The sequence below is a fragment of the Aeromonas sp. FDAARGOS 1416 genome, assembly GCF_019048085.1.
GTDB lineage: Bacteria > Pseudomonadota > Gammaproteobacteria > Enterobacterales > Aeromonadaceae > Aeromonas > Aeromonas veronii.
Genome location: NZ_CP077301.1, coordinates 4,184,710 through 4,232,500, shown reverse-complemented (window position 1 = coordinate 4,232,500; position 47,791 = coordinate 4,184,710). Strand labels below are relative to the sequence as shown.

The 47,791-nt window shown below is 59.5% G+C and carries 42 protein-coding genes and 1 pseudogene (1 of these 43 cut by a window edge); 28 read left to right on the top strand and 15 right to left on the bottom strand.

Annotated elements, in window-relative coordinates; all coding sequences use genetic code 11:
- Positions 1-344: the final stretch of an NnrS family protein gene (locus I6L46_RS19270; protein ID WP_216976780.1), read on the top strand. It extends 853 nt beyond the left edge of the window; the window shows 344 of its 1,197 coding nt (coding positions 854-1,197); its start codon lies off the left edge, out of view; the stop codon is at positions 342-344.
- Positions 345-360: 16 nt separating this feature from the next.
- On the opposite strand, the gene I6L46_RS19265 is transcribed toward I6L46_RS19270, so the two are convergent.
- Positions 361-930 (bottom strand): helix-turn-helix domain-containing protein, encoded by a 570-nt coding sequence (locus tag I6L46_RS19265; RefSeq protein WP_216976778.1) that lies wholly within the window; start codon positions 928-930, stop codon positions 361-363.
- Positions 931-1,049: 119 nt separating this feature from the next.
- Here I6L46_RS19265 and I6L46_RS19260 point away from each other — a divergent pair, with 119 nt between their 5' ends.
- Entirely contained in the window at positions 1,050-2,225 is a 1,176-nt protein-coding gene (locus I6L46_RS19260; protein WP_216976776.1) for a benzoate/H(+) symporter BenE family transporter, read from the top strand.
- Positions 2,226-2,347: 122 nt separating this feature from the next.
- Positions 2,348-3,412, top strand: coding sequence for a DUF3103 family protein (locus tag I6L46_RS19255; protein ID WP_108541792.1), 1,065 nt, complete (start codon positions 2,348-2,350; stop codon positions 3,410-3,412).
- A 69-nt stretch (positions 3,413-3,481) separates the two neighbouring features.
- Here I6L46_RS19255 and metF read toward each other — a convergent pair whose 3' ends face one another.
- Positions 3,482-4,372: a methylenetetrahydrofolate reductase gene (gene metF / locus I6L46_RS19250; protein ID WP_005340191.1), complete on the bottom strand. Its 891-nt coding sequence runs from the start codon at positions 4,370-4,372 to the stop codon at positions 3,482-3,484.
- Positions 4,373-4,701: 329 nt separating this feature from the next.
- Here metF and I6L46_RS19245 point away from each other — a divergent pair, with 329 nt between their 5' ends.
- Positions 4,702-5,502 (top strand): GNAT family N-acetyltransferase, encoded by an 801-nt coding sequence (locus I6L46_RS19245; protein ID WP_216976774.1) that lies wholly within the window; start codon positions 4,702-4,704, stop codon positions 5,500-5,502.
- 71 nt (positions 5,503-5,573) lie between these two features.
- On the opposite strand, the gene I6L46_RS19240 is transcribed toward I6L46_RS19245, so the two are convergent.
- The 3 genes from I6L46_RS19240 to I6L46_RS19230 form a co-directional block, all read right to left on the bottom strand.
- Positions 5,574-7,043 carry an ABC transporter substrate-binding protein gene (locus I6L46_RS19240; RefSeq protein WP_216976772.1) on the bottom strand — a complete coding sequence of 490 codons (1,470 nt, stop codon included), beginning with the start codon at positions 7,041-7,043 and terminating at the stop codon, positions 5,574-5,576.
- A gap of 8 nt (positions 7,044-7,051) precedes the next feature.
- Positions 7,052-9,031: a methyl-accepting chemotaxis protein gene (locus I6L46_RS19235; protein ID WP_216976770.1), complete on the bottom strand. Its 1,980-nt coding sequence runs from the start codon at positions 9,029-9,031 to the stop codon at positions 7,052-7,054.
- A gap of 222 nt (positions 9,032-9,253) precedes the next feature.
- Positions 9,254-9,850: an OmpW family outer membrane protein gene (locus I6L46_RS19230; protein ID WP_127008721.1), complete on the bottom strand. Its 597-nt coding sequence runs from the start codon at positions 9,848-9,850 to the stop codon at positions 9,254-9,256.
- A gap of 330 nt (positions 9,851-10,180) precedes the next feature.
- Here I6L46_RS19230 and I6L46_RS20805 point away from each other — a divergent pair, with 330 nt between their 5' ends.
- Positions 10,181-10,312: a hypothetical protein gene (locus I6L46_RS20805; RefSeq protein WP_019445201.1), complete on the top strand. Its 132-nt coding sequence runs from the start codon at positions 10,181-10,183 to the stop codon at positions 10,310-10,312.
- On the opposite strand, the pseudogene I6L46_RS20830 reads toward I6L46_RS20805, so the two are convergent.
- Positions 10,309-11,981 (bottom strand): annotated as a pseudogene (locus tag I6L46_RS20830) (diguanylate cyclase). The gene I6L46_RS20805 and the pseudogene I6L46_RS20830 overlap by 4 nt on opposite strands.
- A gap of 121 nt (positions 11,982-12,102) precedes the next feature.
- Positions 12,103-14,931, bottom strand: a complete 2,829-nt coding sequence (gene uvrA, locus I6L46_RS19220) for an excinuclease ABC subunit UvrA (protein WP_216976768.1) — start codon at positions 14,929-14,931, stop codon at positions 12,103-12,105.
- 370 nt (positions 14,932-15,301) lie between these two features.
- On the opposite strand from uvrA, the gene I6L46_RS19215 reads away from it, so the two are divergent.
- Positions 15,302-15,889: a single-stranded DNA-binding protein gene (locus I6L46_RS19215; RefSeq protein ID WP_005340181.1), complete on the top strand. Its 588-nt coding sequence runs from the start codon at positions 15,302-15,304 to the stop codon at positions 15,887-15,889.
- A gap of 149 nt (positions 15,890-16,038) precedes the next feature.
- Positions 16,039-16,782 carry an ABC transporter substrate-binding protein gene (locus I6L46_RS19210; protein WP_064341833.1) on the top strand — a complete coding sequence of 248 codons (744 nt, stop codon included), beginning with the start codon at positions 16,039-16,041 and terminating at the stop codon, positions 16,780-16,782.
- Between the two features lie 72 nt (positions 16,783-16,854).
- Here I6L46_RS19210 and I6L46_RS20800 read toward each other — a convergent pair whose 3' ends face one another.
- Complete coding sequence (locus tag I6L46_RS20800; RefSeq protein ID WP_005306071.1) at positions 16,855-16,977, bottom strand: hypothetical protein; 123 nt, start codon at positions 16,975-16,977, stop codon at positions 16,855-16,857.
- 464 nt (positions 16,978-17,441) lie between these two features.
- On the opposite strand from I6L46_RS20800, the gene I6L46_RS19205 reads away from it, so the two are divergent.
- The 8 genes from I6L46_RS19205 to I6L46_RS19170 all read left to right on the top strand — a co-directional run bounded on the left by I6L46_RS19205 (position 17,442) and on the right by I6L46_RS19170 (position 25,120).
- Positions 17,442-18,344: a cation diffusion facilitator family transporter gene (locus I6L46_RS19205; RefSeq protein ID WP_043822581.1), complete on the top strand. Its 903-nt coding sequence runs from the start codon at positions 17,442-17,444 to the stop codon at positions 18,342-18,344.
- A gap of 146 nt (positions 18,345-18,490) precedes the next feature.
- Positions 18,491-18,775, top strand: a complete 285-nt coding sequence (yjbD, locus tag I6L46_RS19200; RefSeq protein ID WP_005340165.1) for a DUF3811 domain-containing protein — start codon at positions 18,491-18,493, stop codon at positions 18,773-18,775.
- A gap of 594 nt (positions 18,776-19,369) precedes the next feature.
- The gene (cspA, locus tag I6L46_RS19195; RefSeq protein WP_005316548.1) at positions 19,370-19,582 is read left to right on the top strand and encodes an RNA chaperone/antiterminator CspA; all 213 of its coding nucleotides are present in this window, start codon (positions 19,370-19,372) and stop codon (positions 19,580-19,582) included.
- Positions 19,583-19,887: 305 nt separating this feature from the next.
- Complete coding sequence (locus tag I6L46_RS19190) at positions 19,888-21,246, top strand: NCS2 family permease (protein WP_216976766.1); 1,359 nt, start codon at positions 19,888-19,890, stop codon at positions 21,244-21,246.
- A 238-nt stretch (positions 21,247-21,484) separates the two neighbouring features.
- Positions 21,485-22,555, top strand: coding sequence for a dihydroxyacetone kinase subunit DhaK (gene dhaK / locus I6L46_RS19185; protein ID WP_185228191.1), 1,071 nt, complete (start codon positions 21,485-21,487; stop codon positions 22,553-22,555).
- Between the two features lie 9 nt (positions 22,556-22,564).
- Positions 22,565-23,194, top strand: coding sequence for a dihydroxyacetone kinase subunit DhaL (dhaL, locus tag I6L46_RS19180; RefSeq protein WP_005355013.1), 630 nt, complete (start codon positions 22,565-22,567; stop codon positions 23,192-23,194).
- Between the two features lies 1 nt (position 23,195).
- A complete protein-coding gene (gene dhaM, locus I6L46_RS19175) occupies positions 23,196-23,912 on the top strand; it encodes a dihydroxyacetone kinase phosphoryl donor subunit DhaM (RefSeq protein WP_216976764.1) in 717 nt (238 codons plus the stop codon).
- Between the two features lie 125 nt (positions 23,913-24,037).
- Positions 24,038-25,120 carry a glycerol dehydrogenase gene (locus tag I6L46_RS19170; RefSeq protein WP_167557495.1) on the top strand — a complete coding sequence of 361 codons (1,083 nt, stop codon included), beginning with the start codon at positions 24,038-24,040 and terminating at the stop codon, positions 25,118-25,120.
- A 94-nt stretch (positions 25,121-25,214) separates the two neighbouring features.
- Here I6L46_RS19170 and dhaR read toward each other — a convergent pair whose 3' ends face one another.
- Positions 25,215-27,116 (bottom strand): dihydroxyacetone kinase operon transcriptional regulator DhaR, encoded by a 1,902-nt coding sequence (gene dhaR, locus I6L46_RS19165; protein WP_216976762.1) that lies wholly within the window; start codon positions 27,114-27,116, stop codon positions 25,215-25,217.
- A gap of 73 nt (positions 27,117-27,189) precedes the next feature.
- Positions 27,190-28,089 (bottom strand): LysR family transcriptional regulator, encoded by a 900-nt coding sequence (locus I6L46_RS19160; protein WP_216976760.1) that lies wholly within the window; start codon positions 28,087-28,089, stop codon positions 27,190-27,192.
- Between the two features lie 154 nt (positions 28,090-28,243).
- On the opposite strand from I6L46_RS19160, the gene I6L46_RS19155 reads away from it, so the two are divergent.
- Both I6L46_RS19155 and I6L46_RS19150 read left to right on the top strand, forming a co-directional pair.
- Entirely contained in the window at positions 28,244-29,380 is a 1,137-nt protein-coding gene (locus I6L46_RS19155) for an agmatine/peptidylarginine deiminase (protein WP_216976758.1), read from the top strand.
- Between the two features lie 401 nt (positions 29,381-29,781).
- Positions 29,782-30,558 carry a DUF4062 domain-containing protein gene (locus tag I6L46_RS19150; RefSeq protein ID WP_216976756.1) on the top strand — a complete coding sequence of 259 codons (777 nt, stop codon included), beginning with the start codon at positions 29,782-29,784 and terminating at the stop codon, positions 30,556-30,558.
- A gap of 323 nt (positions 30,559-30,881) precedes the next feature.
- Here the strand turns inward: I6L46_RS19150 and ydiK are convergent, their stop codons facing one another.
- Both ydiK and I6L46_RS19140 read right to left on the bottom strand, forming a co-directional pair.
- Positions 30,882-31,967, bottom strand: a complete 1,086-nt coding sequence (ydiK, locus tag I6L46_RS19145) for an AI-2E family transporter YdiK (RefSeq protein ID WP_216976754.1) — start codon at positions 31,965-31,967, stop codon at positions 30,882-30,884.
- Positions 31,964-33,352 (bottom strand): phosphatase PAP2 family protein, encoded by a 1,389-nt coding sequence (locus I6L46_RS19140; RefSeq protein WP_216976753.1) that lies wholly within the window; start codon positions 33,350-33,352, stop codon positions 31,964-31,966. Before I6L46_RS19140 ends, ydiK begins: the two co-directional genes overlap by 4 nt.
- A 185-nt stretch (positions 33,353-33,537) precedes the next feature.
- On the opposite strand from I6L46_RS19140, the gene I6L46_RS19135 reads away from it, so the two are divergent.
- The 9 genes from I6L46_RS19135 to I6L46_RS19095 all read left to right on the top strand — a co-directional run bounded on the left by I6L46_RS19135 (position 33,538) and on the right by I6L46_RS19095 (position 41,671).
- Complete coding sequence (locus I6L46_RS19135) at positions 33,538-33,918, top strand: hypothetical protein (RefSeq protein WP_005340143.1); 381 nt, start codon at positions 33,538-33,540, stop codon at positions 33,916-33,918.
- Positions 33,919-34,173: 255 nt separating this feature from the next.
- Positions 34,174-34,572 carry a ribosome-associated heat shock protein Hsp15 gene (hslR, locus tag I6L46_RS19130; RefSeq protein ID WP_005340141.1) on the top strand — a complete coding sequence of 133 codons (399 nt, stop codon included), beginning with the start codon at positions 34,174-34,176 and terminating at the stop codon, positions 34,570-34,572.
- A 77-nt stretch (positions 34,573-34,649) separates the two neighbouring features.
- A complete protein-coding gene (gene hslO / locus I6L46_RS19125; protein ID WP_005340140.1) occupies positions 34,650-35,534 on the top strand; it encodes an Hsp33 family molecular chaperone HslO in 885 nt (294 codons plus the stop codon).
- 149 nt (positions 35,535-35,683) lie between these two features.
- On the top strand, positions 35,684-37,309 hold the full coding sequence (gene pckA, locus I6L46_RS19120; protein ID WP_005340139.1) for a phosphoenolpyruvate carboxykinase (ATP): 1,626 nt from the start codon (positions 35,684-35,686) through the stop codon (positions 37,307-37,309).
- Positions 37,310-37,502: 193 nt separating this feature from the next.
- Complete coding sequence (locus tag I6L46_RS19115) at positions 37,503-38,168, top strand: GntR family transcriptional regulator (RefSeq protein WP_005340138.1); 666 nt, start codon at positions 37,503-37,505, stop codon at positions 38,166-38,168.
- Between the two features lie 33 nt (positions 38,169-38,201).
- Positions 38,202-40,004, top strand: a complete 1,803-nt coding sequence (locus tag I6L46_RS19110; protein WP_005355029.1) for an aminopeptidase P family protein — start codon at positions 38,202-38,204, stop codon at positions 40,002-40,004.
- Positions 40,005-40,091: 87 nt separating this feature from the next.
- On the top strand, positions 40,092-40,496 hold the full coding sequence (locus I6L46_RS19105; RefSeq protein WP_005356534.1) for a nitrous oxide-stimulated promoter family protein: 405 nt from the start codon (positions 40,092-40,094) through the stop codon (positions 40,494-40,496).
- A 112-nt stretch (positions 40,497-40,608) separates the two neighbouring features.
- On the top strand, positions 40,609-41,106 hold the full coding sequence (locus I6L46_RS19100; protein ID WP_043822605.1) for a GNAT family N-acetyltransferase: 498 nt from the start codon (positions 40,609-40,611) through the stop codon (positions 41,104-41,106).
- Between the two features lie 97 nt (positions 41,107-41,203).
- Positions 41,204-41,671: a glycine zipper 2TM domain-containing protein gene (locus I6L46_RS19095; protein ID WP_005340126.1), complete on the top strand. Its 468-nt coding sequence runs from the start codon at positions 41,204-41,206 to the stop codon at positions 41,669-41,671.
- An 82-nt stretch (positions 41,672-41,753) separates the two neighbouring features.
- Here the strand turns inward: I6L46_RS19095 and amt are convergent, their stop codons facing one another.
- The gene (amt, locus tag I6L46_RS19090; RefSeq protein WP_005355035.1) at positions 41,754-43,181 is read right to left on the bottom strand and encodes an ammonium transporter; all 1,428 of its coding nucleotides are present in this window, start codon (positions 43,179-43,181) and stop codon (positions 41,754-41,756) included.
- 505 nt (positions 43,182-43,686) lie between these two features.
- Between amt and I6L46_RS19085 the strand changes: the two genes are divergently transcribed.
- A complete protein-coding gene (locus I6L46_RS19085) occupies positions 43,687-44,610 on the top strand; it encodes a GGDEF domain-containing protein (RefSeq protein WP_216976750.1) in 924 nt (307 codons plus the stop codon).
- Between the two features lie 90 nt (positions 44,611-44,700).
- Here I6L46_RS19085 and I6L46_RS19080 read toward each other — a convergent pair whose 3' ends face one another.
- Positions 44,701-45,321, bottom strand: a complete 621-nt coding sequence (locus I6L46_RS19080; RefSeq protein ID WP_216978075.1) for an outer membrane beta-barrel protein — start codon at positions 45,319-45,321, stop codon at positions 44,701-44,703.
- Between the two features lie 250 nt (positions 45,322-45,571).
- Here I6L46_RS19080 and I6L46_RS19075 point away from each other — a divergent pair, with 250 nt between their 5' ends.
- The gene (locus I6L46_RS19075) at positions 45,572-46,210 is read left to right on the top strand and encodes an exopolysaccharide biosynthesis protein (RefSeq protein WP_167557488.1); all 639 of its coding nucleotides are present in this window, start codon (positions 45,572-45,574) and stop codon (positions 46,208-46,210) included.
- A 66-nt stretch (positions 46,211-46,276) separates the two neighbouring features.
- Here the strand turns inward: I6L46_RS19075 and I6L46_RS19070 are convergent, their stop codons facing one another.
- On the bottom strand, positions 46,277-47,551 hold the full coding sequence (locus I6L46_RS19070; protein ID WP_216976748.1) for an amino acid permease: 1,275 nt from the start codon (positions 47,549-47,551) through the stop codon (positions 46,277-46,279).
- Positions 47,552-47,791: the final 240 nt, after the last annotated feature.

The following is a 47,791-nucleotide window of genomic DNA, read 5'->3' as shown; positions in this document are numbered from 1 at the left end:
TGCTCTCCCTTGCGGCACATAGCGCGGGTCTGCCCATCACGTTGTCGATGGCCAGTCACCTGCTCAGCGCAGGCGGTATGGGCACCATGATCATGGGCATGATTGCGCGAGTCTCCCTCGGCCATAGCGGTCGGGCCTTGCAGGTAGGACGCAGGATCACTGGCGCATTCGCCCTGGTTATCGCCGCCGCCACAATGCGGGTGGTGATTCCCCTGCTCTGGCCTACTTATTCCCTGCATGGCTGGAACCTCAGCGCGCTTGCCTGGATCGCTGCCTATGGTCTGTTTGTCTGGGTCTATATCCCGATACTGATCCGCCCCAGAGCAGATGGTCGACCGGGTTGATGACTGCGGAACATGTTCAGGGTGTTGCCACCGGATAGTGGATGAGGTTGTGGAAAATAGCCGGGGCTATGCCGAGATTGCGATAACCGTGGGGACGATCGGCAGCAAAACGCACCGCCTCTCCTTGCACCAATGAGCGCCACTCCCCTTCCACCAGCACATCCATCATGCCGCTGATGACGATGACATGCTCGGTCACTCCCGGCTCATGGGGCTCGGATTCACGCTGGTAACCCGGCAACAGGGTCAGCTCAAGCAACTCGAAACCAAACCGGTTTTCATAAGGGAAGAGGGGGGCCACTTGCATGCCCTCTCCCGCTGGCTGCTGGCGAATGGCATCGGCGGTGCGATAGAGCACCTCCTCCTGCACGGCTGGTGTGGGCTCAATGAAACTGGAAAATGAGACTCGAAAACCGGTGGCTATCTTCCACAGCGTCGCCACTGTCGGGCTGGACTCTCCCCGCTCAATCTGCCCCAGCATCGCCTTGCTGACACCCGTTTCGCGCGCGGCGGCATCCAGGCTCCAGCCGCGCTCGCTGCGCAGCCCCTTCAGTCGAGCAGCCAGATGCTGACTCATCTCTTGCATAACTGCCTCTTTATTACTCTTGCACGATGCGCCTTGTGCGCTATAGCGCACAGCGATATAGTCAAAGTTTTATTGTACGTAATAACGCACAGCGCGTCACAACGCCAAGAGGAAGAGTCATGCCCTTCGCCCTCCCCCATCTGGTCGCAGGCTTTATCGCCGTGATGGTCGGCTACACCAGCTCCGTCATCCTGATCATCCAGGCCGCCACGGCAGCGGGTGCTGATACTGCCCAAGTTGCCTCCTGGCTCTGGACGCTGGGGATCGGCATGGGGGTGAGCTGCATCGGCCTCTCTCTCTATTACCGCATGCCCGTACTGACCGCCTGGTCCACACCGGGCGCGGCACTGCTGATCGCCACGCTGGGCAACTTCACTCTGGCGGAATCGATCGGCGCCTTTGTGATCTCCTCCCTGCTGATCACGCTGTGTGGCATCAGCGGCTGGTTCGACCGTTTGATGAAACATATCCCGGCTCCACTGGCCGCCGCCATGCTCGCTGGCGTGCTGCTCAGATTCGGATTGGATCTGTTCAAGGTCGCCCCGCAAGATCCCTTGCTGCTTGGCACCCTGCTGCTGGCCTTCCTGCTGGGTCGTCATCTCTGGCCCCGCTATACCATGGTGCTGGTACTGGGAGTGGGGATGCTGATCTGCAGCGTGCGGGGGGATTTGCAAATGGGCACCCTTCACTGGCAACTCGCCAGCCCGGTCTGGACATGGCCAGCCTTCTCCCTTGATGCTCTGTTTGGTATCGCGCTGCCGCTGTTCATTGTCACCATGACATCGCAAAACATGCCGGGAATTGCCATCTTGCGGACCCACGGCTATCAGCCTGCCACCTCCTCACTGATCAGCTGGACCGGCCTGACTGGCCTGCTGCTCGCCCCTTTTGGCGGCTATGCCTTCAATCTGGCCGCCATCACTGCCGCCATCTGCATGGGCAAAGAGGTCGACCCGGATACCAAGCGCCGCTGGCCTGCTGCGGTTTGGGCGGGTTGCTTTTATCTTGTGACCGGCTGCTTCGGTGCAACCGTCGCAGCCCTGTTTAGCGCCTTTCCGGCAGCCCTTGTCACCTGCATCGCCGGATTGGCACTGCTAGGTACCATCGGCAGCAGCCTGCACTCCGCCTTGCAAGAGGATGAAGCGCGAGAAGCTGCGCTGCTCACCTTTATCATTACCGCGTCCGGGATCAACCTGCTCGGCATCGCGGCAGCCTGCTGGGGTCTGCTGATTGGTCTGGCTATCTATCAGTTCCAATTATATCGACAAAGGAATCAATTGAACCTCAAACCGTGAACCTCTGCACACTATCCAGATAAAATGATTCACAAGTGAAACTAATTTCCTTCTAGTGGCGTCAGGGCGCCAATCTTCCCGGACATGGTGCCCTGTCAGGTTCCATGCAACGGAGTATAAAAATGAAAAATCAGGCTGTCTTGTTACTACTGGCCATACTGGGTGCTACGAGCGTCCAGGCTGCCGATACGGATCGAGAGCTGGCTCGCCAGCTCGCACTTCAGCAGAAAAACCTGCTGCCCCTGCTGAGCAATCAGCAATACCAGAGCCCGCTTCCCAATCTGCTGCAGAAGGCCAGCCCGCGCCTTAAGCGGCAGGCGACCGATGCCAACCAGGCGGCCATCAGCCGGCAAGGACTGGATGGCGAGGTCAAGCAACTGATGCAGTTGCGGCTGGCCAACACCGATCAGGCCGCTGCACTGCAACAGGGCGTCGAACCGCTGGTCGCCTATGTTCCAAGTGGAGATGAGAAGAGCTGGAGCGCCATTGAAGCGTTCGACAGCGCTGGCAATCCCGTCTATCTGGATGTGGACAAGGCACCGGCCCGGCCGGTTCTGGTAGTCGAAGCCGATCCCGTCAAAGCCAAGAACGCAGGCTTGAAGGTGATGCGCAAGGCGCTGGCCGATGCGGATCTGCAAAGCGCTCCGCGAGTGGCGGCCAGCACGGCGCCACTCAAGACCAGTATCCTGAAAAAGATCAGACTGAAGGATGATCAGGAGCCCTGGCTGCTCGGCGCGGCCGAAGTGTATGCGGTGGTCGCAGGGGTCAATCCCAGCCGGGATGAGCCTGTGGTCGATATTGTCGACATGCCCTACCTCGACTATGACAACACCGACTACACCCCCAACCAGATCCTGGTTTACTGGGATCGCTATCGCTGGGGTGCCGTCGATGTGGTGATGATGGAGCAGGATGACAACGTCAACTACAAGGAGCTGAGCGCCCTGCTGATTGAAGCTCTCAAACTCGGCTTTACTGCGGGTGGCGTGCCGGAAGCCCTGCCCTTCCTCGATCTCGGCGGTCGCATCGTCAAGGCGCTGCCCGACTCCTGGATGACCAACAACGACGACTATCTGGATACCTTCTACACACTGGAGCAGGATCAGGTCTATCGCCAGTATCCGGGGGCTGCCGGTAATGCGGTTATCGATCTTGAGCCAAAAGAGATCGCCCCGACCAGACCTTGATAATCAGCCATAACGAAAAAGCCAATGAGCAACTCATTGGCTTTTTGCTTTTATCGCGGTGACCACCGGTCAACCCTTGGGACGAACCCCCAGAGTATGGCAGATGGCATAAGTCAGCTCGGAGCGGTTCAGGGTATAGAAGTGGAAATCCTTCACCCCTTCCTGACTCAGCACGCGCACCTGATCGATGGCGATGCTCGCCCCCACCAGATTGCGAGTCATCTGATCGTTATCCAACCCCTCGAAACGCTGATGCATCCAGCGCGGGATCTTCACGTTGGTAAAACCGGCAAACTTGGCCAGGGTCTGATAGTTGGAGACCGGCAGGATCCCCGGCACGATTTCGGCATCAATACCGATGGCGGCGCAGCGATCCCGAAAGCGCAAATACGTTTCCACATCGAAGAAAAACTGGGTGATGGCGCGGTTGGCACCGGCATCAATCTTGCGCTTGAGGTTGAGCAGGTCGGATTGGGCACTCTTGGCCTCCGGGTGCCCTTCCGGATAGGCGGCAACCGAGATATCGAAGTCAGCCTCCGACTTGAGCAGGGCAACCAGATCGGTGGCATACATATCCGGCTTCTCCAACCCCTGCGGCAAGTCACCGCGCAGAGCCACGATATGACGAATACCGCTATTCCAGTAGTCGCGGGCGATGGTGCGTAGCTCGTCGCGACTGGCATCGATACAGGTCAGGTGCGGCGCCGCAATCAGGCCTGTCCGTTCCTTGATGTCCTTGATCACCTTGTGGGTGCGATCACGGGTGCCAGAGTTGGCGCCATAGGTAACGGAGACGAACTTGGGTTCCAGCACTTTCAGCCGTTCGATGGACTGCCAGAGGGTATTTTCCATCCCTTCACTATTGGGCGGAAAAAACTCGAAACTGACCGATATATCGCCATTCAAATCTGCCAAGCTCTGGTTGAGCGCCTCAACCTGACGTGCACTGTGAAATCCCATCTGCTCTTCTCCCTGTCCTGCAATCCATCTGCCTACGTCAAAACGGATGTTTGGACGTCTAAACGTCTTTATATTTATGAGTAAAACGACACAAAGTCAACAGGGATTTACCTCACATCCGATCTGACGAACTTCATATTTACAAAATTAACGGTACGTAACCGAAAAGTGCCCATCCCAAAATCGCCCCAGTCGAGTTATGATGGGGGCAGATCGTCCTGGACGTTCTGAATCTGCGTGTGATTGTTTGGCCGGAGGTTTCTCCGGCCCCTTTTCATCTATTTCCCACTCCTGCCGATAACAGAATGAGTCTTTGCAGGAGCACCATCATGGATACCCACCCCGGCTTTGCCACCGACTTGCTGTTCGATCGCTATCAGGGCGAGGTTGTTCAGCACGATCAGTTCTGGGCGGTTCGCACGCCGGATGCTCCCGACTATTACTTCGGCAACTACCTGCTACTCCCCAACCCACCCAGCGACCGTGACAAAGGCTGGCTGGAAGCCACATTTGATCAGCTGATCGGCCAGGATCCTCGAGTGCGCCACCGCACCTTCCAATGGCCACTAGCAGCCGGACAAAACAGCCGGATCGCCGGTTTTGTCGCAACGGGTTACCAATATATGGAGTGCGTGGTGCTGGCGCTGGATGAACAGAGTTGCCCACCTCCTCACGGCGACATGAACAAGGTTGAGGCACGTACCTTCACCACTCCTGATTGGCCTGAGTGGCTCGACTTCGAACTCCATGAACGGGATGAGGGACACTCGGAACAGAGCTATCTTCCCTATCTGCGATCCCGCCAGGCGCTCTATCAGGCCATGATTGCCGATGGTCTCGGGGACTGGTGGGGGATCTGGCAAGAGGGGCAACTGGTCGCCAGCTGTGGCCTCTTCTTTTACGGCACACTTGGGCGCTTCCAGTTGGTACGCACGCACCATGCGTGGCGCAATCAGGGGTTATGCCGCCAGCTGCTGAGTCAAGTGGCTCGCGCAGGATTATCCCGTGCCAAACAGCTCATCATAGTGGCTGACGAGCATTACCATGCCCAGCGCCTTTACCGCTCTCTGGGGTTTGTCCCGGTTGCCCGCATCGGCAGCCTCTGCCGCTGGCCCCACGAAGCACAATAAAGCGATTTATGCTGGCCACGAGCCATAAAAAACGGGAGGCGATGCCTCCCGTTTTTATTGATGCAGATGACCTATTGCTGTGGCTGCTGTGGCGCTTCCAGCTCGTTGGAGAGCGCCTGCTCCACCTCATCCGACGGCGCCGGTAATGGGGCAGCGGCCGCTGATGCGGGTTCTGCGGGAGTCACAGCAGGTGACACCACGGCCGATGTTTCACTGGTCGCGGGAGCTGCGGACACCTCAGTCGTCGGCGCTGAAACTGGAGCAGGGGCAACCGCATCACACTGACAATCCGCGCTCTTGGCCTTGTTGCCCTGATGAGGGGCATACCAGCCCTTCAAGCCACTTTCCAGTCGATCTGCGGCAGCCTTGGGATCCATCTTGCCAAGCAGCACCGCCTGACTCACCTCGGCCAGTTCATCCCCCAACTTGGGCGTACCACGGGAGAGGATCTGGGTCGCCACCCGAATGGTCGAGTCACACTGATCGCGCCACTCCATCATCTCTTTGGCCGCCGGATTGGTGACATCGAAGAAGTGGTTGGAGAGGGAGAAGAATCCCGGCAGCGAGTTGGTATAGAGCTCGGCAAATTGCGGCGTCGTCAGCCACTGCAGGAAAGCCATTGCACCCTCTTTATTCTTGCTGGCCGGATTCATCCCCATACCGATATCGGTGTGGTCGGTAAAGAAACAGCCATCACCCTGTTTGGCCACCGGCGGACGCATGACGCCAAAATCGACCTTGCCGGTGAAGGAGGCAATCTCCCAGGAGCCCGCCACGTAGAAGGCGGCCTTGCCCGAAGTGAACAGCTCGTTACTGGTCGCATAATCGCGGCTCTCGCCACCTTCACCGAGGTAGGAACGCCAGCGGGCCAGCTCGTCGAACACCTTCACATATTGCGGGTTGTCCAACCGCTCCTGCCCGCCGATCAGTGCCAGACGACCATCTTCCCCTTTCCAGTAATTGGGGCCAATGTTCTGGAACCCCAGTTCGGAGGCAACCCAGCTCTCGGAACCACTCATGGCCAGCGGCACATAACGCCCGTCGGCCTTGATCTTGTCCAGCACGGCGAAGAACTGGTCGCGGGTTTGAGGCAAGGTGATCCCCAATTCACTGAGGATCTTCTTGTTATAGAAGAAGCCATGGATCACCGAGGCCATCGGCACACAGAAGGTCTGGGCACCGGAGTCCGTCTGCCAAGGTGACTGGGCAAAACTCGGGAAGTTCTCCATTCCTGCCATTTCGGTCAGCTCGGCCAGATGGCCCGCCTTGAACAGGGCGAGCGAGTCATCAAACGGACGACAGGTAATAAGATCCCCCGCCTTACCGCCTTTCAGGCTCTCCCACAGAGTGGGCATGTAGTTGACGTTCTGCACCGGATGAAAACTCACCTTGATGCCGGGATGCGCCGCTTCAAAGGCCGGGATAATTTTCTGCTCCCACAACGCCTTGTCATCGGTTCGCCAGCTTTCAATCACCAGCTCGCTGGCCATCAGCTGGCCACACAACAGGAGACTCAGGGCTCCAATCCACTTTTTAGACATAAGCCCTCCTAGACCTTGAAATGTGCGATCAATTGCTGCTGTTTGGCGACCAGGTCGGCCAGCACTTCGCTGCTGCTGGCGGATTCCCGCGCCTCCCGCTCTGTCTCGTATGCCACATCGGCAATACCGGCGATATGACGAGCGACCCCCTGACTGACGGAGATCTGCTCCTGAGCGGCATGGGCCACCTGATCCGCCATCGACTTGATGGCCCCCATCCGCTCGGCAATGGATTGCAGCGCCACATCCATCTCGCGGGTCTGCTCGACACAGCTCTGGGTCTGCTCCTGGCTGCGCCCCATCACTTCAACCACATGCTTGCTGGAGCTCTGCAGGTTCTCAATCATCCCCTGGATCTCTTCGGTCGAAGTCTGGGTGCGATTGGCCAGCGCCCGTACCTCATCGGCCACCACCGCAAAACCGCGGCCGGCATCGCCAGCACGGGCCGCTTCGATGGCGGCGTTCAAGGCCAGCAGGTTGGTCTGCTCGGCGATGCTGCGGATCACATCGAGAATGCTGCCAATGTTGTTACTGAATTCGCCCAGCTTGTAGGTGATCCCGACCGCTTCCTCCATGGCGCCAGCCAGCTGCTCGGTGATCCGGCGAGTGGTGGCCACTTTCTGGCGACCATTGCGCGCCTCTTCATCGGCCAGGTCCACTTCCCGCTTGGTGCCATCGGTAGAGCGGGCCACCTCGGTGGCGCTCACTTCCAGCTCGGTAATGGCGGCGGCCACCTGATCGGTCTGGCTCTTCTGCTCTTGCACTCGGGACATGGCCCGTTCGCTGATCTCGGCGGCGCGGCTCGCTTCATCCACCAGATGACGGGAGCCTGCATTGATTTGAGAGAGCAGCTCGCCGGTCTTGCCCGCCAGCGTATCGATGGAGCGAGAGAGGCTGCCAAATTCGCAACTGCTGCGGTAGTTGATGCGGCGGGTCATGTCACCGGCCGCCATGTAATCGAGCTCCTTGTTGATCATCTGCAACGGGCGCTGAATGCTGCGCGCCGTGGTATAGCCGATCACCAGTGCGGCAGCGGCCGACATCGCGGCAACCACCAGGATCCAGAAGCTGGCGCTACTGACCGCTGCATCGGCATTGATCCGGCTATCGCTGGCGATGGCTCCGGCAGACTTGCCCATCTCATCGAGCAAATTGAGGCTGTTGACCAGACTGGCATCCAGCTGCTGATTTTGCGTGGCCAGCGACAGCGCCAGTTGCTGAGCCTGACGCATGGTTGCCAGCAAGCCCTGAGCGCCGAGCGCCAGCTCCTGCATCCGATCCAGGTTGGAGACAAAGCGCGCTTTCACATCATCGGGCACCAGCACCCGCTCCAACCGCTTGCGGGCCATCTCGATGTCCTTGCTCAACACCTTTTCCAGCTCGTTCAGGTCGGTTTTGGCATCGGCACGGCGGATATTCTTCAGATCGCGGGCGATACCCGAGGTAATGAGCTCCGCCTTGTTGCGCATGGAGCGCTTGCTGGCGGTCTGTTGCAGCAGCAAATCCGCCGCCCACTGGTAGGTATCCTCAAGGCGGATAAATTCCATCTCCAACTTGTGGCGCTGCTCCAGTGCACTGACCCACTGCCGATGCTGGGCCAACACCTGATCCGCCAAGCCATAAAATTGGGTGGTAGCACTCTCGACCTGCTGGAAGCGGGCACGAGCATCCGCTACGTCGGTAAATTTACCCATCTCCTGACTCAGCTGGGCGAAGCGGTTCTGCTGCTCCTTGAACTGATTGGCCAGCTGCGGCAACTGGGCGGCATCTTCACTGGTGCGGTAGACCAGCACCCAGCGGTTGCTATCCTGCAGCGCCCCCTTGAGACCTGCGACAGCCACCACCAGCGGGGTTGCCCGGTCAGATACGGCAGAGAGGCCGTCATTTATACCCTTGATTTTAAAGGTACTGATCACACCAAGCAGGATCAGCAACAGCAGCATCAACACGAATCCGGCGATGATCCGCTGCACGATAGATAAGCCCATGGAGACATCCTCACTCATTGGGGGAAGGTAAAGTGAACATAGTCACTATCGGCAGGGGTGGCGAATAACTGAAATAAAGCGGCAGGTATTTAATTGATTTGTATCGGGTTGGATCACAGTCCAGACAAAATCATTCATACAAAAAAAGCCCGGCACAAGCCGGGCTGAAAGAGACGTACTTTGCTATCTTCCGCGATCCTTTCGGAACCGCAGTCAGAATCATTAGAAGCGGTAGCCAACGCCTACCATAAAGGCCATCGGGTCGACCTTGGTATTAATGGTGCCAATCGCAGTATGCACATCGGTATCGATATCCATGATCCAGGCGGATCCATTCACAAACCAGCGGTCAGTAATGGCCATATCGATACCAACCTGCCCGGCAACACCCCAGGAGTCATCGACTTTGACATCGGTCCCGGCCAATGCACCACGGCCCTCTTCATCAAAGAAGGTGGTGTAGTTCACGCCAATACCGACATACGGGCGAACCTTGCTCTGAGCATCGCCAAAATAGTACTGACCCATCAGAGTCGGCGGCAGATGCTTGATCTTGGCAACTTCAGAGCCACCCAGTTTGACTGAATGAGAGAAGGGGGTTGCAGCCAGCAACTCGACACCCCAGTTATCAGTAATCATGTAAGAGAGAGTCAGCCCCAACTGCATGTTGTCATTAATTTCCAACTCTACAGGCGTGCTACTTTCCTGCGGCGATACAAATGCCAAACCACCACGAACCAGAATATCACCAGCCTGATGGGCCATGGCGAAAGGAGAGGTCACTGCAGCGGCAATCATCAGAGGAAGTAATTTTTTCATCACGTAATCCCTTTTTTTGTTTTCATTTGATGCTGTAAGCCCGCTGACTATATGCCCTTGTAAATGCAAAGTTATTGACTTGGAGCAAAGGTTGCACAGAAATAAATCGATTGGTGTGACATCTTTGCGCGCCATCCCAATCTCGTTGAGTCCCCAGACAACAAGCCGAAATGCCTGTTTCGACAGGTTGTAACTACCCGCATCCAGCGCCAAAAGAAGCAAGCAAACCACATCTTATTGCGCGGCAGAGTGGCTATTAATTGTTGTTAATATGGGCAAATCAGCGTATTTTTTGCGCCACACAAGTTACTGGGAAGTAATGGTTTATTTATGAAAAATGAGTCGAAATGGCAAAAGGTGGGGGCCTTTCTCGCGGCCGTGTGGGGAATCGGATCCTTTCTCTTTATCCTGCTCGGTTTTATTGTCGCCCTGGCCTATCTGGTATTGGTACGGCAGGGTTAATCCGGATTGACAGAGTGCAGCAGGGTGATATCCCCCCCTTCGGCAAGCTGTTCCGGAGTCTGGCCCATGCCCTCCGCAGAGAGGGGACCAGCGTAGCCACACCACCGATTTCGCCCGCCGACTTTGGCCTGATACAGCGCCATGTCCGCCAGTTTGAAGCTATGACTCCAGAATGAATCCGGGTACTCCGGGTGCAACGGATAGCGGCAGAACCCCAGAGACACCGTCAACCAGAGTGGCGCATCCTCTCTGCCAAAGCGGTGCTGAGCGACACGCTGGCGCAGATATTCGACCCGCAGCGCCAACTCTTGCTCGTCATCCACCTGCAACAGCAACAAGAACTCCTCCCCGCCCAGCCGGATGATCGGCTCGCGCTCTCCTGTTACCACCTTGCGCAGCAGATCCGCCAACTGTTTCAGCACCAGATCCCCGATGTCATGGCCAAGGCGGTCATTGATCCGCTTGAAATGATCCAGATCCAGCAGCAATAACAGACAAGGTTTGGCCCGGTTGGCCTGCAACCAGCCATCGAGATAGCGACGATTGAAGCAACGGGTCAAAGGATCAGTGAATGCAGCCATCTCCATCTGGCTGGATTTTTCCAACAAATCATCGTGTTGCTGACTAACCTTGCAGGCCATCTCTCTGAACTTGCCGCTCAGGGTGGCCATCTCGACGCTGCTGTCGATATAGGGGATCAAGGTGGCATCTGGCCGATCGCCAAAGCGTTGCAGCGCCGACACCAGCTGCTGCAACGGGGTAAGCACAATGCTGTTGAGCCGATACATGGCGATCATGACGCAGATAAAACTAATAAACAGCATGCCGATAAAGGTCCAGAGCGCCCCTCCATGACGCCACTCAAGACCTTTCTCTCCTCCTCAATCACCAGAGTCAGCACTGGCTGGTTATCGCTGTTGAGCAGTCGCACTTCTCCCCTGAGCCGGGTCAGCCCAAGGTCGATCAGGCGATACGTTATTTGCGGTTTCAGTGGTTTGAAGGTAGCTGTGACATCCAGATTGGCGTGGGAGATCGCCAGTGGCAGCGCGGTACGCTCCGATACTTGCTCGAGATAGGCCTTGTCGAGCCAACGTACAACCAGCAAGAAACCGTTGAACGGAGCCGACTCGTCACTGTTTCTGATCGGCTGCCACGAGTACATCAGCGGCCCCCACTGGGAAGCACGGATCCCGTGCAGATTGATGCCCCCTTGCGCCACCGAGCGCGCCCTTAACTGCTTTTTCAGTTCATCAAGGAAATAGGGAAACTGGTCCGGATTGATCCCCGGCGCATCGGGTAGCAGGGTGCGCGTCCAGATTTCATAGCCGGTGAGATCCATGAAGCTCATCAGGTTGAGACTAAAATCCCGCATCGGCATATCACTGAACAGGTTGGATTCGATGTACCCCCTGCTTTTGTTGTCCATAAAACGATGGCTGTCATCCCAGATGCCCCAATCCCGACTGAATGCATCCAGAGCAGCCACATCAGCCTGCACCGCCTTGGTCACGCGCAGCAGATGCTCCTTCATTCGCTGCTCTTCAATCCGGCTGGCGGCCGGGATCTGGGCCCACGCCAGCAGGACCAGCAATAGCAGGATCGCCCCCAGCCAGATGGGGAACATGGAGTAAGCCAACTGATGATCAATCGTGCGCGGAGCCTGAGCCATAACCCGATATATCCATTACCATGATGCTGAGATGCCAAGCCTGCCCACACCTGACGAGCTTCCCCCTATGCTCCCGATTTTTATAACAAAAAGGGGCCAAAGGCCCCTCGATTATAACGGCTTATCGCGCCAATAGTGGCCGCAAAAAACGAGCTGTATGAGACTCTTTATTGGTGCAAATCTCTTCCGGCGTCCCCGTCACCAGAATGCGACCACCACCGGCGCCTCCCTCCGGTCCCAAATCGACGATCCAGTCGGCAGTTTTTACCACATCAAGGTTGTGCTCGATGATGACGATGGTGTTGCCGCGATCCCGCAACTGGTGCAGAACCTTGAGCAGTTGCTGGATGTCGTGGAAGTGCAGCCCGGTGGTCGGCTCATCCAGAATGTAGAGGGTCTGGCCGGTATCCCGTTTGGAGAGCTCCCGCGCCAGCTTGACCCGCTGCGCCTCACCGCCCGACAGGGTGGTGGCCGACTGGCCGAGGCGGATATAGGAGAGGCCCACATCTATCAGGGTCTGCAGCTTGCGCGCCACCGCCGGCACCGGATCGAAGAACTCGCGGGCATCTTCCACCGTCATCTCGAGGATTTCGTGGATGTTCTTGCCCTTGTACTTCACCTCCAGGGTCTCGCGGTTATAGCGCTTGCCCTTGCAGACGTCGCACGGCACGTAGACGTCAGGCAGGAAGTGCATCTCCACCTTGATGACCCCATCCCCCTGGCACGCCTCGCAGCGACCCCCCTTCACGTTGAAGGAGAAGCGGCCCGGCTGGTAGCCGCGCGAACGCGCCTCCTGGGTACCGGAGAGCAGCTCGCGGATCGGGGTAAACAGACCAGTGTAGGTGGCCGGGTTGGAGCGCGGGGTACGACCGATGGGGCTCTGGTCGATATCCACCACCTTGTCCAGATGCTCCAGCCCCTCGACGCTGCGATAGGGCGCCGGGGTGGACTCGGTGGCCTTGTTAAGCTCGCGGTGGGCGATGCGGAACAGGGTGTCATTGATCAGGGTCGACTTGCCGGAGCCGGAAACACCTGTAACGCAGGTCATCACCCCGATGGGCAGATCCAGGTTGACGTTGCGCAGGTTGTTGCCGCTCGCCCCCTTTAGTTTCAGCCACTTGCCGGTAAGCGGAGTCCGCTCGGCGGGAATGGCGATCTGCTTGCGACCGGAGAGGTAGTCACCGGTCAGCGACTCGGGATTATTGATGATCTCCTCCGGCGTGCCCTGAGCGACGATAGCACCGCCATGCACCCCGGCTCCCGGGCCAATGTCGAGCACATGGTCCGCGAGGCGGATGGCGTCCTCGTCGTGCTCCACCACGATCACCGTGTTACCGAGATCGCGCAGGTGAGTGAGGGTCTTGAGCAGCCGCTCGTTGTCCCGCTGATGCAGGCCGATGGAAGGCTCATCGAGTACATACATGACGCCCACCAGCCCGGCACCGATCTGGCTGGCCAGCCGGATCCGCTGGGCCTCGCCGCCTGAGAGGGTCTCGGCGCTGCGCGACAGGCTCAGGTAGTTGAGGCCGACGTTAACCAGAAAGCCGAGCCGCTCGACGATCTCTTTGAGGATTTTTTCGGCAATCTGGGCGCGCTGACCGGTGAGGTTCAGCCCCTCGAAGAAGGAGAGCGCATCGCCGATGGACTGCTCGGCGATGGCCGGCAGGTTGCGGTTGTCGACGAAGACGTGGCGCGCCTCCTCCCGCAGCCGGCTGCCACCGCAACTGGTACAGGATTTGTTGGCGATGTACTTGGAGAGCTCTTCGCGCACCGAGTTGGACTCGGTTTCCCGGTAGCGTCGCTCCATGTTGTGCAGGATCCCCTCGAACGGGTGCTTGCGCACTACCACGTCGCCGCGATCGTTCATGTAGCGGAACTCGATCTCGGTACGACCGGAGCCGCGCAGGATCACCTCCTGGGTCTTGACCGGCAGATCCTCCCACGGCGTCTCCAGATCGAACTTGTAGTGTTCGGAGAGGGATTTCAGCATCTGGAAGTAGTAGAAGCTGCGCTTGTCCCAGCCACGGATAGCGCCATTGGCCAGACTGATGGCCGGATCGCCAATCACCTTGGCCGGATCGAAATATTGCTGCACACCCAGACCATCACAGGTAGGACAGGCACCAGCCGGGTTGTTGAAAGAGAAGATGCGCGGTTCCAGCTCCGACATGGAGTAGCCGCACTCCGGGCAGGCAAAGTTGGCGGAGAAGGTCATGGGGGCAACTCCCTCATCCCCATCTATCGGCACCACCAGCACAATGCCGCCAGAGAGGGTCAGCGCCGTCTCGAACGACTCGGCCAAACGCAAGGCAAGGTCATCGCGCACCTTGAAGCGATCCACCACCACCTCGATGGTGTGCTTCTTGTGCAGCTCCAGAGTCGGAGGATCGGAGAGGTCGCACACCTCGCCGTCGATACGGGCACGGATGTAGCCCTGGGCCGCCAGATTCTCCAGCAGCTTGGTGTGCTCCCCCTTGCGATCGCGCACCACCGGGGCCAGCAGCATCAGCTTGCTCCCCTCCGGTTGGGCCAGCACCTGATCCACCATCTGGCTGATGGTCTGGGCGGCGAGCGGAATGGCGTGAGTCGGGCAGCGCGGCTCACCGACCCGGGCAAACAGCAAACGCAGGTAGTCGTAGATTTCGGTGATGGTACCGACGGTCGAGCGCGGGTTATGGGAGGTAGACTTCTGCTCGATGGAAATAGCGGGCGAGAGCCCCTCGATATGGTCGACGTCAGGCTTCTCCATCAGGGAGAGGAACTGGCGGGCATAGGCGGAGAGGGACTCCACATAGCGGCGCTGCCCCTCGGCATAGAGGGTATCGAACGCCAGAGAGGATTTGCCCGAACCGGAGAGGCCGGTGACCACGATCAGCTTGTCGCGGGGCAGGGTCAGATTGATGTTCTTGAGGTTGTGGGTGCGAGCACCCCGGACCACGATCTTTTCCATCTTGTTGCACGCTCGATACAGAAACCTGAGCGAGTCAGTATGGCATAGAGACTACTGGATGAATAGACAGGCATACTCTATCGCCGCTATCCTTTTTTGCGATGGATGGCGGCGTTGTCACACTCCGTCCAAGGAGGCGAGGTTGCCCTCACCCCATGGGAGCAAGCGCTCGCCCGCGGAGTGATCAACTGTTACTATTGGGGGCTAAACCCGGGTCAGATAACGCGAAACTAGCACTCTGATTGCTGCAACGGTTATAGAAAAACCATGCTGTTCAATATGATAACGGCATGGTCAGGAAAAAAGCGCGGTAACTTATTTAGTGGGTCCAGGCGTTGCCTGGCCGGAATATAAAGGTGGAAGAGAGATTATGGCCAGTCGAGGCATCAATAAAGTCATTCTGATCGGTAACCTCGGGCAAGACCCGGAAGTACGCTACATGCCGAGTGGCGGTGCTGTGACCAACATTACTCTGGCTACCTCCGAAACCTGGCGCGACAAGCAGACCGGTGAGCAGAAAGAGCGTACCGAATGGCACCGCGTCGTCTTCATGGGCAAGTTGGCCGAAGTGGCTGGCGAGTACCTGAAGAAGGGCTCCCAGGTCTATGTGGAAGGCAAACTGCAAACCCGCAAATGGCAGGATCAGAGCGGCCAGGAGCGCTACACCACTGAAGTGCTGGTCGACAGCTTCACTGGCGTGATGCAGATGCTGGGTGGTCGTCCGCAAGGCGGTCAGGGTATGGGCCAGAACATGGGTGGCCAATCCCAGGGTAACTGGGGTCAGCCGCAGCAGAGCATGCCTGCCCAGCAGCCGATGAACCAGCAGCGCCCGGCACCGGCTCCGCAGCAGAACATGCAGCCACAAGGCGGTTATGGCCGTCCTGCCCAGCAGCCGCAATCTGCGCCGCCGGTATATAACGAGCCGCCGATGGATTTCGACGACGATATCCCGTTCTAAGAACAGAATATTGAAAAGGCCCTGATAACTCAGGGTCTTTTTTTATGCACTCAGGCTGAACCTCTCAGCCCGAAAGGGATATAACGCTTTTTGGTTGCCTCCCCTACAGTGATGGATATTCTCCACAGGAACGCTTTGTGAAAAGTGCAATGAAACTGCTCACCCCTTTACTGCTAATGCTGACCAGCATGCTCTCCGGCCAGTTGCAGGCAACGCCACTCAAGGTCGGGGTCAGCTTTGCCATCCCCCCTTATGTCATCGAAAGTAATCAGCGTGGCATCGAGCTGGATCTGCTGAAAGAGGCGTTCGCTGGCAGCGGCTATGAGCCCAGCTTTGAATTTCTGCCGCTGGAGCGTACCTTCCGCCTGTTCGAGTCAGGAAAGCTGGATGCCATCATCAACGTCAGACCCGGGATGGTTGATCCTCACGTTCTGACCCAGCCCGTTATCACCTTCCATAACCGGATTTTCACCCTGCGCAGCACCCACATCAGCACTCTGGACGACCTGCATTCAAAACGGGTCACCGCCTTTCAACGGGCAAGGATCATTCTGGGGGGGGCATTCGCCACCATGGCCAACCAGAATCCCCACTATGAGGAGGTAGCCAAGCAGCAGGTGCAGGTACATCAGCTGATGCGCGGCAGGGTCGATGCAGTCGTACTGGAAGAGCGGGTGTTCTACTACTACCTCGACCAGCTGATTGCCACCGCCCAGGCAGGCGAGCACTACGAGCGCAATCAGGTCAGGCAAGCAGACCTCTTCCCGCCCACCGTCTATCACTTTGCCTTCCGAACGGCCGATGCCCGCAATCTGTTTGATAAGCGCCTTGAGGCGATGCGTCAGGATGGTCGTTATCACCAGATTTTCGCTGCTTACGGCGCCACGCCGTGAGCCACAAACATAAAAGCCAGCCGGTAAGGGCTGGCTTTGTACTGGCTCCGAAGGAACAGCAGTAGGGGAGCGTTACTTCATTGCGCTGCCGTTTTTCAGTTCTGCTTTCTGACGTTTGGCTTCGCGTTTCTCTTTCAGTGACATCTGCGGTTTTTTCTTGGCATCTTTGCCGTTGTGATGTTCTTTGTTACTCATCATCAAACTCCAAAAATGTTACCCAGACAGTTGGTTCCTCATGGGAGCCAGCATGCCATCCGAATCATCAACTTCAGTACGCTTGGTGGGATGGTGCAAGACCATCACCAGACCCAGCATACCCTCCAGCGGCATCCGGATCCAGCCTCATTCTCGTCCAAAAGATGTCGCGCGCAGCCCCTTGAGCGGGGAGGCCAAACGACCTCGACAGGAAAGACCAAAAAAGAGTATTTCGCATTATTAAATGTTGTCACGCTTATATTAAGCCATCGTTACCTGGATATTTTCACGGATAAATATAAATCCCTCTCATTATTTATTGCCACGCAAGAGGTCACCATTTTAATAAGCATTCGCAATACCATCGGAAACATCAGGTTACAACACCGAATAGGTTATTTCCGGTCAGCCGGATATAATGCGCGCCGCACCGAAATATCCGTTTTTATTCAGGAAGCTGTGACATGAACAGAAAAACCAGAGCCGCCATGGTGTCGGTCTGCTCCAATATCAGTCTGATCATCATGAAAATGGTGGCCGGGTTCGCCAGCGGCTCGGTCAGTATCATCTCGGAGGCGATCCACTCCGCCATGGATCTGGTGGCGGCCCTGATCGCCCTGTTCGCGGTGAAAAAGTCCGATCTCCCGCCTGATGAACGCCACCCCTATGGTCACGACAAGATTGAAAATGTCTCCGGCGTCATCGAAGCACTGCTTATCTTGCTGGCCGCGGGCTGGATCATCTTCGAAGCCGTCGACAAGCTGATCACCCCCAGCCCGATTGAAAGCATTGGCTGGGGCGTGCTGGTGATGGTGATCTCGGCGCTGGTCAACAGCGGTGTCTCGGCCTACCTCTACAAGGTGGCCCGGGAAGAAGAGTCAGTTGCATTGGCGGCCGATGCGCTCCATCTCAAGGCGGATGTGCTCACTTCAGCCGGAGTCGCCGTCGGTCTTGGCGGGATCTGGCTGGCCGGTCTGTTCGGCCATTCACTCGCCATCCTCGACCCGCTGGTCGCCATTGCGGTCGCCATCTTTATTGTCAGAGAGGCGATCAGCATGCTCAACGAGGCCTTCCAGCCGCTGATCGACCAGAGTATGAGCCCGGAAGAGCTGGCGATGACCAGCCGCATCATCACCGAATGCTGCCCTGCCGCCAGCGGTTTTCACGATCTGCGCAGCCGTCGTGCCGGTCGTCGTCGCCATATCGACTTCCACCTCACCCTGCCCCCGGAGATGAGCATCGGCGAAGCCCACGATATCTGTGATCGCATCGAACACGCCATCATGGCGCAACTGCCCCACGCCATCGTGCTGATCCACGTCGAGCCGGAGGAACAAGAGCTGCCCTCGCCGCTCGCCATAAATTGAAATGTGGCAAACAGGCGGGAAAGTGGCAGCGAAATAACGGAAAGTTGGCACAAACCCGCATTTTTACTGCCGGAAAGCCGATTGCATAAGAAGTGATCGGCACAACTGTGTTAGGGTGTCTAACCACCCTGCCGCAGGAGCGCGCCGTGAAAAAGCTGGAAATGAAAGATCTGACCGAGGCCGAAAAAGCTGAGATAGCCTTGTTATTGCAAAAGGCACAAGCCAATGCAGACCACCAGCTGACCAACGGAGAGCGGAACAAGATCCGCGAAGAGGGTCGCCTGAAAATTGTGGCCGACCGCGCCGAAGCGGCCAAGGCAGCCTCCAAGCTGGCTCGCGAGAAAGCCAAAGAGCGTGCCAAGAATCAGGTACTGCCGGAAACCTTCAGCTGGATTGATTCGGTCAGCAACAAGTTTCGCAGCAAGCGCTGATCCCTTCTTGCAAAACGCCCGCAGGCACTTGTGCCTGCGGGCGTTTGCATGTCTGGGCGATGCTCGATGAGCCAGATTTGGCGCTGCCATTGATTTGCCGCTCAGAAGCTAATCGCAGCAGCAAAGAAGTGATTTACATTGTGAGTTAGAGAGAACGACAACTGACAATCCACGTCTCTCGCCACCTTTTCATTTTTTCTCATATTTTTTGCCAGAACTGGCTACATAGTCAGGACAAAAAAGCCGAATCTGGCTTGCCACAGGGTGATATGAGTCTGCACTGATTTTTCTATGCCGTTGAAATGCATCATGTTTACTATAAAAAATGATATTTTTGGCTGTTACAAAACATTAATATCGAGATAAAGTTTGCTTTAAAAATGAGAGCGTGTTTTAATCTTTCTCGATGGTTCGGCAGTTCAGACCTGATTATGTTAGGCAGTCATTTTAGTAAAGCAGTGATTAGCATAAGCGTTATCCTCGGATAATTCTTATCAAATAATTCTCCTTCTTTAGTGCTCCCCATACGTATTGCTGACGAAAAATCAAAAATTGCCATTTAGGTGGCATTCAACACTATTTAAGGAAATTATTATGTCTAACAAAATGACTGGTACCGTTAAGTTCTTCAACGCTGAGAAAGGTTTTGGTTTCATCTCCCCGGCTGACGGCAGCAAAGACGTGTTCGTACACTTCTCCGCTATCCAGTCCACCAGCTTCAAAACCCTGGACGAAGGTCAGCGCGTTGAGTTCACCATCGAGCAAGGCCAGAAAGGCCCGGCTGCTGCCAACGTAGTTGGTCTGTAATTCAAGCCGGAGCATGCTGCTGATGGCTCATGCCAACTGCTGACAGCTCTGCAAGAATTTAAAAAAACCCGCTTCGGCGGGTTTTTTGTTTTTCCCCGCTTTTTCCTCACTGATCACCCCTCCCCCGACAGCTTGATCCCTGCCTTACACGCTCTCACCGCTTGAGTCTTACAATGAGCTCCGAATGGACTCAAAATGTAAAATAGTGACGAAAAAGTCAGGTTATCCGCTGTATTTGCCGCGAATTCTTGCTATTTTGCGCGCCACCAACGCAAACGATTTCCTTCACACTTTCAGGATTAGTTATGGCAAAGCAAGATATGGCCGCCCAAACAGGGACTGGCGGCTTTCTGGACTCTTATTTTTCCATTTCTGCGCGCGGCAGCAGCGTGCGTCAGGAGCTGGTCGCGGGGCTGACCACCTTCCTGGCGATGGTCTACAGCATCATAGTGGTGCCGAACATGCTGGGTGCCGCTGGCTTTGAGCAGGGCCCGGTGTTTGTGGCCACCTGTTTGATCGCCGCCTTCGGCTCCCTGCTGATGGGCCTGTGGGCCAAGCTGCCGATGGCCATCGGTTGCGCCATCTCCCTCACCGCCTTTACCGCATTCAGTCTGGTGCTGGGTCAGGGACTGAGCATTCCGGTCGCGCTGGGTGCCATCTTCCTGATGGGTGTGCTGTTTACCCTGATCAGCGTCACCGGCGTACGCCAGTGGATCCTGGACAACCTCCCCTCCGGCATCGCTCACGGCACCGGCATCGGTATCGGTCTGTTCCTGCTGCTGATCGCCACCAACGGCGTCGGCATGGTGATCAAGAACGAAGGGGCTGGCCTGCCGGTACAACTCGGTGAAGTGACCGCCTTCCCGGTGATCATGACGGTGCTGGGTCTGGCTGCCATCTTCGGTCTGGAGCGTCGCAAGGTGCCGGGTGGCATCCTGATGGTGATCATCGCCATCTCCATCCTCGGCCTTATCTTCGACCCGAAAGTGACCTGGCAGGGCTTCTTCGCCATGCCGAGCCTGACTGGCGAGAAGGGCTCTCTGCTAGGCAGCATGGATCTGCTGGGCGCCCTCAATCCGATGGTCATTCCGACCGTACTGGCACTGGTGATGACCGCCGTGTTTGACGCCACCGGCACCATCCGTGCCGTGGCCGGTCAGGCTGGCCTCATCAACGAACGTGGCCACATCATCAGCGGCGGCAAGGCCCTGACTGCCGACTCCGTCAGCAGCATGGTGGCAGGCGCCGTTGGCGGTGCTCCGGCTGCCGTCTACATCGAATCTGCCGCAGGCACCGCAGCCGGTGGCAAGACCGGTCTGACCGCCGCGCTGGTCGGCGTGCTGTTCCTGCTGATGATCTTCCTCTCCCCGCTGAGCTATCTGGTACCGGCTTACGCCACCGCACCGGCCCTGATGTACGTCGGTCTGCTGATGCTGGGCAACGTCACCAAGCTGGACTTCAGCGACTCGGTCGATGCCCTCTCCGGCATGCTGTGCGCCGTCTTTATCGTGCTCACCTGCAACATCGTGACCGGCATCATGCTGGGCTTCGTGGCGCTGGTCATCGGTCGTCTGTTCGCTGCCGAGTGGAAGAAGCTGAACGTCGGCACCGTTATCATCGCCCTGGCGCTGGTGGTCTTCTACGCCGGTGGCTGGGCCATCTAACCCGTCCGCATATTCCGGTTGTAGCGAAGGGCCCTGCGGGGCCCTTTTTCATGGCTGTGAGTCAGCTAACAGTTTCCCGCCCGCTAGCCCTTCGCCGTTTCAGATTGAAACACCCATCCCCCTTCTGCTGTTTCAAATCCGAACCAAATCGACCGTCATTTTTATCCCTTTTTCTGTCGTTAGACTGGCTCCATCAACCATTTGCCCACCCGAGCGGTGGCAAGCCAAGGAGTGAGCCATGAAGAAACTGATCAATGCCGTCGATGCCGTGGTCCGTGAACAACTGATGGGGATGGCAGCCGCCCACCCCGAGCTCAAGGTACGTATCGAACCCCACTACATCACCCGCGCCGACTCCCCCGTGATGGGCAAGGTGGCGCTGGTCTCCGGCGGTGGCAGCGGCCACGAGCCGATGCACGGCGGTCTGGTGGGCAAAGGGATGCTGGATGGCGCCTGCCCCGGCGAGATTTTTACCTCCCCCACCCCGGATCAGATGTACGAGTGCGGTCAGGCCGTTGATGGCGGCGCGGGCGTGCTGTTTCTGGTGAAGAACTACACCGGCGACGTACTCAACTTCGAAACTGCGGTCGAGCTGCTGCACGGCGACGGCGTCAAGGTGGGCTTCGCCCTCATCGATGACGACGTGGCGGTCAAAGACAGCCTCTACACCGCCGGTCGCCGTGGCGTTGCCACGACCGTGCTGTGCGAGAAGCTGGTCGGTGCCGCCGCCGAGGCGGGCTACGATCTGGCACGTTGCGAGGCGCTGGCCCGTCGCATCAACAACCAGAGCCGCACCATAGGCGTGGCCATGCATGCCTGCACCGTGCCGGCCGCTGGCAAGCCCTCCTTCACTCTGGCGGACAACGAGCTGGAGTTCGGCGTCGGTATCCACGGCGAGCCGGGCATCGAGCGTCGCCCCTTCACCGACCTCAATACCCTGGTGGACGACATGTTCAGCGAGCTTGCTGACAACACCCCCTATGGCCGCACCCTGCGCCACTGGGAGCGCACCAGCGGCAGTTGGCAGGAGGAGCACACCTTTATCGAACCGCTCAACAAAGGCGATCGAGTCATCGCACTGGTCAACAGCCTCGGCGGCACCCCCATCTCCGAGCTCTATGGCGTCTATGGTCGCCTTGCCACCCTGTGCGAGGAGGCGGGCATCCATCTGGTGCGCAACCTGATTGGCCCCTACTGCACCTCCCTCGACATGACCGGTATCTCAATCACCCTGCTCAAGGTGGATGATGAGCTGATGACCCTGTGGGATGCCCCCGTTCACACCCCCGCCCTGCGTCGCGGCTGCTAAGGAGAACCCATGTTAAGCAAGCATCACATCGTCAACTGGCTGCTCGACTGCGAGCATATCTTCACCGAGCAGCGTGACTACCTCACCGCGCTGGATACCGACATCGGCGACGGCGACCACGGCCTCAATATGCAGCGCGGCTTCGCCAAGGTGGCCGAGAAGCTGCCGGCAGTGGCGGACAAGGATATCGGTCAGGTGCTGAAAACCACCGGCATGACGTTGCTCTCCTCGGTCGGTGGCGCCAGCGGCCCGCTCTACGGCACCTTCTTTATCCGGGCCGCGGCCAGCACCGACGCCTGCCAGAGCCTGAGCCTCAGTCAGCTGTGCAAAATGCTGAGCGACGGGGTCGAGGGGATCGTCTCCCGCGGCCGCGCCGAGCCGGGCGACAAGACCATGTGCGATGCCTGGTGGCCAGCACTGGCCGCCCTGCAACAGGCGCAGCAGCAAGAGTTGCCGCTCAATGAAGCGCTGGACAAGGCGGTGGCAGCCGCCGCGGCCGGTACCGAGGCCACCATCCAGATGCAGGCCCGCAAGGGGCGCGCCAGCTATCTTGGCGAGCGCAGCATCGGCCATCAGGATGCCGGGGCCACCTCGACCCTGCTGCTGCTGACTGCCCTGCGTGACAGAGCGAGGTTGTGACATGATCGGAATCGTAGTTGTCTCTCACAGCGCCATGCTGGCGGCCGGTTTGAAAGCGCTGGCCGACCAGCTCGGCAGCACGGCCCGCCTGCTGCTGGCGGCCGGGGTCGATGACCCCGACCACCCCATCGGCACCGATGCCATCGCGGTGATGAGTGCGATTGAAGAGGCGGATGACGGCAGCGGTGTGCTGGTGCTAATGGACTTGGGCAGCGCTCTGCTCAGCGCCGAGACCGCCCTCGAACTGCTGCCCCCGGAGCTGAGTGCACGGGTACGGCTCTGCCCCGCACCGCTGGTCGAAGGTACTCTGGCCGCCGTGGTGGCGGCCGGTTCCGGCCTGACGCTGGACGAGGTGGCCGCCGAGGCGCTCGGTGCCCTTGGCCCGAAACAGGCGATGCTGCCTGCCAGCGCGGCGCAGGCCGCCACCGAGACAGCCCCCGTTGCCGACGACGGATGGCTGCGCTGCGAGGTGGTGGTGGATAACCCCCACGGCCTGCATGTGCGCCCCGCCGCCCGGCTGGTAGCCGCCCTCAAGCCCTTTGCCGCTGAGCTCAAGCTGCAAAAGGGGGATAAAGAGGCCAATCCCCGCAGCCTGACCCGGCTCGCCATGCTCAACGTGCGTCAGGGCGACGCGCTCACCCTGCTGGCGCGCGGCGAGGATGCCACCGCCGCACTGACCTGCTTCCAGCAGCTGGCCGACGAGCGCTTCGGCGACTGACGCCACTGTTTCAAGGGGCTGCACTCGCTCGCTGAGCCAGTGCAGCTTCATTCAAGACGAAGGAGTCCCCGGCACTGCCGCCCCTTCGCCCCGATTCTTAATTCATAAAGAGAGAGGGATAAAATATGGACCGCATTATCATCAGCCCCAGCAAATACGTGCAAGGCAACGGGGCCCTCGCCAATATCGGCAACTACGTCAAGGCGCTCGGCAGCAAGCCACTCATTTTGGCCGACGCCTTCGTCACCAAGCTGGTCGGCGATACCGTGGCTACCAGCTTCCACGGCGCCGGTATCAAGCCGGAGTTCGACTGCTTCAACGGCGAGTGCTCCCGCCCCGAGATCGACCGCCTGCTGGCCCGCTGCCAGCAGACCCCGTTTGACGTCATCATCGGCATAGGCGGCGGCAAAACGCTTGATACCGCCAAGTCGGTCGCCTTCTATCAGAAGGTGCCGGTGGTCATAGTGCCGACCATCGCCTCCACCGATGCCCCCACCAGCGCGTTGGCGGTCATCTACACCCCGGAGGGGCAGTTCAGTGAATACCTGATGATCCCGACCAACCCCAACATGGTCATCATGGATACTGGCGTGGTCTCCCGCGCCCCGGTGCGGCTACTGGTCTCCGGCATGGGGGATGCGCTATCAACCTACTTCGAGGCGCGCGCCAACAAGGTTTCCGGTTGCCAGACCATGGCCGGTGGCGCCTCCACGCTGGCGGCGCAGGCCATCGCCGAGCTCTGCTACAAGACTCTGCTGGCCGACGGCTACAAGGCCAAGCTGGCGGTGGAGCAGGGACTCTGCACCAAGGCGGTGGAGAACATCATCGAGGCCAACACCTACCTGAGCGGTATCGGCTTCGAGAGCAGCGGGCTGGCCGCCGCCCACGCCATCCACAACGGCCTGACCCAGCTGGCCGAGTGCCACCACCTCTATCACGGTGAGAAAGTGGCGTTCGGTACCCTGGTGCAGCTGGTGCTGGAGAACGCCCCGATGGCGGAGATCGAAACCGTGTTGGCCTTCTGCCGCTCGGTGGGCCTGCCGACCAACCTGCATATGATGGGGGTCAAGGAGCTGGATATGGCGCGCCTGATGGAGGTGGCCAAAGCCTCTACCGCCGAGGGCGAGACCATCCACAATATGCCGTTCAAGGTCACCGCCGAGGATGTGCTGGCGGCCATCGTCACCGCCCACCAGCTGGGGCTGTAACCGCGCCACGGCAGACCCTTCCATATAAAACGGCCCCGCAACTGCGGGGCCGTTTCGTTTTCTGCGGGCCGGTTCGCTACGGCCTGAATAACTATCAGCCGTGATAGTCGGCGGGATCGATCTCGAGCAGCTTGAGCCGCCGCCAGAGGGTGGTGCGGCTGATGCCCAGATGCTGGGCCATCTGGCTCACCTGTCCCTTGCAAGCGTGAGCGCAGCGCAGGATGGCTTGCCGCTCCAGCTCCTCCAGCGTGAGCAGCGGTTGCCCCACCACCTCGTCTGCCACCCGCTGATAGCCGTGCCGAATTGCGGCAGGCAGCGCCTCGGGCGGGATCGGCCCCTGACCGGCGTGAAGCAGGGCATGCTCGACGGCGCTGCGCAGCTCCCCCAGATTGCCGGGCCAGGGATAGGCGAGCAGACAGTCGAGGGCCGCCGGACTGAACTGGCGCACCGGCTCGCGCCCCTGCGCCGCCAGCTGCTGGCTGATAAGGCCCGGCAGATCGGCCGCGCGCTCCCGCAGTCCCGGCAGCCACAGCTCGCACGCCTGCAAGGCATAGAGCAGCTGGCGGCCAAACAGCCCCTCCTGCACCAGCTGCTCCAGCGGGGCGCTGCTGGTGGCGATGATCCGCACCTTGAGCGGCAGGATGCGGGCCGAATCGAAGCGCTGGATGCGGCCGGTCTTGAGCAGTTGCAGCAGCGCCGCCTGCATGGGGGCAGAGAGACACTCCACCTGCTCCAGCACTAACGTGCCGCCGTGGGCCAGCTCGAACTTGCCTGCCCGCTCCTGCCCCGCCTCGTCGGAACCCATCAGCTCCAGCGCCATCCGCTCGCTCGGTAGCGCCTTGCAGTTGAGGGTAATGAGCGGCCCGGCGGCCCGCTCACTGCCAAAGTGGATCGCCTCCGCCAGCTGGGCCTTGCCCACCTCCTCCTCACCGCGCAGCAGGATCGGCCCCTGACTCTGGGCCGCCTGCCGGGCGTAGCGCAGCAGCTTGCGCATGGCGCTCGACTCCCCCACCAGTGCCGATAACTCGGGCACCGTCTGGCGCAGCTGGTGAATAGCCCGCAGCCGATCGACCGGGTGCAGCAGAGCGATAAAGCTGACCCCCTCCGGCCCCGGCAACGGCTTGAGGCTCACCAGCGCATTGATAAACTCCCCCTCCTGCGCGCCGAGCCGCTCCAGCGTCACCTCCACATGGCTGAGCGGCGTCTGCCCCTTGATGGCCAACTGCAACCGCTGGGGCAACAACAGGTGCTGCTCCAGCGGCTGGCCGAGACAGAGCGCCGGATCGAGCCGCAGCCGGTTGGCCGCCAGAGCGTTGAGATAGCGCAGTCGGCCCTGCGGATCCCAGGCCAGCACACCGTCATCCATGCCATCGAGCAGGGCGTAAAGTTCGCTCAAGTGGTGCTGGGACTCCTGCATCAGGGTCTCCATCTGCAGCAGATGGGCCAGCTCGCGCCCGGCACTGACGGTGAGCGCCAGATCGCCGGCGCTCGCCTCCTCCACCTTGCAAATCAACGCAATGATGGCGACCTGACGGCCATTGCTGTTGTAGACCGGGCTGGCGCAGCTGTGCCACGGGTGGAGGGTCTGATTGAAGTGCTGGGGGCCGCTGACGCAGAGCGGCACTCCCTCCAGCGCCGCCAGATTGATGGCATTGGTGCCGATGCGCCCCTCGCTGAAGAAGGCGCCGGGGCCAAACCCCAGTGCCGCCAACTCGCGCAGGGTGTCGGGATGGCCGGTTTGGGCCAGCAAGCAGCCGCTCTCGTCGGTGAGCAGCAGGGCGCAGGGGCGCCCCTCCATAAATTCGTAGAGATCTTCGAGGGCCATCTCGCCGGTGGTGAGCAGGTCGCGCTTGCGCTGGCGCAGGCTCTGCAAGGTCTGCCCCTTGGCGCAGTGGGGCGGATGCCAGAGGGTGGCACTGGTCTGGTGGGCGCAGCGCAGCCAGGATGCCTGCAGATAGTCAGGCCAGGCGAGCAGCGGCTGAAGGTCAGATGGCATGGTCACAGCAATATCCGGCAAGAAGTGAGCCAACCATTTAACCACGCCAGCGCCCCCGATTCAGTGACCTGCCTCAGAGGGTGGCAACCCCGCCCTCCTCCCGGTCGGGTTCACCGTCGGCAAACTGCTGGCCGAGCCAATGGCAGAAGGCGCGGCACTCCGGCATTCCTTCGCTCTCCTGATGCACCAGCAGATCCCACTGCGGCCCCTTGACCCGACGGGTGGAGAGGGGCAACAGCAACCCCTGCTGACGAGCGGGACGGGAGAGCAGTTCGCTCACCAGCGCCACACCGAGTCCGGCGCTGGCGGCCTCCAGCAGCAGGCCGGGATCGGAGAAGTTGAGCCCACGGGTCTGCAGGTGCAGATCCTCCCCTCCTCTCAGCGTCCAGTGATGCCAATCCAGCTCCCGCTCGCCGTGCAGGGTGGTGCGCTCCTCCGCGGGCCGGGACAGCACGGTGGCGGTGGCCACCGGCAGCAAGCGATCCGCCAGCAGGTGCTGATGGCGACACTCGGCCTGCGGCCCGAGATCCCAGCGCAGGGCAAGATCGACGGTCTGCTCCGCCATGTCGGGCTCTTCATCGCTGGTGAACAGCCAGAGATCGATGTCGGGATGCAGGCGGTGAAACTCCCCCAGCCGCGGCAGCAGCCAGTGACGAGCGATGGCGGTGCTGGTGTTGAGCACCAGCTGGTTCGGTTTGCGGTACTGCTCCAGCCGCTGGATCCCCATCGCCAACTGCAACAGCACGCTCTGGGTGGTCTCCAGCAGATCCTGCCCCGCATCGGTCAGCGCGACCGAGCGCCCCTGCCGGTGAAACAGCGGCTGGCCGAGCAGCTCCTCCAGCGAGCGGATCTGCTGGCTGATGGCGGACTGGGTCAGGTGCAGCTCCTGCGCCGCCTGATGAAAACTGCCGAGTCTCGCCGCCGCCTCAAAGCCCCGCAGCACGTTGAGCGGGGGCCACTGCTTGAACACCATTGATTAGCTCCACTTATCACTTTTACGGAAAATTGATCGTTTGTTCGCCGTCACAGCCACGGATAGTCTATTACTCAACGCAATTCGATTAACAGCGCTTGTCACTTCCGGTCATTCAGCGACAGCAAAAGCGCCCTCATCCAAGGAGCTTTTCATGCCATCCCGACGCAACGTATTGAAACAGCTGGCGGCCATCGGCGTGCTGGCCGGGCTCGGCAACCTGCCGGGCAAGGCCCACGCGGCCAGCAGCAATGCCGATGAGAATGCAACCAGCGCCAGCGGCGAGCAGTTCCATATGCCCGATGAGGCTGGCCCACAGGCGCAGGTCTGGGTCGCCTTTGCCGCCAGCCCGGCCATCTGGGGCCGCGATTACAAGGAGGTGCAGGCGACCATAGGGCGGCTGGTTAAAGCCATGACCCCTTACACCAAGGTGAGTGTGCTCTGCCGCGAAGAGGAGGAGGCGCTGGCCCGCCAACTCTGTGGCGAGCAGAACACTCGCTTTATCGTCGCCGAGCTGGACGATATCTGGCTGCGCGATACCGGTGGCGTCTTCGTCCAGAACGGCGAAGGGGAGCTGGGGCTGGTGGATTTCAACTTCAACGGCTGGGGCGACAAGCAGGAGCACGAACAGGATGCGGGCGTAGCCGAGCTGGTCAGCAAGCAGGCGGATGCCCACTATCTGCAGAGCAAGCTGACTGGCGAGGGGGGCGGTATCGAGGTGGATGGCAACGGCACCGCCATCATGACCGAGAGCTGCTGGCTCAACAGCAACCGCAATCCGGGGGTGAGCAAGGCGCAACTGGAGACGGAGCTGAAAGCCAATCTGGGGCTGCGCAAAATCATCTGGCTGCCGGGCATCAAGGGCAAGGACATCACAGATGCCCACGTCGATTTCTACGCCCGCTTTGTCCGACCCGGGGTGGTGGTGGTCAATATGGACAACGATCCGGAATCCCACGACTACGAGGTGACTCGCCAGCATATGGCCATCCTCAAGCAGGCCACCGATGCCGACGGCAACAAGCTGGAGCTGCATGTGCTGCCGCCCCCGCTCGATGTGCGGGACAACCGCTTTAGCCGCAGCCGCGACTTCGCCGCCGGTTATATCAACTATCTGCCGATCAATGGCGCGGTAATCGCACCCGAGTTTGGCGACAAGGCCGCCGATAGCTACTGCCATGATCTGCTGGCCCACCTATACCCCGGCCGCGACATCGTGCAGATCAATATCGATCCGGTCGCCGCCGGCGGTGGCGGTATTCACTGCATCACCCTGCACCAGCCCGCCTGACACTCCCCTACCCACTGATAACCCGGGGCGTTGCCACGCCCCGGGTTATTTGTCTCCGCCCATTTCTGTTGACCGCAAGCCCCCTGACCCGCCGCCGTTCCGCATATTGGCCAGCAATACCATATGGGGTATCACCGCGATCACACTCCCGAGTTATTCAAGAGGCTGAGACTCGGCGGCGCTTTCCATTGCCGCCCCAGAAGTGTATTTTTGCCCGATGATCAAAAATAGAGCCAACAGAGGATGTTAAGAGAATAGATTTAGCACCGGCACCAGGAAGTTAATGTTTTGATTTAAAATGAATTTTTGTGGATGGAGCCAGACCCATTCAGAGCTATCTGGAAGGCTATATTAACGGATTACTACCGCTTTCCATCTAATCACAGTTAGGTATCTGAATCATGGCTGAAATCGTTTTTGTCAGTTCAACCTTTATCGATCTTGAACATCATCGGGCCATGGTTCGAGATGCTGTGGCTCGACTTCAGCACGGAGCCAAAGCAATGGAGTACTTTGGGGCACTTCCCGGATCTCCGAAGGAAGAATGCCTAAGATTGGTTCGTGAGTCAGATATATATGTTGGCATCTTTGGAATGCGGTACGGCTCAATTGACCCTGAAACTGGGAAGTCGCTTACGCACCTTGAGTATGAAGAGGCAACCGCTCTCAAGCTGCCCTGCCTCATCTACCTAATGGACGAAGAGAACCATCCTGTATATCCACTGCATGTTGAAGTTGGCGAGTCCGCGGTAAAGCTTTCAACCCTTAAGGGCTTGCTACGCTCCCGACATGTGATCAACTACTTCTCATCCCACCAAGAGCTAGCTGCAAAGGTTGCTCAGGATCTCATGAGTCTTACCGGTGCCCGTGAGTCAGCCTCCTCTGCAGCGGTTTTTGGTCAGATTGCAAAAAACTCAACAGTTAGGTATCCGCTCACAGAGCCAAGGTACCGGTACCTGCGTGGTCGAATAGAGGGTTTCTTCAAAACTATCCCGCCAGATGCCATTTTACGGGAGGCATTGGAACTGGCTTTAGCTGGTGAGCGCCTAGCAGCAGGCTTCGTCCTGAGTCGCGGCTGTGGCATGCCCCTTGATGAAGCTATTGATGGCTTAATGGAGTTTGACAAGGTAATGCAAGAAATCGTCGCAGCAAACAAGGGCGGTGCTGCAGATGCCTAAAAAGCCCGTAGGTTCGATTAGCCGTCAGGCGTAATCGGACGTTCGCGTAAATCAATTCCCCCGCTATAACGGCTACTCGAATTTCCCCTCTGACAGATGCCGCTGACTCATGGAAACACCGGGACAGCGGTATCTCGATCGTCCGATTACGCTTCGCTAATCGAACCTACATGAGACGGTCATATGTGGGATATGGAGGTTGGCAAGGATCAACCAATCTGACTCGATCGCCATAATCACAATCACTACAAATAACAGAGCCGCCTTTATAGGCGGCTCTTGGCATCAGCGATGAATAGCTAAATCGTCTTGTTACCGAATCGTCACTCGGTCTTGGGCGCTTCAACCGCAGCGGTCGCCGGTTGGTCATCTTCCTTGATCCAGGCATCCAGCAGGGTGTAGCCCACCGCCAGCACCACGGGGCCGATAAACAGACCGATGATTCCCATCGCCAGCAAGCCGCCGATAACCCCCACCAGAATGAGGATGAGCGGCAGATTGGCGCCACGCTTAATGAGGAAGGGGCGCAGGAAGTTGTCCATGGTGCCTGCAAACAGTGACCAGACCAGCAGGAAGGTGCCCCAGGTGGTGTCGCCGCTCCAGTAGAGGTAGCCGATACAGGCCAGCAGCACCGGGAAGGGCCCGATCTGGGCGACGATCAGCAGGAACATCACCACCACCAGCACCATGGCGTAGGGGATACCGGCAATCAGCAGGCCGACACCGGCCACCGAGGATTGCACCAGGGCGGTCACCACCACGCCCATGGCCACGGCACGGATCGCCTGAGAGGCCAGTACGGTGGCGTTGTCGCCCCGTTGCCCTGCCAGACGGTGGGCAAAGCGGCGAATGCCGGCCGCCACCACTTCACCTGAGTGGTAGAGCAGGCCGCAGATGCCGACGGTCAGCAGGAAGTGAACGAACAGCAGCCCCAGATTGCCCGCCTGAGCGGCCAGCCAGCGGGCGGTCTGGCCAAAGTAAGGAGCCAGCTTGGCAAACAGCACCTGACCACCGCTCGCCAGAATTTGCTGCCAGAAGCCGTAGAGCTTGTCGCCTACCAGCGGGATCTGTTGCAGCCAGAGCAGCTCGGGCGGCGGCGACTGGCTGATATTGGTGCCCAGCTCGATCAGCATGGGCGCTTTCTCCGCTACATTGGCCAGCGTCATAAAGAGCGGAATAACGAACATCAGCAGCAGCACCAGCGTCATAAAGAGGGCCGCCAGCGACCGTTTGCCCCACAACAGCCGCTGCACCATCAGCATCAACGGCCAGGTGGCGATGGTGATCATGGTGGCCCACACCAGCGCGGGCAGGAAGGGCTGCAACACCAGGAAACAGGAGATAATCAGGATGCTGAGAAACAGCACCCCCAGGGTTATCTTGGCCAAATCCACTTTTTTCATGTTCATAGGGTTTCCCTGTCAGGGCATCCGCCCCTGGGTCGAGAGTCTTGTTTCAAGAGAGATAGTATCCACCAGAGGCCAGCGCTCAACCAGAGCCCCAGCCCGAAAAAGAGCACAAACTGACCAAGCAGGATAGCCAGCGAACTGCTGGTCAACAGTGGCAATGCCCAGAGCCCCGCCCCGATCAGAGCGCCCCCCGCCAGCGTGACCGCGCCGGTCACAATGGGGGGATAACCGCCGCGAGTCAGGGTAAGCAAACCACCGATCCAGATCCCGAGCGCAGCCAGCCCGATCCCGGCCAGATGGGCCGACTGGGTCAGCCCCCCGAGCGCCAGCGCAGATGCAATCAGCAGCAGCCAAGCCGCCGACTGCCTGTCGGCACGCCAGCAGGGACGCGCGGCCAGCAGCAAGGCGCCGATCAGCAACCCCGCCGCCACGTCCGAGATAAAGTGCACCCCGAGCCAGACCCGCGCCAGACCTGTGGTGAGGGCCAGCAACAGCGCCAGCGAATAGGCCAGCCCCCGCTGGGCAGGCCAGAGCCAGCCAAGCAGCGCGCCCCAGAACAGCAGCGCCGAGGCGGTGTGACCGCTCGGCATGCCAAAGCCTTGCGCACTCTGGGTTGCCAGCAGCGGTTGCAGATGGAAGGGGCGCGGCCAGCCGCTCCCCTCCTTGCTCGCCTGCACCAGCAAGCCAAGCCAGAGCATGGTGAACAGCAGCTGGCGCAGCCGCGACCACCCCAGCAGCGGGAGCAGCAAAGGTATCAGGGCTAGCTGAAAGCCGCCTGAACCAAACAGATTGCTGACCGACAGCCACCAGACATCGGGCCCCAGCCACTGTTGCAGGCGCATCATCAACGGGATCTCGGCCTGATGCAGCGCATTGCCCTGCGCCACGAAATCGGCCTGCCAGTGCACCTCGCTCTCGGGCACCTTATCCAGTCGGGATTGCAGCCAGTCGAGCTGATCCGGGAAGCGGCGCTGCTCGCGGGGGAGCTTGTCCACCGCGAGCAGCCGGGCGTTAAGGATCTCCCCGCCCAGATTGGGGGCCTTCAGCAGCGAGACAAAATCGGAATCTTGCTGGGCGACGATGGGTTCCAGCGTGCGACAAGCGAAGATAAGCGCCCGCTGCCAGCGACCCAGCTCCTGCACCACCTCTCCTTGCAAGCCGGTCTCCTCAAAGAGTTCGCGCAGTGCCGCCTGCTGCGGGCTCTCGCCGCCATCGATATAGCCACCGCTCAGGCTGTAGCGGGAGGAGATGCGATCCTGCACCAGCAGCAGTTGATCCTGATGGCGGATGGCGCAGGCTGCTGCCGTCGGTGCCGCCGGTTCGGCGCTCAGGGCTGCCAGAGCGGCAAACAGCGCCAGCAACAGTAAAAAGAGGGTTCTCGACATCAATTTGCTTTCCCTATGCACAATGGCGACAAGCCTCCCAGAAATCAGATAGTTGGGCAACGGTAGCGGCCGGATTGCCGCCGTTCCCGCCGCGCTGGCGGTGCACGGAAGATTGCGATGAAGCAGGGCACTCCCTACTATTGGCGGCTATCTTCAATTTCATGCAGCAAACGCTGGAGCCCTCCATGAGACAGTTCGGCTTTTTCCTCGGCATCGCCATCGGTGTCATTTTGATCCTGTTCGGCAGCATCGTCATCTTCCAGGCGCTTCCTGCCGCACTGGATGTACTGGAGATGCCAAGCCGCATCCCGTTCGTGCGCGAGGTCTACACCTGGCTGATGACCAGCGCCAACGGCCTGACCGCCCAGCTGGAGCAGAACTTCCTGGAAGCGTTCCAGACCGTGCTCAAGCTGATCCTGCTCATCACCTTCATGTGGGTCTGCGTCAAGCTGGTCAACATGGGGGTGCTGATTATCCGCGCCGGGGTTGATCTGATCCGCACCGCCATCGCCCACAGCGAAGGCCCCCACGACCAGAAGAAGCCGGATCAGCACGATCACTTCTGACTGAGCTGTGGTCAACGGATGTGAACGCTGCCGCCCCCAACCGGGGCGGCAGCTTTATATGCGCGGTATGGAGGCCCTTCTCAGCCCCCATGGATACCCGATAAAGCAGCGCTTTCCCTTGTGAATCAGCAAACTGCCCATATGTTGCATCACCTTGACATGGTTTGCGCCCCGCGCGGCGGCTGCCCGGTTTCTATCCCGACCCCGTGCTCTGGTATAATCGACCACCTCTTTTCCCCGTTATGGAGCCTGTTCATGCCCAATCATGCAGAAAGTGCCCTCGAGGTTCGTCTCGACAAGTGGCTGTGGGCGGCCCGTTTCTACAAGACCCGCTCCATTGCGCGGGATCAGATCGACGGGGGCAAGGTGCACTACAATGGTCAGCGCAGCAAACCGGGCAAACAGGTGGAAGTGGGGGCGCTGATCCGCTTCTGGCAGGGGCAGGATGAACGCGAAGTGCGGGTGCTGGCCTTGAGCGAGCAGCGCAAATCGGCCCCGCTGGCCCAGCAGCTCTATGAAGAGACCGCCGAGAGCCTGAAAAAACGGGCCGAGAACAGCGAGGCGCGCCGCTTCAACAGCCAGTTTGCCCCCAGCCCCGAGCGCCGCCCCGACAAGCAGGAGCGACGCCAGTTGCTCAAGGTCAAACAGTACTGACCGACCCCGATTTGATACCGGGCTGGCATCAACCCCAGCCCGCCCGATTTACCTCACCGAAAAGCCAGGAATACATGATGAGCAACCAAGATCTGCTGTATCGCTATCTGTTTGAAGAGTACGAAGTGCGTGGCGAGCTGGTCCAGCTGGATCACACCTACCGCCACGTAGTGGAAGCCCAGAACTACCCGGTGCAGGTGCAAAAACTGCTGGGCGAGCTGCTGGTCGCCACCAGCCTGCTGACCGCCACCCTCAAGTTTGAAGGCTCCATCACAGTGCAACTGCAGGGCGATGGCCCGGTGCGTCTGGCCGTCATCAACGGCGACAACAACCAGCAGCTGCGTGGCGTGGCCCGCTATGAAGGCGAGCTGCCGAGCGATGGCAAGCTGCAGAGCCTGATTGGCAACGGCCAGCTGATCATCACCATCACCCCGGAACAGGGCGAGCGCTATCAGGGCATCATCGCGCTGGACGCCGACACCCTGGCGGGCTGCCTGGAGCACTACTTCGCCCGCTCCGAACAGCTGGCTACCAAGCTGTGGATCCGCACCGGCTACCACGAAGGTGCGCCGCGTGCTGCCGGCATCATGCTGCAGGAGCTGCCCGCCCAGAGCGAGGATCACAGCAACGATTTCGATCACCTGACCCAGCTCACCAGCACCATCAAGGATGAAGAGCTGTTCGGCCTGCAGGCAGAAGAGATCCTCTACCGTCTCTACCATCAGGACAAGGTGCGGGTATTCGATCCGCAGGCGGTCGAGTTCCGTTGCACCTGCTCCCGCGAGCGCTGCGAAGGAGCCCTGTTGCAGATAGAAAAGGAAGAGGTGATGGAGATGGTGCAGGAGCTCGGCAAGATCGACATGCACTGTGATTATTGCGGCGCCCAGTACCAATTTAATGGGATCGATGTCGAAACCCTGTTCAGCAGGGCTCCCGGCAATGATGCAAACCAGTTACACTAATTAAAGGCGGGCAAAACCCGCCTTTAACTTTAATAACAAAAAAATACCCTATTTTATAAAGTTTGATGGCGATCGCTAAACTCTACCACCTAAGTGATAGGATGACCGTCAGATAGAACCCTACCAACCTCTGAACCCAGGAGAATACAATGACAATCGTGGCAGAACCCACCCTGGCCCAACAATTAGGACTGGACCAGTACGGCATCAAAAACAGCCAAGAAATCGTTCGCAACCCCTCTTACGAGCAGCTTTTCGCCGAAGAGACACGCCCTGACCTAGAAGGGTTCGAGCGCGGTGTGGTGACCGAGCTGGGCGCCGTCAACGTAAACACCGGTATCTTCACCGGTCGCTCCCCGAAAGATAAATATATCGTCAAAGATGCCACTACCCAGGATACTGTGTGGTGGTCTGACCAGGGTAAAAACGATAACAAAGCGATTACCCCGGAAGTGTGGTCACATCTGAAAGGGCTGGTCACCAAACAGCTCTCCGGCAAGCGCCTGTTTGTGGTCGACGGTTTCTGCGGTGCCAACCCTGATACCCGCCTGGCCGTGCGCATCATCACCGAGGTGGCCTGGCAGGCACACTTCGTGAAAAACATGTTCATCCGTCCGAGCGATGAAGAGCTGAAAACCTTCAAGCCTGACTTCGTGGTGATGAACGGTGCCAAGTGCACCAACCCGAACTGGAAAGAGCAGGGTCTCAACTCCGAGAACTTTGTTGCCTTCAACATGACCGAGAAGATGCAGCTCATCGGTGGCACCTGGTACGGTGGCGAGATGAAGAAGGGCATGTTCTCCATGATGAACTACTTCCTGCCCCTGCGCGGCATTGCCTCCATGCACTGCTCCGCCAACGTGGGTCAGGACGGCGACGTCGCCATCTTCTTCGGCCTCTCCGGCACCGGCAAGACCACCCTCTCCACCGATCCCAAGCGTCAGCTGATCGGCGATGACGAGCACGGCTGGGATGACCACGGCGTGTTCAACTTCGAAGGGGGCTGCTACGCCAAGACCATCAAGCTCTCCGAAGAGGCTGAGCCGGACATCTACCACGCTATCCGTCGCGATGCGCTGCTGGAGAACGTGACCGTTGCTGCCGATGGCACCATCGACTTCGATGATGGCTCCAAGACCGAGAACACCCGCGTCTCCTACCCCATCTATCACATCGACAACATCGTCAAGCCGGTCTCCAAGGCAGGTCACGCCACCAAGGTGATCTTCCTGACTGCCGACGCCTTCGGCGTGCTGCCTCCGGTCTCCAAGCTGACCAAGGAGCAGACCAAGTACCACTTCCTCTCTGGCTTCACCGCCAAACTGGCCGGTACCGAGCGCGGCATCACTGAGCCGACTCCGACCTTCTCCTCCTGCTTCGGCGCAGCCTTCCTCTCCCTGCACCCGACCAAGTACGGTCAGGAGCTGGTAAAACGGATGGAAGCGGCAGGTGCAGAGGCCTATCTGGTCAACACCGGCTGGAACGGCACCGGCAAGCGCATCTCCATCAAGGATACCCGCGCCATCATCGATGCCATCCTGGATGGCTCCATCGAGAAGGCCGAGACCAAGGTGCTGCCGATCTTCAATCTGGAGATCCCGACCGCGCTGCACGATGTGAACCCGGCGATCCTCGACCCGCGCGACACTTACGCCGACAAGGCCGAGTGGGATGCCAAGGCCGTCGATCTGGCAGGGCGCTTCATCAAGAACTTCGAGCGCTTCACCGATAACGACGAAGGCAAACGTCTGGTTGCGGCAGGCCCGCAGCTGTAACAGGCTCGCTTCGTATCAGTGACACCATGCCGGTCAGCCACGCTGACCGGCATTTTTGTTTTTGTGGAGCCCCGAACGCCGCCATCGTCCCCGTTAAGGGGGCCAAAACCTTGCCTTTGCCTATTGTGACAGGTTAGATTCAGCCAAACTTTATACAATATACAATTCTGTAACGCCCAATCGTGACCCGACCATGACCCCACCCTACAAGACCCGAACCCAGATGGTGATGGAAAACCTCCGTGGCCGGATCCTCCGTGGGGAGTTCCCCGCCGGCGCCCCCTTGCGTCAGGATGCCATTGCCAAAGAGCTGGCCGTGAGCCGCATCCCGGTGCGCGAAGCCCTGATGCAACTGGAAGCGCAGGGGCTGGTCAAGTTCGAAGCCCATCGCGGTGCCGTGGTCACCATGCTGGACGCCTCGGCCATTGAAGAGCTCTTTTATTTGCGAGCGCTGCTGGAAGCCGATACCCTGTTTCACGCCGTCGACAAGATGACGGAAGCCACCTTCGCACAAGCGGAGGCGATCCTCGCCCAGTTTGATCACGCCCTGGAGTCAGGCACCCAGATCGAACATTGGGCCGAGTTGAACCACAGCTTTCACGCCACCCTCTATCAGGCAGCCGGTCGCCCCCAGGCACTTGAACTGATCGCCCAGATCAATCTGAGCTGTGACCGCTATGTCCGCTTCGAGCTGCTGTTTGCCAGCGACGGCGTGGACAAGGCGGAGCGTGAACACGCCCAATTGCTGGAACTGTGCCGCGCCCGGCGCAAGCACGAGGCGGTGGTGCTGCTCAGGCAGCATATCGAAGCGGCAGGTCAGTCGATCAAGCGGATTCTGGCCAGCGGCCATAAAAACTGAACACTCATATAGCAACCATCTGGCACTAACGACATGAATAATTTCGAGATAATTGAAACCCGCGTCGCCCAAGTCAGGGCCGAGCTGGCCATGCAGGAGTTGGACGCCTTTATCGTCCCCCACGATGATGAGCACCTCGGCGAGTACATCCCCGCCTATGCCGAGCGGCTTGACTGGATCACCGGTTTCAACGGCTCTGCCGGCGTCGCCATCATCATGGCCCAGCGGGCAGCCCTCTTTGTCGATGGTCGCTATACGGTGCAGGCGCGGATGCAAACTCCCGCCGAACTGTTCGAATTCCTCCACCTCATTGAAAATCCCCATGTGCAGTGGCTGGCCGAGCAGCTGCCGTCAGGCTCCCGTGTTGGCTTCGATGCCCGCCTGCACAGCCTGACCTGGTACAAGAATGCCAAGGCCGTGCTGGCCGACCGCGGTATCGAGCTGATCCGCGTCGAGCAGAACCCCATCGACCTGAACTGGAGCGATCGCCCGGAGCCGACCAAGAGCCCGGTCATCCTCTACAGCGAGGAGCTGGCGGGCCAGTCCAGCCAGTCCAAACGTGAACAGCTGGCGGCCGACCTGCGCAAGCGCGGGCTGGATGCCGTGCTGCTGACCCAGGCCGAGCCCATCAACTGGCTGCTCAACCTGCGTGGCCGCGACATCGACCGGCTGCCGGTGGTGCTGGGCTTTGCGGTGCTCTACGCCAACACCAGCATGGATTTCTTCGTCGATACCGACAAGATTGACTGCTTCGCCTTCACCCAACACGTTGGCCAAGATGTCTCCGTCTACCCCATCGACAAGCTGGGCGACGTGTTGCAGCGCATCGGTGAAGATCAGCAGAAGGTGCTGGCCGATCCGGACAGCGCCAACGCCTGGACCCAGCTCGTCATGGAAGAGGCGGGCGCCATTCTGGTGGCAGGACAGGACCCCACCATGCTGCCGAAAGCGTGCAAGAACGAGATCGAGCTGACGGGTATGCGTGCCGCTCACCTGCGTGATGGCGTGGCCATGACCCGCTTCCTCGCCTGGCTGGATCGGCTGGTCGCCTCCGGCGAGTTCGAGGGGGTGGATGAAGGCACCCTGGCCGATCAGGTGGAAGCGTTCCGCCGCGAGCAGGAGCACTACGTCGAGCCGAGCTTCGATACCATCTCCGCGCTCGGCCCCAACGCCGCCATGTGCCACTACCACCATACCAACGGCACCCCGCGCGCGTTTGGCCAGGACAGCCTCTATCTGCTGGACTCCGGCGCCCAGTATATGGATGGCACCACCGACATCACCCGCACCATCAAGGTGGGTGAGGTGAGCGACGAGCAGAAAGCGATGTTTACCCGGGTACTGCAGGGCCATATCGCGCTGGATCAGGCCCGCTTCCCCCGCGGCACCGCCGGTATCCAGCTCGACGTGCTGGCCCGCATGCCGCTGTGGCAGGCCGGTTACAACTATGACCACGGCACTGGCCACGGCGTCGGCCACTTCCTGAGCGTCCACGAAGGGCCCCAGCGCATCGCGCCGAAAGGGAGCATGGTTGCCCTGCAACCGGGCATGGTGCTCTCCAACGAGCCGGGCTACTACCGCGAAGATGGCTTCGGTATCCGCTGCGAGAACCTGGTAGTCGTGACCGAGCTGGAACAGGTTGGCGAGCTGCCCATGCTGGGCTTCGAGCGTCTGACCTACGTGCCATTCGATACCCGCCTGATCGACCGCAGTCTGCTGAGCCCGGCCGAATTCCGCTGGATCAACGAATACCATGTCGAGGTGTTCCGCCGCCTGAGCCCGCTGCTCGAGGGCGAGGATCTCGCCTGGCTGGAGCAGGCAACCAGCCTCATCTGATGACACAGGGCCTGCGGGCCCTGTTTTTTATCCCCCCTTTTGACCTGTATCAACATCCCATGCGAGCAGGTCAGGAGAATGGCGGCCATGAAAAGTCATCATGCCAGCCCAGCCCGGGGCTCACACGCCGCAGCCAGCAAAAAGGCGAGTGACCATCCCAGACTCATGCGCGAGCAGCAGACGGTCAGCGCCATGATCCGCCTCTACTGCCAGCACCATCATCAGGATCCCCATTGCCGCCACTGTCGCCAGTTGCGGGATTTCGCCCATCAGCGCCTTCGTCGCTGCCGTTATGGCCACGGCCACAAACCCACCTGCGCCAACTGCAATATCCACTGTTACGCACCGGCGATGCGCAAACAAATCCAGCAGGTGATGAAGTGGAGCGGCCCGCGCATGTTGCTGCGCCACCCCTGGCTCACCCTCCGCCACCTGCTCGACGGCTTGCGCAAAGCGCCCAAACTGCCCCAGAGCCGCCCCCTGCCGCCATAACCGCCAATCCCTTGCATCCGGCAGGGGATGACCACTACCCTATGACTCCTTTTCTGCCGTTGACCCCAAGGTCAGCGGCGTTGCCGATCCGTTTGCTGCCGATGGAGTCCTGATGCACCACAACCCGCCCCTGCTACGCCCCGCCACCCACAATGACATGCACGCCATCTGGCAGATCGATGCCAAGGTGTTTGGCGAAGATGTCTATCCCGCCTTCTTCTTCCGTCAGGCGATGGATTTGTGGCCCGAGTTGTTGCTGGTGGCCGAATACGAGGGGCAGCTGGTGGGTTATGTGCTGGGGGGATTCGGTCAGGAGCGGTCGCAAGGCTGGGTGCTCTCGCTGGCGGTGCTGCCCGAGGCGCGCGGTTTTGGTCTGGCCGAGCGAATGATGCGCCAGATGGAGGCCAACCAGCAGGCGCTGCAGATCAGCGAACTGCGGCTCACGGTCGATCCGGCCAATCCGGCCCAGCGCCTCTACTACCGGCTCGGTTACACATTGCAGGCGGAAATAGCCGACTATTTCGGCCCCGGAGAAGACCGTCTGCTGCTGGTTAAAACCCTCTCCGGTACAGCTGCGATTCAAGGACAAAACCGGTTACAGAACGCATAATTGGTTACATTTTGCCGATTTCATGTGTGACGGGGTTGGAGTAAAGTTCACTCATCAACCGGATTGTTCAAATTACGTGCAGCCCAGGAGGCCCACCATGTTGAAGCGTATGACCCTTATTGCCCTGCTGGCAGCGACCACCATCACCGGATGCGCCAACAGTGACGTTTACTCTGGCGATGTTTACACCAAAGACCGCGCCAAACAGGTGCAGACCGTCAGCTACGGCACCATCATCTCCACCCGCCCGGTGAAGATCCAGGCCGATGAGAACTCCCTGATTGGCACCATTGGCGGCGCCGTAGTCGGCGGCCTGCTGGGCAGCACTGTGGGTGGCGGCACCGGACGTGACATCGCAGCCGCAGGCGGCGCCATCGCCGGTGCAGCAGCAGGTAACGCCATCGGCAACAAGATGAATCAGGTCGACGGCGTCGAGCTGGAGATCAAGAAAGAGAACGGCGAAGCCATCGTGGTCGTGCAGAAAGCCAGCCCCACCTTCACCCCGGGTGCTCGCGTGCGCATGACCCAGGGCAATGGCAGCATCAACGTGGCCGTCGTGAACTAAGAGTGTGAACTCAGGCTTTGCAGCTATAGAGTCATAAAAAAACCGCCGGTTCCGGCGGTTTTTTGTTGTCTGGCATTCGGGATTACATGCTGTAAGCCTTCTCGCCGTGGGAGGTGACATCCAGCCCTTCCCGCTCGGCATCGCCATTCACCCGCAGACCCACCAGCATGTCGACCGCCTTGAAGGCAATCGCCGCCACGGCACCGGACCAGAGCAGAGTGACACCGACCCCGATAGCCTGGATCTTCACCTGAGTCAGAATGGAGTAACCCTCGGCCACCTGATTGGTGACATAGTCCCACACCCCGGTGCCGCCCAGATCCGGGCTGGCAAAAACGCCGGTCAGCAGAGCACCGAGAATGCCGCACACCCCGTGTACGCCAAACACGTCCAGACTGTCATCGGCACCCAGCAGGCGCTTGAGACCGTGGACGCCCCACAGACCGGCCACGCCACTGATAAGGCCCATCACCAGACCACCGCCCACACCGACGAAACCGGCTGCCGGAGTGATCACCACCAGACCGGACACTGCACCAGAGGCGGCCCCCAGCAGGGAGGGACGTCCCTTCATCACCCACTCGGCCAGCGTCCATGAGAGAGCTGCTGCAGCCGGTGCCACCCAGGTGTTGATAAAGGCGAGTGCGGCAATACCATTGGCTTCCAGCGCGGAGCCCGCGTTGAAACCGAACCAGCCGAACCAGAGCAGGGAGGCGCCGATCATGGTCATGGTCAGGCTGTGGGGGGTCATGGGATCACGACCATAGCCCAGACGCTTGCCCACCAGATAGGCACCCACCAGACCCGCCACGGCAGCGTTGATGTGCACCACTGTGCCGCCTGCAAAGTCCAGCGCACCATGCTGGAACAGATAACCGGCCGTTGCAGTCGCGGTTGCTGCGGCTTCGGCGCTGGTATAGGCATCCGGACCAGCCCAGTACCACACCATATGAGCCAGCGGGATATAGGCGAAGGTGAACCAGATCACCGAGAAGAGCAGCACGGCGGCAAACTTGATACGCTCGGCGAACGCCCCCACGATAAGGCCGCAGGTGATGGCGGCAAAGGCCCCCTGGAACACCACATAGATCAGCTCGCTGATCCCGACCCCCTTGCTGAAGGTGGCGGCGATGGAGTCAGGGGTCACCCCCTTGAGCAGCACCTTGCTGAAGGAGCCGTAGAAATTGCCCCCCTCGGTAAAGGCCAGCGAATAGCCGTAGATCACCCAGAGCACGCAGATGAGGCAGAACAGGGTAAAGACCTGCATCAGCACGCTCAGCATGTTTTTGGCCCGCACCAGACCACCGTAGAAGAGGGCGAGACCGGGGATCGACATCAGGATCACCAGCGCCGCCGAGAGCAGCATCCAGGTGTTGTCACCCTTGTTGATTGTCATGGCGGCAACCGGCGCCACCGCCGCCTGTACCTGAGCGACCTCTTCGGCCCAACTTGGGGTAACCAGCAAGGCAGGCAACATCGTCAGACCCGCCATCATCCATTTTTTGACCATAGAGCACTCTCCTTCCCTGTCGTACCGGTACAAGACCGGCTCCGTTTTCCTGATTGAATCTGTGGCGAACCGCAAGGTGTTGCTGCAACCCGCCAGAATCACACCCGCGCCCGGCACGGGGATGTCTCTTGCCACTTCCTCATCACTGCATCTGCCGTCGATGACCGCAAGAGACCGTCTGACATCTAAAAAGCATAAAGCGGGCCACAAATTTAAATTCTTTTAAATCAATATATTAGCAAGGTTGCGCATCATCAACGCACCAATTTGGCGCATGAGCTGCGCTAACCTGCCCAGGGTCGCCCTGTCACAGGGCAGGCGATACTTCACGCACCAGAAGTGCGCAAACCCTGAGCCAGCCCACAAGCTGACGTCATCGATATCGCGCGCTGCAGGCCCGCTCGTTTACACTGACAGACCAGCCGTTTCCTGTTATCCGACCACGGCATGCCATTACACAGCCCCTTGTTTGCAACCTGATGGCAGGCCCAATCCGAGGAACACCATGCAGTTCGATCGTCTCGACATCAGCCTCTCCCACTACCGTCATCTCGACCGGGAGCATCGCGCCCACATCGCGCTGCTGGGGATAGTGATGCTGGCCATCATGGCCCTTCATCTGTTGCTGCTGCCCCACTTCCCCTACGAGCGCTTTTACGCCGTCAGCTTTGGCTTCGAGGTGATCAACTGGCTCACCATGCTGTTCCTGTTCTGGGTGGTGCAGTGCGCCCACCTGCCCACCCACACCTACCGCATGCTCTCCTGCGGTCTGATGTTGTGGATCATGGGGGCCACCGCCGACATCATGGATGAGCTGGTGGCGCAGCCACTCTGGCTCGCCATCTATGCCGAGGATCTGCTGAGATCCAGCGGCATCCTGCTAAGCAGCATCGGTATCCTGAGCACCATGCACCACCTCTTCCACATCAATACCCAGCTCAGACAACAGGCGCTGTTCGACGATCTGACCCGGCTGCCAAACCGGCGCTACTTTCATCAGCAGCTGTTTCTGGAGCAGGGGATTTGCCACGCTCTCATCCTGCTGGATCTCGATCACTTCAAGGTGATCAATGACAACTACGGCCACGATATCGGGGATCGGGTGTTGCAGCAGTTTGGCGAGCTGTTGCAACAGCACTGCCCGCCCGGTGCGCTGGCGGCCCGTGTCGGGGGTGAAGAGTTTGCCCTGCTGCTGCCCGTCGCCCACGCAGCCGAGCTGCAGCAACTGGCCAACACCCTGCTCACTGCGACCCGCACCATAGCCCCAGATCCGGCCCATACCATGACGGTCAGTCTGGGAGTGGGAGTCCGAGAGCCCAGGGAACCGGCAGTCTCGCTGTTCAAACGGGTGGATCAGGCGCTTTATGGCGCCAAGGAGGCGGGCAGAAACTGCGCTGTATGGGCGACGCCGACTAATAAAGAGGCGTGAAGAGCTACCGATTGATTGCCGATCACGGCGGAAGATTGCTGCTGAGACAGGGGCCCAATGGCCCCTGTTTCATGGGAAAAATCCCCTCGCCTAAAAGCGGAAGGTAAGACCGATATTGGCCTGCCATTGGGTTACCAGCTCCCCGCGCACCTTGAACACGCACTGCTCCGGGTTGCAGAGAAACTGATTGTTGTCGTTGACCAGCGAACCATAACCGCGCACCTCGGCCCGCAGCGCCAGATGCTCGGCGAGGCGCGGTTGCACCCCGAGCGCCAGCGACATGGAAGGGGTCACCTCGCTGTCGTAGGCGGCAAAGCGGGTCACCCCGATCCCGGCGCCGATATAGGGCGCCATCAGATTGTCAGAGAGGGTCAGCGCACCGGCAAAGTGCAGGGTATCCACCGTCAGGCGATCCGGCTGGTCGGGAGAGAGGGTGGTGGACTGGTGACTGTAGAGCAGCTCGATCATGCCGGGATCATCCACCTCCTTGCTGATAAAGAGGCCCCAGCTGCCGGAGCTCTGCCCCTGCAGTGAATCAAACGATGCAGAAAGCGGCACCGGCTGCACCTCATCGCTCTTCTCGAAGTCGATGGCTGAGCTGTAGCCAAAAAACGGCGTCACCTGCCAACCGGATGTGGTCGCGGCCTCGCTACTCCAGGCCTGCCCCAGTGGCAGCAACAGCCCCATCATCACTATCCTGGCTCTCTTCATCATCATCCCCTGCTCCCTGTGTGATTGTGCAGAAAGCATACCAGAGGCGTCCTAGGCCCATCCTAAACGGCGGCTGTACCGGATCACTTTCATCGCGGGATTTCCCTCTCGCCGGAACCTCTGCCGAGCCGCCCCACTGGCGTCGCTATGCGCCCCGCCACCATTCATCGACGGTTAACCTCTGCCACGTATGCTGGCGCCAAATCGGGTCATCGGGGCCCGTTATCACAACTCAAAAGGACATCAGGGAATGGTTGCCGCGCAACTTCACGACCCCCAAACCACCCTCGCGGATACCCTGCGGGCCACCGCGCATGCCATCGACGAGAGCCACATCAGCCTGCGCCAGATGCTGGAGCTGGTGGGCGAACAGGGAATGCTGCTGTTTTGCGTGCTGCTCACCGTCCCCTTCCTGCTGCCGGTCTCCATTCCCGGGGTCAGCACCCCGTTTGGCCTGCTGATCCTCTTTATCGGCATCGGCATCACCCTCAATCGGGTGCCCTGGCTGCCCGCCATGCTGATGGAGCGCCGCTTCGCCGCCGACCAGCTCAAGCCGACCCTGCACAAGGGGGCGGATCTGCTGGCACGGGTCGATCGCGTTATCCGCCCGCGCCTGCTGGTGCTGACCGGCAGCAACACGGTCAACCGCTGCAACGGCCTGCTGATCATGCTGGCCGCCCTGCTGCTGATGCTGCCCCTGGGCGCCATCCCCTTCACCAACGCCATGCCTGCCTGGGCCATCCTGCTGCTGGCCACCGGCATGTTGCAGCGGGACGGTCTGTTCGTTGCCAGCGGCTATCTGCTGGTAAGCGCAACCCTGGTCTGGTTCAGCGTGCTGGCCATCGGCTTACTGATGGCGGGCCAGAGCGCCAGCGGCCTGCTCGGCTAAATCCGAGGCAAAGAAAAAGGGCGACCAGATGGTCGCCCTTTTTGATTTGTGCGGGATACCGCCCGGTCAAAGCAGATCGTAGATAAGGGCCGAGATGGCAAGCAGCCCCATCACCAACACAAAAAGGGTACTCGGCCCGCGATAACGCTTGAGTGCGGGCAAGCGATAGATGGAGCAGGCTGGCAGCAGAAACAGGATCACCGCGATCAGCGGGCCACTGACGCGCTCGATGATGTCGAGCACGTTGGGGTTCAGATAGGTGATGACGGCGGTCACCATAAACAGGATCACCGATGACACCCGGGCGATGGTTGACTCCTTGAGGGAGAGCCCCAGCCCCTGACAGGCACCGCTCACCATGCTCACCGTCCCCTCGCTCACCCCCATGGAGGTGCCTAGGAAAGATTTGGACATGGCCAGAATAGCGATGAGTGGCCCCACATAGGCGATCAGCGGGTTGGAGAACTTGTTCGCCAGCGCCGACAGCACCGAGATATTGTCGGTGCGGGCCAGCGCCATCTCGGCCTGACTCAGGCTCATCACGCAGCTCACCACGAAAAAGAGCACGCTGCCGCAAATCAGCATGCTGCTGCACTTGATGATCCGCTTGGCGCGCAGGTCGGCACTCTCCTGACAACGCTTTTTCTGCGCTGCGCTGAAGGAAGAAATAATGGGCGCATGGCTGAAGGAGAAGACCATCACCGGCACGATCAGCCAGAGTGATTTCCAGAACGCCGGATCACGCCACTCCACTGGCTGGCTCTCGCTGAAATAGGAGAGGCTCCACTGGGGCAGCAGATAGATGGAGAGGCCAATCAGAAAGGCAACCATCGGCAGTGCCAGCACGCTGATTGCCGATACCACGATCTGCTTGCCCGCCAGCAGCACCAGATGCAGACCCAACATCACCCCCAATACCAGCAGACCGCGCGGGATCTCGGCATCCCCCAGCTGGTGAACCACAAAGCTCTGGATCGCGTTGGTGATGGAGATGCTGTAGACCAGAATGATGGGGTAGAAGGCCATCAGATAGACCAGCATCAGCAGCTTGCCCGCCTTGGCACCGAAGTGCTCCTCCACCACATGGGTGATATCCCCTTCCCGATGGGAGCTGGAGAGCACAAAGCGGCTCAATGCCCGGTGGGAATAATAAGAGAGCGGAAAAGCCAGCAATAAAATAAATAGCAAAATAACCGGAGAATTACTGCCAACAGTAATAGGGAGAAATAACGTACCGGCACCGACAGCAGTGGCATATAGGCCCATGGTCCATACCGAATCGCTTTTCTCCCATTTCAATTTTGAAACAGGGTTACTCTTTTCAGCAATAGAAACACTCATTGCAATATATACCTTATTAATCTGTCATCATTATTTTTATTAGCCCGAATAACAGGCTGGAGATATGTCGTTGCATATCGCCCTGCACATGAAAAAACAACGCCGCCAGCGGCCAACAGGGCCACCGGAGAGAAACGGAGCTGCCACGCTACCATCGTTGAAATCGCAATCCGGGTCAAGGTTAATAATTCATGACTGTTTGAATCGGAATGTTTCAAAAGACAACAGGATGTATCACAT

What these genes read in the sequence shown, in the direction of transcription:
- I6L46_RS19265 (WP_216976778.1), bottom strand. Translation starts at nt 930, where the DNA reads ATGCAAGAGATGAGTCAGCATCTGGCTGCTCGACTGAAGGGGCTGCGC.
- I6L46_RS19260 (WP_216976776.1), top strand. Translation starts at nt 1,050, where the DNA reads ATGCCCTTCGCCCTCCCCCATCTGGTCGCAGGCTTTATCGCCGTGATG.
- I6L46_RS19255 (WP_108541792.1), top strand. Translation starts at nt 2,348, where the DNA reads ATGAAAAATCAGGCTGTCTTGTTACTACTGGCCATACTGGGTGCTACG.
- metF (WP_005340191.1), bottom strand. Translation starts at nt 4,372, where the DNA reads ATGGGATTTCACAGTGCACGTCAGGTTGAGGCGCTCAACCAGAGCTTG.
- I6L46_RS19245 (WP_216976774.1), top strand. Translation starts at nt 4,702, where the DNA reads ATGGATACCCACCCCGGCTTTGCCACCGACTTGCTGTTCGATCGCTAT.
- I6L46_RS19240 (WP_216976772.1), bottom strand. Translation starts at nt 7,043, where the DNA reads ATGTCTAAAAAGTGGATTGGAGCCCTGAGTCTCCTGTTGTGTGGCCAG.
- I6L46_RS19235 (WP_216976770.1), bottom strand. Translation starts at nt 9,031, where the DNA reads ATGGGCTTATCTATCGTGCAGCGGATCATCGCCGGATTCGTGTTGATG.
- I6L46_RS19230 (WP_127008721.1), bottom strand. Translation starts at nt 9,850, where the DNA reads ATGAAAAAATTACTTCCTCTGATGATTGCCGCTGCAGTGACCTCTCCT.
- I6L46_RS20805 (WP_019445201.1), top strand. Translation starts at nt 10,181, where the DNA reads ATGAAAAATGAGTCGAAATGGCAAAAGGTGGGGGCCTTTCTCGCGGCC.
- uvrA (WP_216976768.1), bottom strand. Translation starts at nt 14,931, where the DNA reads ATGGAAAAGATCGTGGTCCGGGGTGCTCGCACCCACAACCTCAAGAAC.
- I6L46_RS19215 (WP_005340181.1), top strand. Translation starts at nt 15,302, where the DNA reads ATGGCCAGTCGAGGCATCAATAAAGTCATTCTGATCGGTAACCTCGGG.
- I6L46_RS19210 (WP_064341833.1), top strand. Translation starts at nt 16,039, where the DNA reads ATGAAACTGCTCACCCCTTTACTGCTAATGCTGACCAGCATGCTCTCC.
- I6L46_RS20800 (WP_005306071.1), bottom strand. Translation starts at nt 16,977, where the DNA reads ATGAGTAACAAAGAACATCACAACGGCAAAGATGCCAAGAAAAAACCG.
- I6L46_RS19205 (WP_043822581.1), top strand. Translation starts at nt 17,442, where the DNA reads ATGAACAGAAAAACCAGAGCCGCCATGGTGTCGGTCTGCTCCAATATC.
- cspA (WP_005316548.1), top strand. Translation starts at nt 19,370, where the DNA reads ATGTCTAACAAAATGACTGGTACCGTTAAGTTCTTCAACGCTGAGAAA.
- I6L46_RS19190 (WP_216976766.1), top strand. Translation starts at nt 19,888, where the DNA reads ATGGCAAAGCAAGATATGGCCGCCCAAACAGGGACTGGCGGCTTTCTG.
- dhaK (WP_185228191.1), top strand. Translation starts at nt 21,485, where the DNA reads ATGAAGAAACTGATCAATGCCGTCGATGCCGTGGTCCGTGAACAACTG.
- dhaL (WP_005355013.1), top strand. Translation starts at nt 22,565, where the DNA reads ATGTTAAGCAAGCATCACATCGTCAACTGGCTGCTCGACTGCGAGCAT.
- dhaM (WP_216976764.1), top strand. Translation starts at nt 23,196, where the DNA reads ATGATCGGAATCGTAGTTGTCTCTCACAGCGCCATGCTGGCGGCCGGT.
- I6L46_RS19170 (WP_167557495.1), top strand. Translation starts at nt 24,038, where the DNA reads ATGGACCGCATTATCATCAGCCCCAGCAAATACGTGCAAGGCAACGGG.
- dhaR (WP_216976762.1), bottom strand. Translation starts at nt 27,116, where the DNA reads ATGCCATCTGACCTTCAGCCGCTGCTCGCCTGGCCTGACTATCTGCAG.
- I6L46_RS19160 (WP_216976760.1), bottom strand. Translation starts at nt 28,089, where the DNA reads ATGGTGTTCAAGCAGTGGCCCCCGCTCAACGTGCTGCGGGGCTTTGAG.
- I6L46_RS19155 (WP_216976758.1), top strand. Translation starts at nt 28,244, where the DNA reads ATGCCATCCCGACGCAACGTATTGAAACAGCTGGCGGCCATCGGCGTG.
- I6L46_RS19150 (WP_216976756.1), top strand. Translation starts at nt 29,782, where the DNA reads ATGGCTGAAATCGTTTTTGTCAGTTCAACCTTTATCGATCTTGAACAT.
- ydiK (WP_216976754.1), bottom strand. Translation starts at nt 31,967, where the DNA reads ATGAACATGAAAAAAGTGGATTTGGCCAAGATAACCCTGGGGGTGCTG.
- I6L46_RS19140 (WP_216976753.1), bottom strand. Translation starts at nt 33,352, where the DNA reads ATGTCGAGAACCCTCTTTTTACTGTTGCTGGCGCTGTTTGCCGCTCTG.
- I6L46_RS19135 (WP_005340143.1), top strand. Translation starts at nt 33,538, where the DNA reads ATGAGACAGTTCGGCTTTTTCCTCGGCATCGCCATCGGTGTCATTTTG.
- hslR (WP_005340141.1), top strand. Translation starts at nt 34,174, where the DNA reads ATGCCCAATCATGCAGAAAGTGCCCTCGAGGTTCGTCTCGACAAGTGG.
- hslO (WP_005340140.1), top strand. Translation starts at nt 34,650, where the DNA reads ATGAGCAACCAAGATCTGCTGTATCGCTATCTGTTTGAAGAGTACGAA.
- pckA (WP_005340139.1), top strand. Translation starts at nt 35,684, where the DNA reads ATGACAATCGTGGCAGAACCCACCCTGGCCCAACAATTAGGACTGGAC.
- I6L46_RS19115 (WP_005340138.1), top strand. Translation starts at nt 37,503, where the DNA reads ATGACCCCACCCTACAAGACCCGAACCCAGATGGTGATGGAAAACCTC.
- I6L46_RS19110 (WP_005355029.1), top strand. Translation starts at nt 38,202, where the DNA reads ATGAATAATTTCGAGATAATTGAAACCCGCGTCGCCCAAGTCAGGGCC.
- I6L46_RS19105 (WP_005356534.1), top strand. Translation starts at nt 40,092, where the DNA reads ATGAAAAGTCATCATGCCAGCCCAGCCCGGGGCTCACACGCCGCAGCC.
- I6L46_RS19100 (WP_043822605.1), top strand. Translation starts at nt 40,609, where the DNA reads ATGCACCACAACCCGCCCCTGCTACGCCCCGCCACCCACAATGACATG.
- I6L46_RS19095 (WP_005340126.1), top strand. Translation starts at nt 41,204, where the DNA reads ATGTTGAAGCGTATGACCCTTATTGCCCTGCTGGCAGCGACCACCATC.
- amt (WP_005355035.1), bottom strand. Translation starts at nt 43,181, where the DNA reads ATGGTCAAAAAATGGATGATGGCGGGTCTGACGATGTTGCCTGCCTTG.
- I6L46_RS19085 (WP_216976750.1), top strand. Translation starts at nt 43,687, where the DNA reads ATGCAGTTCGATCGTCTCGACATCAGCCTCTCCCACTACCGTCATCTC.
- I6L46_RS19080 (WP_216978075.1), bottom strand. Translation starts at nt 45,321, where the DNA reads ATGAAGAGAGCCAGGATAGTGATGATGGGGCTGTTGCTGCCACTGGGG.
- I6L46_RS19075 (WP_167557488.1), top strand. Translation starts at nt 45,572, where the DNA reads ATGGTTGCCGCGCAACTTCACGACCCCCAAACCACCCTCGCGGATACC.
- I6L46_RS19070 (WP_216976748.1), bottom strand. Translation starts at nt 47,551, where the DNA reads ATGAGTGTTTCTATTGCTGAAAAGAGTAACCCTGTTTCAAAATTGAAA.